General features: G+C 75.2%; 38 protein-coding genes. 30 read left to right on the forward strand and 8 right to left on the reverse strand.

The annotated features are described in order from the left end of the window. Positions 1 to 330: 330 nt before the first annotated feature. The 4 genes from D459_RS0117070 to D459_RS0117085 all read left to right on the forward strand — a co-directional run bounded on the left by D459_RS0117070 (position 331) and on the right by D459_RS0117085 (position 4,772). Positions 331 to 921, forward strand: coding sequence for a TetR/AcrR family transcriptional regulator (locus D459_RS0117070; RefSeq protein ID WP_040710325.1), 591 nt, complete (start codon positions 331 to 333; stop codon positions 919 to 921). Between the two features lie 1,627 nt (positions 922 to 2,548). Then, positions 2,549 to 3,523, forward strand: coding sequence for a mechanosensitive ion channel family protein (locus tag D459_RS37370; protein ID WP_017594226.1), 975 nt, complete (start codon positions 2,549 to 2,551; stop codon positions 3,521 to 3,523). 257 nt (positions 3,524 to 3,780) lie between these two features. Continuing rightward, the gene (locus D459_RS0117080; protein ID WP_017594227.1) at positions 3,781 to 4,215 is read left to right on the forward strand and encodes a hypothetical protein; all 435 of its coding nucleotides are present in this window, start codon (positions 3,781 to 3,783) and stop codon (positions 4,213 to 4,215) included. A 284-nt stretch (positions 4,216 to 4,499) separates the two neighbouring features. After that, the gene (locus D459_RS0117085) at positions 4,500 to 4,772 is read left to right on the forward strand and encodes a hypothetical protein (RefSeq protein ID WP_017594228.1); all 273 of its coding nucleotides are present in this window, start codon (positions 4,500 to 4,502) and stop codon (positions 4,770 to 4,772) included. An 81-nt stretch (positions 4,773 to 4,853) separates the two neighbouring features. Here the strand turns inward: D459_RS0117085 and D459_RS0117090 are convergent, their stop codons facing one another. After that, positions 4,854 to 7,082 (reverse strand): terpene synthase family protein, encoded by a 2,229-nt coding sequence (locus D459_RS0117090; RefSeq protein ID WP_017594229.1) that lies wholly within the window; start codon positions 7,080 to 7,082, stop codon positions 4,854 to 4,856. A gap of 209 nt (positions 7,083 to 7,291) precedes the next feature. Between D459_RS0117090 and D459_RS0117095 the strand changes: the two genes are divergently transcribed. From D459_RS0117095 to mmsB, 11 genes are all read left to right on the forward strand, one after another. After that, a complete protein-coding gene (locus D459_RS0117095; RefSeq protein ID WP_017594230.1) occupies positions 7,292 to 8,317 on the forward strand; it encodes a LacI family DNA-binding transcriptional regulator in 1,026 nt (341 codons plus the stop codon). Between the two features lie 60 nt (positions 8,318 to 8,377). Next, entirely contained in the window at positions 8,378 to 10,042 is a 1,665-nt protein-coding gene (gene araB, locus D459_RS0117100; protein WP_017594231.1) for a ribulokinase, read from the forward strand. A gap of 59 nt (positions 10,043 to 10,101) precedes the next feature. Further along, the gene (locus D459_RS0117105; protein ID WP_026120474.1) at positions 10,102 to 10,797 is read left to right on the forward strand and encodes an L-ribulose-5-phosphate 4-epimerase; all 696 of its coding nucleotides are present in this window, start codon (positions 10,102 to 10,104) and stop codon (positions 10,795 to 10,797) included. Between the two features lie 35 nt (positions 10,798 to 10,832). Further along, positions 10,833 to 12,191, forward strand: a complete 1,359-nt coding sequence (locus D459_RS0117110; protein WP_152523018.1) for an L-fucose/L-arabinose isomerase family protein — start codon at positions 10,833 to 10,835, stop codon at positions 12,189 to 12,191. 85 nt (positions 12,192 to 12,276) lie between these two features. Next, complete coding sequence (locus D459_RS0117115; RefSeq protein ID WP_017594234.1) at positions 12,277 to 13,590, forward strand: extracellular solute-binding protein; 1,314 nt, start codon at positions 12,277 to 12,279, stop codon at positions 13,588 to 13,590. Positions 13,591 to 13,627: 37 nt separating this feature from the next. Next, the gene (locus D459_RS0117120) at positions 13,628 to 14,584 is read left to right on the forward strand and encodes a carbohydrate ABC transporter permease (RefSeq protein WP_017594235.1); all 957 of its coding nucleotides are present in this window, start codon (positions 13,628 to 13,630) and stop codon (positions 14,582 to 14,584) included. Next, entirely contained in the window at positions 14,581 to 15,480 is a 900-nt protein-coding gene (locus tag D459_RS0117125; protein ID WP_017594236.1) for a carbohydrate ABC transporter permease, read from the forward strand. The genes D459_RS0117120 and D459_RS0117125 overlap by 4 nt, the downstream gene beginning before the upstream one ends. 53 nt (positions 15,481 to 15,533) lie before the next feature. Then, entirely contained in the window at positions 15,534 to 17,057 is a 1,524-nt protein-coding gene (arfA, locus tag D459_RS0117130; protein ID WP_017594237.1) for an arabinosylfuranosidase ArfA, read from the forward strand. 50 nt (positions 17,058 to 17,107) lie between these two features. Next, the gene (gene chvE / locus D459_RS0117135) at positions 17,108 to 18,202 is read left to right on the forward strand and encodes a multiple monosaccharide ABC transporter substrate-binding protein (protein ID WP_017594238.1); all 1,095 of its coding nucleotides are present in this window, start codon (positions 17,108 to 17,110) and stop codon (positions 18,200 to 18,202) included. Positions 18,203 to 18,225: 23 nt separating this feature from the next. Continuing rightward, positions 18,226 to 19,758, forward strand: a complete 1,533-nt coding sequence (locus D459_RS0117140) for a sugar ABC transporter ATP-binding protein (RefSeq protein WP_051065462.1) — start codon at positions 18,226 to 18,228, stop codon at positions 19,756 to 19,758. Continuing rightward, positions 19,755 to 21,014: a multiple monosaccharide ABC transporter permease gene (gene mmsB / locus D459_RS0117145; RefSeq protein WP_017594240.1), complete on the forward strand. Its 1,260-nt coding sequence runs from the start codon at positions 19,755 to 19,757 to the stop codon at positions 21,012 to 21,014. The genes D459_RS0117140 and mmsB overlap by 4 nt, the downstream gene beginning before the upstream one ends. 153 nt (positions 21,015 to 21,167) lie before the next feature. Here mmsB and D459_RS0117150 read toward each other — a convergent pair whose 3' ends face one another. Beyond that, positions 21,168 to 23,846: an ATP-binding protein gene (locus tag D459_RS0117150; RefSeq protein ID WP_017594241.1), complete on the reverse strand. Its 2,679-nt coding sequence runs from the start codon at positions 23,844 to 23,846 to the stop codon at positions 21,168 to 21,170. Positions 23,847 to 24,229: 383 nt separating this feature from the next. On the opposite strand from D459_RS0117150, the gene D459_RS0117155 reads away from it, so the two are divergent. After that, a complete protein-coding gene (locus D459_RS0117155) occupies positions 24,230 to 25,084 on the forward strand; it encodes an NmrA family NAD(P)-binding protein (RefSeq protein ID WP_020380224.1) in 855 nt (284 codons plus the stop codon). Positions 25,085 to 25,161: 77 nt separating this feature from the next. Here D459_RS0117155 and D459_RS0117160 read toward each other — a convergent pair whose 3' ends face one another. Beyond that, the gene (locus tag D459_RS0117160) at positions 25,162 to 25,536 is read right to left on the reverse strand and encodes an ATP-binding protein (protein WP_017594243.1); all 375 of its coding nucleotides are present in this window, start codon (positions 25,534 to 25,536) and stop codon (positions 25,162 to 25,164) included. Between the two features lie 292 nt (positions 25,537 to 25,828). Between D459_RS0117160 and D459_RS0117165 the strand changes: the two genes are divergently transcribed. Next, positions 25,829 to 26,638, forward strand: coding sequence for a helix-turn-helix domain-containing protein (locus tag D459_RS0117165; RefSeq protein ID WP_026120475.1), 810 nt, complete (start codon positions 25,829 to 25,831; stop codon positions 26,636 to 26,638). Next, positions 26,635 to 26,829 carry a DUF397 domain-containing protein gene (locus D459_RS0117170; RefSeq protein WP_017594245.1) on the forward strand — a complete coding sequence of 65 codons (195 nt, stop codon included), beginning with the start codon at positions 26,635 to 26,637 and terminating at the stop codon, positions 26,827 to 26,829. Before D459_RS0117165 ends, D459_RS0117170 begins: the two co-directional genes overlap by 4 nt. A 63-nt stretch (positions 26,830 to 26,892) precedes the next feature. Here the strand turns inward: D459_RS0117170 and D459_RS0117175 are convergent, their stop codons facing one another. Further along, the gene (locus D459_RS0117175; RefSeq protein WP_017594246.1) at positions 26,893 to 27,672 is read right to left on the reverse strand and encodes an NAD(P)H-dependent oxidoreductase; all 780 of its coding nucleotides are present in this window, start codon (positions 27,670 to 27,672) and stop codon (positions 26,893 to 26,895) included. Between the two features lie 138 nt (positions 27,673 to 27,810). Here D459_RS0117175 and D459_RS0117180 point away from each other — a divergent pair, with 138 nt between their 5' ends. Further along, the gene (locus D459_RS0117180) at positions 27,811 to 28,674 is read left to right on the forward strand and encodes a helix-turn-helix transcriptional regulator (RefSeq protein ID WP_017594247.1); all 864 of its coding nucleotides are present in this window, start codon (positions 27,811 to 27,813) and stop codon (positions 28,672 to 28,674) included. A 42-nt stretch (positions 28,675 to 28,716) separates the two neighbouring features. On the opposite strand, the gene D459_RS0117185 is transcribed toward D459_RS0117180, so the two are convergent. Both D459_RS0117185 and D459_RS0117190 read right to left on the reverse strand, forming a co-directional pair. Beyond that, positions 28,717 to 29,430, reverse strand: coding sequence for a B3/B4 domain-containing protein (locus D459_RS0117185; protein ID WP_017594248.1), 714 nt, complete (start codon positions 29,428 to 29,430; stop codon positions 28,717 to 28,719). A 173-nt stretch (positions 29,431 to 29,603) separates the two neighbouring features. Further along, positions 29,604 to 30,110 carry a hypothetical protein gene (locus D459_RS0117190; protein WP_152523016.1) on the reverse strand — a complete coding sequence of 169 codons (507 nt, stop codon included), beginning with the start codon at positions 30,108 to 30,110 and terminating at the stop codon, positions 29,604 to 29,606. Between the two features lie 240 nt (positions 30,111 to 30,350). Between D459_RS0117190 and D459_RS0117195 the strand changes: the two genes are divergently transcribed. From D459_RS0117195 to D459_RS0117225, 8 genes are all read left to right on the forward strand, one after another. Further along, positions 30,351 to 31,106: a DUF3159 domain-containing protein gene (locus D459_RS0117195; RefSeq protein WP_081620598.1), complete on the forward strand. Its 756-nt coding sequence runs from the start codon at positions 30,351 to 30,353 to the stop codon at positions 31,104 to 31,106. Positions 31,107 to 31,148: 42 nt separating this feature from the next. Next, positions 31,149 to 31,286 (forward strand): hypothetical protein, encoded by a 138-nt coding sequence (locus D459_RS35895; protein ID WP_017594251.1) that lies wholly within the window; start codon positions 31,149 to 31,151, stop codon positions 31,284 to 31,286. 366 nt (positions 31,287 to 31,652) lie between these two features. Further along, positions 31,653 to 33,455, forward strand: a complete 1,803-nt coding sequence (locus tag D459_RS0117205; protein ID WP_017594252.1) for an ABC transporter ATP-binding protein — start codon at positions 31,653 to 31,655, stop codon at positions 33,453 to 33,455. Further along, positions 33,452 to 35,191, forward strand: coding sequence for an ABC transporter ATP-binding protein (locus tag D459_RS0117210; RefSeq protein ID WP_017594253.1), 1,740 nt, complete (start codon positions 33,452 to 33,454; stop codon positions 35,189 to 35,191). The genes D459_RS0117205 and D459_RS0117210 overlap by 4 nt, the downstream gene beginning before the upstream one ends. 62 nt (positions 35,192 to 35,253) lie before the next feature. After that, a complete protein-coding gene (locus D459_RS31960) occupies positions 35,254 to 35,556 on the forward strand; it encodes a hypothetical protein (RefSeq protein ID WP_017594254.1) in 303 nt (100 codons plus the stop codon). Between the two features lie 185 nt (positions 35,557 to 35,741). Beyond that, positions 35,742 to 36,713, forward strand: a complete 972-nt coding sequence (locus D459_RS31965; protein ID WP_017594255.1) for an ABC transporter substrate-binding protein — start codon at positions 35,742 to 35,744, stop codon at positions 36,711 to 36,713. 210 nt (positions 36,714 to 36,923) lie between these two features. Further along, positions 36,924 to 37,682 (forward strand): SDR family NAD(P)-dependent oxidoreductase, encoded by a 759-nt coding sequence (locus D459_RS0117220; RefSeq protein ID WP_017594256.1) that lies wholly within the window; start codon positions 36,924 to 36,926, stop codon positions 37,680 to 37,682. A gap of 505 nt (positions 37,683 to 38,187) precedes the next feature. Next, positions 38,188 to 39,051, forward strand: coding sequence for a bile acid:sodium symporter family protein (locus D459_RS0117225; RefSeq protein ID WP_017594257.1), 864 nt, complete (start codon positions 38,188 to 38,190; stop codon positions 39,049 to 39,051). Between the two features lie 2,041 nt (positions 39,052 to 41,092). Here the strand turns inward: D459_RS0117225 and D459_RS0117230 are convergent. After that, entirely contained in the window at positions 41,093 to 43,378 is a 2,286-nt protein-coding gene (locus D459_RS0117230; RefSeq protein ID WP_017594258.1) for an arylsulfatase, read from the reverse strand. A 132-nt stretch (positions 43,379 to 43,510) separates the two neighbouring features. Between D459_RS0117230 and D459_RS0117235 the strand changes: the two genes are divergently transcribed. Further along, entirely contained in the window at positions 43,511 to 44,002 is a 492-nt protein-coding gene (locus tag D459_RS0117235; RefSeq protein ID WP_017594259.1) for a TetR family transcriptional regulator, read from the forward strand. A gap of 169 nt (positions 44,003 to 44,171) precedes the next feature. After that, the gene (locus D459_RS35050; protein WP_051065461.1) at positions 44,172 to 45,902 is read left to right on the forward strand and encodes a protein kinase domain-containing protein; all 1,731 of its coding nucleotides are present in this window, start codon (positions 44,172 to 44,174) and stop codon (positions 45,900 to 45,902) included. 127 nt (positions 45,903 to 46,029) lie between these two features. On the opposite strand, the gene D459_RS0117245 is transcribed toward D459_RS35050, so the two are convergent. After that, entirely contained in the window at positions 46,030 to 46,242 is a 213-nt protein-coding gene (locus D459_RS0117245) for an MbtH family protein (RefSeq protein ID WP_020380225.1), read from the reverse strand. 981 nt (positions 46,243 to 47,223) lie between these two features. Here D459_RS0117245 and D459_RS31975 point away from each other — a divergent pair. Further along, the coding region (locus D459_RS31975) for a non-ribosomal peptide synthetase (protein ID WP_017594261.1) at positions 47,224 to 55,218 on the forward strand (7,995 nt) is incomplete at its 3' end.

Genomic DNA, 55,218 nt, shown 5'->3' on the forward strand with positions numbered 1-55,218 from the left:
CGCCCCGGCCCCCCCCCCCCCGGCGGGGGTACCGCCGGCAGGGGCGCCCGGCGGGCGCGCGCTTCGGCGGGAGGGTTCACCGCAGGTGCGCCGACCGGCGCGAACGCGCTCCCGCCGGGCCCTGGGATCGGACCGGGGGAGGGGCGGTCGGCCGCGGCGCACGCGCCCGGCGGTGCACGCCGGCGCCGTGCGGCGGCCGCGGAGCCCGCCGCGACCCCGGGCGGACTCCGGACGCGCGCCCGGGCCCTTCCGGCGCAGCACCCCTACACTGATCTGTATAGTGCGGGCCCAGGCTAGTTACACAGACCTGTGAAAGTCAAGGTGGAGTGGGTGCAGCGCGATACGGCGACCGTGCACGACCTGACCCGCGGTGCGCGGCGGATCCTCGAGGTGGCCTCCGACCTCTTCTACGACCGGGGCATCCACGCGGTGGGCGTGGACACCATCGCCGCCGAGTCCGGGGTGACCAAACGCACCCTCTACAACAACTTCGGCTCCAAGGACGCCCTCGTCGCCACCTACCTGGACAACCGCCACCAGGAGTGGTGGCGGCGCCTGGAGGAGCGCATCGCCGCCGCGGAGCAGCCCCGCGCCCTGGCCTTCTTCGACGTCTACGCCGAGGACGCCCGGACCGTCACCCGCGGCTGCGCCTTCCTCAACGCCGCCGCCGAGCTGCCGGCCGACCACCCGGCGTACGCCATCATCCGCTACCACAAGCGCTCCATCGAGGAGCGGCTCGGCGAGCTCATCGCCGAGGAGCGCCCCTCGGCGGAGGAGGCGCGCCGCCTGGCGCGGCACCTCTTCCTGCTCCTCGAAGGGGCCTTCGCCCACCAGGGCGTGCACGGCAGGGAGCTGCTGCTCGAAGCACGCGGGATCGCCCGGGGCCTGCTCGCCCCGGGGAGCGCTGACCGGAGTCGCTGACCGGGCCACCGGGCGGACCGCCCCGGCCTCTCCCCGATGCTCTCGACGTCGTCGCCGTCTCAAAGCCGACGGTTTCCAGCGCCTGTCGCAACACCGCACACCAGAGGAGAGGAGGGGACCGGCCGGTCGGTTGGGCGCGGCGTCTCGCGGAGTGCAGGTCAAGACGGGCGGCGACGGCACCGGCAGGGGCGGGGTGCAGGTGGTCGCCCGGGCGCGGCGCCCCACGGGGCGGGGGTTCAAGCGGGCGGCGAGGGCGGCGGTGGGGACCGGCCGGTCGGTCGGGCGCGGCGCCTCGCGGAGCGAAGGTCAAGGCGGGCGGCGACGGCGGAGGTAGGGGCAGGGTCGGGCGCCTCAGCCGGGTGCGGGCCCCACGGGGCGGGGGTTCAAGCGGGCGGCGAGGGCGGCGGTGGGAACCGGCCGGTCGGTCCGGTGCGGCGCCTCGCGGAGCGAAGGTCAAGGCGGGCGGCGACGGCGCAGGCAAGGGCGGGGCGGGGGTGGTCGCCCGGGCGCGGGCCCCACGGGGTGAAGGTTCAAGCGGGCAGCGAAGGCGGGAAGGGGCACCGGCCGGTCGGTCGGGTGCGGCAGAGCGGGGTGGGGCGACAGGGGTGGTCCGGGGTGGCGAGGCGCCGTTCCCGCGTCGCCCGGGTGGTGTGGCCGGCTGCCCTTGAAACCGCTGCACCTCTCTGACCTGGGTGAATACGCAGGGTGATGGTGGGGTGGGGTGCCCTGCGCACCGCGAGAGCACCCCGGTGATTCCCGGGCGCGCATCCCGGCCCGGAACAGGCCCCTAGAGGCCCGGATCGCCCCGGTCAGGCCGGTGATCGGGGGTTCGAGCCGCCCGGAAGACCGGAAGGCAGGGGGCCGGAACCCGGGCAGGGGCGGCACGGAGGCGAGATGTCGCATTCATCCCTCCGCAAGGCCCCGTCTTGGCCACTCTGGGTGATTGACGAGGGGGCAATGGGGGCCTCAGGGCTTACTACTCGCTGGTAGATGTAACTGGGGTGCTCTCGCGGTGCGCAGGGCGCCCCCGCTCCCGCCCGTTCCCCGCCGCAAACCGGGCATAGGGGATAAGGCCCCTCCTGGTGGGCGCGGGCCGGGCCGGTGAACGCGGCGCCCGACCCTCTACCGCCCTCGCCGCCTGCTTGGACCTTCGCTCTGCGGGGCGCCGCGCCGGACCGACCGGCCGGTCCCCCTCCCGCCTTCGCCGCCCGCTTTAAGCCCAACCTCGTGAGGCCCGACACGCGGGCGATCGCCTCCGGCCGGCCCTACCGTTGCCGTCGCCGCCGGTCTGAACCTGCACCCTGTGGGGCGCCGCGCCGGACCGACCGGCCGGTCCCCTCTCTGCCTTCGCTGCCCGCCTTAAGCCCGACTTCCTGGGGCGCTGTACCCGACCGACCGGCCGGTCCCCTCCCTGCCCTCGCCGCCCGTCTTGACCTTCGCTCCGTGGGGCGCCGTGCTTGACCGACCGGCTGGTGCCCCTCCTCCGGCCGCCCGGCCGCCCGGGCGGCCGGAGCGCGCGGGCATCGGGGTGCCGGTGCCCGGTGCGGTTCCGCCCGCTTTGACCCGCGCGGAGCACCGCACGTACCGTCTTCCCCGGTCATCCGTCGAGCGGAGTGGAGCCTCACCCGTGTCCTCCGAAGTGCTGAACAGTGGCGCCGCAGTCCAGGCGGCCGCCGTCCCCGACTGGGTCGGGGCCAACGCGGAGCTGCTGGTCGGCGTCCCGCTGCGGATCCTGTTGATCGTCCTCGGCGCGTTCGCCGTGCGGGCCGTGGCCAGGCGCGCGATCTCCCGCGCCGTGGAGCGCATCCTGCAGCCCTCGGAGAAGGAGGGCGGGCCGCGCCGGTCCCCGCGCGGCCCCGCCGTCCTGCAGCGCGACACCTCCCGGGCGGCCGAGCGGCGCCAGCAGCGCGCCCGCACCATCGGCTCGGTGCTCACCAGCTTCGTGACCATCGTCATCGCGGCGACGGCCCTGGCGATGGTCCTCGACCAGATCGGCATCGCCCTCGGCCCGCTGCTGGCCAGCGCCGGCGTGGTCGGCCTGGCGATCGGCTTCGGCGCGCAGAGCCTCGTCGCCGACTACCTGGCCGGCATGCTCATCATGGTCGAGGACCAGTACGGCGTCGGCGACTCGGTCGACCTGGGCGAGGCGGTCGGCACGGTGGAGAACGTGGGCCTGCGGCTGACCCAGGTCCGCGACCTCAACGGCGGCCTGTGGCACATCCGCAACGGCGAGATCCTCCGGGTCCGCAACGACAGCCAGGACTGGGCCCGCGCCGTCCTCGACGTCTCCGTGGCCTACGAGTCCGACCTGGAGAAGGTCTACACCGTCCTGGAGGAGACCGGCCGCGCCCTGCACAAGGACCCGGCGTTCGAGGGGATCCTGCTGGAGGAGCCGGCGATCTGGGGCGTGCAGTCCCTGGACGCCGACGGCGTCGTCGTCCGGATGGCGGTCAGGACCGCCCCGCTGGAGCAGTGGGGCGTCACCCGCGAGCTGCGCCGCCGGGTCAAGGAGTCCCTCGACGCCTCGGGCATCGAGATCCCCTTCCCGCAGCGCACCGTCCGGATGCGCACCGAGGGCGCGGACGGCGCCCCCGTCGCCTGAATCGCTGCCGGGGAAGGGGCGGCCGGCAGCGGACGACGCGCCGCCGGCCGCCCTCCCCGATGATCTTGACGCTGCGGCCCTGTCGGAGCGCTCCGACAGGGCCGCAGCGTCAAGATCATCGCCCGGTCCCGCACCGCCGGGAGGCCCGGCCCCGCAGGGGCCGGGCCGTCCGCGTTTCCGGCATATGCCGATCCCTCCCCGTCGGCCGCTCCTCTAGGGTTCTGGGGACGGTACCGAAACAGACGGAGGGAAGTGCGATGCCCCGTTCGAGTGAAGGATTCCGGTTCCGGCCGCCCGGGTGGACGGCGCTCGCGGTCATCGCGGTGCTGGCCTCCGGCGCGGCCTGCTCCGGTGCGGACGGGGCCGACGAAGAGCCGGGGAGCGCCCCGGAGGCCGGGGACTCGGCCCAGGCCTCCGAACCGCCGCAGGCCGACGAGGAGTCGCTCCAGGCCTTCGCCGAGGACTACGTCGAGGCGCTGAACGGCGAGGACCAGGGCGCCGCCGACGGAATGGCCTGCGGCGGGGAGTCGACGCTCCACTCGATCTTCTCCGGACCCGACCGGACCTGGGAGCTGACGAGCGTCCACTTCGACACCGAAGGGTCGTCGTCCGCGGTGATGACCGGCCCGGGAGGGACGGAATCGGGCTTCACCGCCCGGTTCGAGGACGGCGAGTGGTGCTCCGAGCAGTAGCCGAGCGGTAGCGGTGCGCACCGCCCGGCCCCCGTGCCCCGGGCGCGGAGGCCGGGCCCCGAAGCGGGGCCGCCGCTCGGCGCCCGTCCCGGCCGCGTCCGTATCCGGCCGTGCTTCCGTGCTCTCTTGAGAACGGCCGTCCGCCGACGTAGCTTCGCCGGGGTAGAGCGGCGCTTCTCACCGCCGGGCCCGCGGGGCCGGGACGGGAGCCGGGCGGCCCCGACCCGCCCTCCCGCCGGAGGAGCGCCGCCCGGGATCGGGGAGCGGACGAAGGGACCTGGAACATGCGGATCCGCCGGGCGATCGCCGCCGTGGCCTGCACCGCCTCACTCGCCGGACTCGCGGGCATCGCGGCCGGGGCCCCCGCGCAGGCGGGGGAGAAGGACTGCGTCGCCTACCTGGACAAGACGGGGTACACGATCGGCCAGGGCATCAAGACCGGATGCAGGGAGGCGGTCGGCAAGGACGGGGACGTGGAGGCCTGCTTCGCGATCCTGGTGAAGTCGAGGGTCAAGGAGGCTCACGCCAAGGAGGCCTGCAGGCTGGGGCAGGGCTGACGCCGCGGCCGCGGAGGCCGCCGGAGCGGCACCGGGAAGGGTCACCGGAGCGGGGCGCCGGGGGCGCCCCGGCGCCCGAGCTCAGGCGCCGCCGCCGGGGCGGGCCCGCAGGGACGAGGCGAGCCGCGCGGCCGAGGTGCCCAGGCCGGTGGGGCCGGAGGCCAGGGCGGAGAGCTCGCGGGCGCGGCCGCGGCGCAGCTCGCCCTCCTGGTAGCGCACGCACTTGCGGTGCCACTCCAGGATCCCCGACATCCAGTCCTTGAGCTCGTCGGCCTGGCGGGTCAGTGCCGCGCGCGCGGTGTCGTCGAGGCCGTACTCCTCGAACATCTCCGGCAGGCCGTGCTCGACCAGGTACTCGAACTGCTCCATCCGCGCCGTCATCAGGTCGTTGGCGATGTCGCGCGCCCGGATGCGGTCCACGTCCAGGAAGTTCTCCAGCACCGCGACGATGTTGTGGAACTCCCCCTCGAACTCGACCTCCTTCTGGTAGGAGTGCAGGTCGTTGACGAAGGCCGCGTAGTCCTGCGCCGCGGTCGACAGCTCGTGCATCACCCGGCTCCGGTAGACCTCCTGCGGCACCTCGTCCCAGCGGGCCAGCCGCGCCAGGGAGATGGTCATGTCGGAGCCGAACGTCTGCCGGCGCATCTCGACGTAGTCGACCGGGTCGGGCACCCGGTGCCGGATCTGGTTGTCCAGCTCCCACAGCCAGCTGGCGGTCATCGCCCGCACCGCGTCGCGGAACCGGCGGCGGGCCGGCTCCGGCATCGGCCCCGCGGTGCGGCGCCACAGGTCGTCCAGGCCGCGCTCCAGCGGGTCGGCCGGCTCCGGCGCGGCGCCCAGGTCGAGCGGCATGAACTGCGCCAGCCGCTCGTCGTAGGCCTTGGCCGCCGCCAGGCTGCGGCCGGCGCCGAACACCACCGGGTAGACGTCGTCCCCGTAGGTGCCCCAGGCCAGCCAGTCGGCGGACAGGAACAGCTGCTCGACACCGGCCTCGGCGTGGATCATCGCCGCGCAGTGCGCCAGGTCGATTCCGGCCATCCGCTCCCTGTTCCACACGCTGCCGAACGGCACGCCGGTCATCGCGTCGAACATGCCCATCTCCTCCGCCCAGTCCAGGCAGTGGGCGCGCGCCGCCTCCAGGTGCGGGCTGGTGGGGAAGGCGTAGGGCATGTGGATCTCGGGCAGCGGCAGGTGCCCCACCGGCTCGAACAGGCGGACGGAGTGCTGCCGGGCCCGCCGCCGCGGCGCCGGCGAGGACGCGACGGCGGACAGGGCGGCCGGGCCGGGGAGGCCGCCCGGGGCGGGCGCGCCGCCGCCGTTCATGTACCGGCTGGAGCGGGCGTGCCACTCGTGCCCGCCCGACTGCCAGTCCTGCAGCCCCTTGACGTAGGCGGCCACGGCGGCCTGCCCGTCCGGCGGGACGGCGTGCTCGGCGAGCAGCGGCGCGACCTCGTTCACCGCGGTGTCCTCGAACTGCAGCAGCCGGGAGGTGAGCAGCTCGTTGACGAGGTCGGCCGCCTCCTGGACGGTGCAGCCGAGGAACCGCTCGAAGACCAGCACGGCATTGGAGTTCTCCCCCTCCTCCTCCACCTCGCGCCGGTAGGAGAACAGGTCGTTGCGGAGGTGCACGGCGTCGGAGAAGGCGTCGGTGAGGACCCGCAGCGGCCGGGTGCCGGCGATCGGCTCGGGCACCTCGGCGCCGGCCGCGCACTCCACCAGGCCGGCCGACCACGGCGCGCCCCCGACCCGGCGCCGCATCTGCACGTACTCGATCGGGTTGGCCACGTGGCCGCGCTCGATGTGGTCGAGCTCCCACATCGACTCCGCCATGAGGTTGCGGGTGCTGCGGGTGAAGCGCCGCCGCCACCCCTCCGACATCAGCGGCACGGTGCGCCGCCACAGGTCGTCCAGGCCGGCCTCGGCGGGGGAGCGGGGCTCGTGCGCCTCCTGCCCGCCGTCCGCCATCAGCGCCTCCAGGCGGTCCAGGTGCTCCCGGGCCCCGGCGCGGTCCCGGGTGCGCTTGAACCGCTCCAGGAAGTCGTCGTCGAAGAAGAACACCCACACGTACCAGTCGGTGATCAGGTCCAGCATGGGGCCGTCGCAGTCGGGGTGGGTGTAGGCGCACATCAGCGCGTAGTCCATGCCGGCCAGGGCGGCCTCGTCCCAGACCGTGCCCCCGCCGGGCACCGGGGCGTCGAGCATGCCCATTCGCCGGGCCCACTCCGTGCTGTGCGCGCGCGAGCGTTCCAGGTTCGGGTTGAGCCGTGCGGGGTGCGGGAGGTAGAAGTCGGGCAGCGTGAAGGACGCCATGTGAGTGTGCCTACTCCTCTGAGCCGGACGGATCCGTACGCTCCGCAGTGTAGGAGTCACAACCGGTCGCCTGCGGGGGTTTCCGGGAATCGCGGGCGTCCGGGCCGGTGTCCGCGGAATCCGCCCGGCCCTCCTTGACCGCTCCGAATGTTAGCGCTAACAATGGTCTGCGTCACACCCGTGGCGGGTCCTTCCGGGCAGGAGGCGCGATGGCGGAGCAGCAGGAGCGGATGCCGGTCATGGCCGACGTCGCGCGGCTCGCGGGGGTCTCCCACCAGACGGTCTCCCGGGTGCTCAACGACCACCCCAACGTCCGGGCCGAGACCCGGGAGCGGGTCCTGGCGGCCATCGGCGAGCTCGGCTACCGGCGGAACAGTTCGGCCCGCGCCCTGGTCACCCGGCGCACCGGGGTGATCGGCGTGGTCGCCTTCGCCACCACCCACTACGGCCCGGCGCGCACCCTGACCGGGATCGAGCACGCCGCCCGCGCCGCCGGCTACTTCGTCAGCGTGGTCACCCTGAACGAGGTGACCCGGAGCGAGGTCCGCGAGGCGATGGAGCACCTCGCCCGCCAGGCGGTGGAGGGCTACGTCGTCATCGCGCCGAAGCGGGCGGTGATCGAGGCGATGCCGGAATGGGCCGGCGGCGCCCCGGTGGTGGCCGTCGAGGGCGGCGAGGCGCCGGACCTCCCGGTGGTCTGCGTGGACCAGCGCGGCGGCGCCCACCAGGCCACCCGCCACCTGCTGGACCTGGGGCACCGCACGGTCGCCCATATCGCCGGGCCGCGGGACTGGCTGGAGGCCGAGGAGCGGGTCGCCGGGTGGCGGCGGGCCCTGGAGGAGGCCGGCGCGCCGGCGGCGGAGCCGCGCTACGGGGACTGGCGCCCGCGGTCGGGGTACGAGATCGGCCGGGCGATGGCGGCCGAGGGGGCCCTGCCCTCGGCCGTGTTCGTCGCCAACGACCAGATGGCCCTCGGGGTGCTGCGGGCGCTGGCGGAGCGGGGTCTGCGCGTCCCCGAGGACGTCGGGGTCGTCGGGTTCGACGACGTCCCCGAGGCGGAGTTCTACTCTCCGCCGCTCACCACGGTGGCCCAGGACTTCACCGAGGTGGGGGAGCGGGCCATCCGGGTCCTGGTCGACCTGCTGGGGGGCGGGGGAGCGGCCGGGCCCCCGGCCCGCGAGGTCGTGCACGCGCACATGGTGGTCCGGTCCAGCTGCGGCGCGGTCCGCAGGTGATCCGAATACGTTCGAGGAGCCCTGGTGAGTACGGTTGTTAACGCTAACAATCCCGATCCGGTGGTGGTCGGGGTGGACTTCGGCACCCTCTCCGGGCGCGCGGTGGTGGTGCGCGTCCGCGACGGTGCCGAACTCGGCACGGCGGTGCACGCCTACCCGCACGCCGTGCTGACCGACCGCCTCCCCGCCGCGCCGGACGGCCCCGGCCTGCCGCCCGACACCGCCCTGCAGGTCCCCGAGGACTACCGGGAGGTGCTCCGCCGCGCGGTCCCGGCCGCGCTCGCCGACGCCGGCACCGACCCCCGGCGGGTCATCGGGATCGGCACCGACTTCACCGCGTGCACCGTCATGCCGACCACCGCGGACGGCACCCCGCTGTGCGAGCTGCCCGGCCTGGCCGGCCGGCCGCACGCCTACCCCAAGCTCTGGCGGCACCACGCCGCCCAGCCCGAGGCCGACGAGATCAACGCGCTCGCCGAGGAGCGCGGTGAGCCCTGGCTGAGCCGGTACGGCGGCCGGATCTCCGCGGAGTGGGAGCTGGCCAAGGGCCTGCAGGTGCTCCGCGAGGACCCCGCGGTCTACGCCCGCACCGACCGCTGGATCGAGGCGGCCGACTGGATCGTGTGGCAGCTGTGCGGCCGGGAGACGCGCAACGCCTGCACCGCCGGGTACAAGGGCGTCCACCAGGACGGCCGCTGGCCCTCCCGCGGCTACCTGGCCGCGCTGGACCCGCGCTTCGCCGGCTTCGCCGAGGAGAAGATCGCCCACCCGCTGTCCCGGCTGGGCGGGCGGGCCGGCGGGCTGTCCGCCCGCGCGGCCGCCCGGACCGGCCTGCCGGAGGGGATCGCGGTGGCGGTGGGCAACGTCGACGCGCACGTCACCGCGGCCGCCGCGGACACCGTGCGGCCCGGCGAGATGCTCGCGGTGATGGGCACCAGCACCTGCCATGTGATGAACGCCGACCCGGCCGAGGGGCCCCCGGCCGAGGTGCCGGGCATGTGCGGGGTGGTGCACGGCGGCATCACCCCCGGCCTGTGGGGCTACGAGGCCGGGCAGAGCGGGGTCGGCGACCTCTTCGCCTGGTGCGCCGACCACTTCGGCGGCGCCCTGGAGGAGGAGGCCCGGGCCGCCGGGACCTCCGTGCACGACCTGCTCTCCGCCCGGGCCGCCCGCCGGCCGGTGGGCGCGCACGGCCTGGTCGCCCTGGACTGGCACAGCGGGAACCGGTCGGTCCTGGTCGACCACGACCTGTCCGGCGTCATCGCCGGCCTCACCCTGGCCACCCGGCCCGAGGACGTCTACCGGGCGCTGGTGGAGGCGACCGCCTTCGGCGCCCGCACGATCACGGACGCCTTCGAGGGCGCCGGGGTGCCGGTCCGCGGGTTCACCGTCGCCGGCGGCCTCAAGCGCAACCCCTTCGTCATGCAGGTCTACGCCGACGTGCTCGGCCGCCCGCTGCACATCGCCGACTCCGACCAGGGCCCGGCGCTGGGCTCGGCGATCCACGCGGCGGTCGCGGCCGGCGCCTACCCGGACATCACCGAGGCCGCCGCCGCGATGGGCGGCCGCACCCGCGACGCGGTCCGGCCCGATCCCGGCCGGAGCGCCGCCTACGACCGGCTCTACGCCGTCTACACCGAGCTGCACGACCACTTCGGCCGGGGCGGCAGCGCGGCGCTGCACCGGCTGCGCGCGCTGCGCAACGAGGCCCTGGCCGCCGGGTGAGCCCCCGCGCCCCCGCCCCGCCCCCGATCCAGGAGAAGCCGACCCCGGAGAAGGAGACCATGAGCACCGCACTGCCCCCCGACGCCGCCGAGGCGGCCGCCCGCACCAGGGAGGAGGTGTGCGCCCTCCACGCCGAACTCCCCCGATGGAACCTGGTCACCTGGACCAGCGGCAACATCTCGGCCCGCATCCCCGGTACGGGGCTGTTCGCGATCAAGCCCAGCGGGCTCTCCTACGACGAGCTCACCCCCGAGTCCATGGTGGTCTGCTCCCTGGACGGGGAGCCGGTCGACGGGGACCGCACCCCCTCCAGCGACACCGCGGCGCACGCCTACGTCTACCGGGAGATGCCCGAGGCGGGGGCGGTGGTGCACACGCACAGCCCCTACGCCACCGCCTGGGCGGCCCGGGGCGAGCCGATCCCCTGCGCGATCACCGCCATGGCCGACGAGTTCGGCGCGGAGATCCCGGTCGGTCCGTTCGCCCTGATCGGCGGGGACGACATCGGCCGCGGCATCGTCGCGGTGCTGAGCGGCCACCGCTCCCCGGCGGTGCTGATGCGCTCGCACGGCGTCTTCACCGTCGGGCGGGACGCCAAGGCCGCGGTCAAGGCCGCGGTGATGTGCGAGGACGCGGCGCGCACCGTGCACCTGGCCCGCCAGCTCGGCCCGGTCGAACCGCTCTCCGCCGAGCACGTCGACGCGCTGTACGACCGCTACCAGAACGCCTACGGGCAGAGGAGCAGCGACCAGTGAGCGAACGCCTTCCCCGGATCGGGCTGCTCGGCATCATGCAGCCGCTCTACGACGACATGCTGCCCGGCATCACCGAGCGGCAGTACGCCTACGCCCGCGAGATCGCCGCGGCCCTGTCCGGGGTCGCCGAGGTCTCGGTGGCCCCGCCGGCCCGCGGCCGGGAGGACGCCGAGGCGGCGGTGCGCGGCTTCGAGAACGACGGCCTGGACGGCGTGCTGGTGGTGATGCTGACCTACGGCCCCTCGCTCCGGGTGACCCGGCTGTTCAGCGAGATGCGGCTGCCGGTGTGCCTGGCCAACGTCCAGCCCGACCCGGAGGTCACCCCGGAGTGGGACATGGCGGACATGACCTACAACCAGGGCATCCACGGCGCGCAGGACACCGCCAACGCGATGGTCCGGGCGGGCCTGCCGTTCGAGGTGGTCACCGAGGACTTCCGCGCCGCGGCGTTCGCCGGGCGGGTCGGCCGCTGGGCGCGCGCCGCGCGCGCCGCGGCGGCGCTCAAGCGGCTGAAGGTGGGCGTCTTCGGCTACCCGATGAACGGCATGGGCGACGCCCGCTTCGACGAGAGCGAGCTCATCCGCGCCCTCGGCCCCGAGGTGGTCCACATCGCCCAGGGCGAGCTGGCCCGGACCATGGCGGACCTGCCCGCCGCCGAGGTCGAGGAGCTGCTCGACGGGGAGCGGGAGCGGTTCGAGGTGGACGAGCGGCTCTCCGCCGAGGAGCTGGACGACCACGCCCGATTCCAGCTGGGCATCGAGCGGGTGCTGGAGCGGCACGGCTGCGCGGCCTACTCCACCCACTTCGACGCGCTCGGCGAGGACGGCCGGTTCGCCCGGCTGCCGATGGCCGCCGCGTCCAGCCTGATGGCCCGCGGCTACGGCTTCGCCGGCGAGGGCGACGTGCCCGCCGCGTCCATCGTCTACGCCGGGCACCGGCTGATCGGCGACGGGCACTTCACCGAGATGTACGCGATGGACTTCCCCACCGACTCGATCCTGATGAGCCACATGGGGGAGGGCAACTGGAAGGTCGCCCGGGACGACGAGCCGGTCCGGCTGATCAAGCGGCCGCTGGCCATCGGCGGGCTGGACGACCCCCCGACGCTGCTCTTCCGGATCGCCCCCGGCCCGGCCACCCTGGCCAGCCTGGTCACCCTCGGCGGCGGGCGGTTCCGGCTGGTCGTCGCCGAAGGCGAGGTGCTGGACGGACCGCGGCTGCCGGCCCTGGAGATGCCCTACGGCCGGTTCCGCCCCGACTCCGGGGTCCGCGGCTGCATGGACGGCTGGCTGCGCGCCGGGGGCACGCACCACATCGTGATGAACCTCGGCCGCCGCGCGGAGGACTGGAAGGTCTTCTGCGCCGCGGCCGGCATCGAGTACCGCCCGGTCTGACCGGGCCGGGCCCAGGCGCCGCCCTCCTCGGGGGAAGGGGCGGCGCCCGCAGCGGACAGCAGCGCACGACGGCAGAGGAGAGGCCATGCGCGTCCATTCCCCAGTCCCCTCCCCGCCCGCGGGGCCGGGCCGCCGGGCGTTCCTGGCCGGCGGCCTGGCCGCCGCCGGGCTGGCCCTGGCCGGGTGCGCCCCGGCCGCCACCGCCGAGGCCGGCCGGACCCGGCTCCGCCAGTGGAACCTGTTCACCGGCGGCGACGGCGCCCGCATGGTGGCCATGCACGAGCGCTACGCCGCCGAGCACCCCGAGGTCGACCTGCGCCCCACCACCTACCTGTGGGGCAACCCCTACTACACCAAGTTCGCGATGGGCGCCGCCGGCGGCCGCTCCTTCGACATCGGCACCCTGCACCTGTCCCGGCTGCGCGGCCTGGGCGCGGGCACCCTGATCGACCCGGTCCCCCGGGACCTGCTCGCCGAGCACGGCATCACCGAGCGGACCGTGCAGCCCAACCTGTGGCAGAAGGCGACCGTCGACGGCGAGCTGTACGCGATCCCGTTCGACACCCACCTGGTGGTCACCTACTACGACCGCGAGGTGTGCGCGCAGGCCGGGGTCCTCGACGCCGGCGGGGAGCTGGCCGCCACCCGCGGCGCCGACGAGCTGCTCGACCTGCTCGCCGAGGTCAAGGCGGTCACCGGCCGGTACGGGATCGTGATGGACACCACCGGCGCCTGGCGCCAGTTCTGGTCGCTCTACCGCCAGCTCGGCGGCGAGCTCACCCTCGACGGCGAACTGGGCATCGACGACGACAAGGCGCTGCAGAGCCTGGACTTCCTGCGCCGGGTCAGCGAGGAGGGGCTGGCGCCGCCGGCCTCCGACGCGCCCGGCACCCCGGCCAACTTCCAGAACGGCATCGCCGGGCTGATGCTGGCCGGCAACTGGGAGCTGCCCACCTTCCAGGACGCCGGGATGGACTTCGGCATGCGGCCCTTCCCCGACGTCTTCGGCGCCGAGCTCGGCCAGGGCGACTCGCACGCGTTCGTGCTGCCGCACCGGCGCGACCGCGACGACGAGGCGGTGCGCGCCGCGGTCGGCTACGCCGCCTGGATGCTGAAGAACAGCATCACCTGGGCCGGCGGCGGCCACACCCCCGCCTACCTCCCGGTGGCCGAGAGCGAGGAGTACGCGGCCCTGGAACCGCAGGCCGGGTACCGGGACGCCGCCCGCGACGTCCAGCTCGACCCGGAGGCCTGGTTCAGCGGCTCGGCCGGCCGGCTGACGGCCGAGGCCAACTCGGTCATGGCCGGCGTGCACAACGGCTCGGCCACCCCCGAGCAGGCGCTGCGCGGCTTCAAGGCCGCGGCGCAGAAGCTCATCGACACCCCCGCCCCGATCTGACCCCACCCCACCGCCGCCCCGAACACGGGAGTCCGCCATGACCGCACCCCCCGCGGCGGGCCCGCCGACCGGAACCGACCGCACCGGCAGCGCACCGGGACCGACCCGGCCGCGCACCCGCCGGCGCGTCGACCGGGCCGGCCCCGCCCTCGTCCTCCCCTTCGCCCTGCTCTTCGCCGTCTTCCTGCTCTGGCCGCTGCTGGCCGGGCTGTGGACGAGCTTCACCGACCGGTCGCTGACCCGCACCGAGTCCGACTTCGTCGGGCTCGCCAACTGGGCGGAGCTGGCCGGGGACCCGGCGGTGCGGCAGTCGCTCTGGACCACCCTGCTGTTCACCCTGATCACCACCCCGCCGCTGGTGCTCATCGCGCTGGCGATGGCGGTCCTCACCCAGCGCGCCGCCGGGATCGGCTGGGTCCTGCGCTTCTCCTTCTTCGCGCCGTTCCTGCTGCCGGTGGCGGTGGTCTCGCTGATCTGGGTGTGGATCTACCAGCCCGGCTTCGGCATGGTGAACGGGCTGCTGGCCTCGGTCGGGATCGGCGAGGTGAACTGGCTCGGCGACGAGGGCACGGTGCTGACCGCCATCGGCGCCGCGACGGTGTGGTGGACCGTCGGCTTCAACTACCTGCTCTACCTGGCGGCCCTGCAGGGCATCCCGGCCCAGGTGTACGAGGCCGCGTCGCTGGACGGCGCGGGCGCCTGGCACCGGTTCACCCGGATCACCGTCCCGCTGCTCGACCGCACCACGGCGCTGGTCGTGCTGCTGCAGATGGTCGCCTCGCTCAAGCTGTTCGACCAGGCCTACCTGATGACGGCCGGGTCCGGCGGGCCGGACCACGCGGCCCGGCCGATCATCGGCTACATCTTCGACACCGGGTTCACCGGGCTGCGCATCGGCTACGCCTCGGCCGTCTCCTACCTGTTCTTCGCGGTGATCATCGCGGTGTCCCTGATCCAGTTCCGGCTGTTCACCCGGAAGGAGGGGGCGGCATGACCGCGATCGCGCAGGCGCCGCGGAGCGGCACCGCCCGGCCCGCACCGCCCGCCCCGGGCCCCGGCCGGAGGCGGCGGCCCCGGATCACCCCCCTCGGCGCGGCGGCGACCGTCTCCGGCCTGGTGCTGGCGCTGCTGTGGCTGCTGCCGCTGGCGTGGGCGGTGCTCACCTCGGTCAAACCGGAGGCGGAGACCACCGCGGTCCCGCTGCGCTGGCTGCCGGTCGAACCCACCGTCGAGGCCTACCGCCAGGTCATCGCGCGCGGCGACATCCAGCAGTGGCTGATCAACAGCACGGTGATCTCCTCCCTGGTCACCCTGCTGACGCTGGTCTGCTGCGCGCTGGCGGCCTACGCCTTCTCCCGCACCGCCTTCCCGGGGCGGACGCCGCTGCTCGCCCTGCTCGTCGCGGGCATCCTGGTCCCGCCGCAGGTCCTCATCGTCCCGCTGTTCGACCAGATGACCCTGCTGGGGCTGGTCGACACCCACCTCGGCGTCGCCCTGCCGCAGGTCGTCGCGCCGGTGATGGTGTTCATCCTGAAGCGGTTCTTCGACCAGATCCCGCACGACTACCTGGAGGCGGCGCAGCTGGACGGCGCCGGCCACCTGCGGGTGCTGTTCGGCATCGTGCTGCCGATGTCCGGCCCGATCCTCGCCGCCGTCGGCATCTTCACCTTCGTCCAGTCCTGGAACAACTTCCTGTGGCCCTTCGTGGCCACCACCGACCCGTCGCTGATGACGGTCCCGGTCGGCCTGGGCACCGTGCAGGGCGCCTACGGCATCCAGTACGCCCAGCAGATGGCGGCCGCCGTGCTCGGCGCCGCCCCGCTGATCGCCGTCTTCCTGGCCTTCCAGCGGCAGATCGTGCGCGGCGTCACCGACGCCGGCCTCAAATGACCTCCCCGGCAGGCCCCCTCCCGACCGCCCCGACGCAAGAACGCGAGGAACACGTGCACAAGGCCGCACTCACCATCGACCCCGCCTTCCGCATCGCCCCGGTGAACCGGCGCCTGTTCGGCTCCTTCGTGGAGCACATGGGCCGCTGCGTCTACACCGGCATCTACGAGCCCGGCCACCCCGCCGCCGACGCCGACGGGTTCCGCACCGACGTGGCCGCGCTGGTCCGCGAACTCGGCGTGACCACCGTGCGCTACCCCGGCGGCAACTTCGTCTCCGGCTACCGCTGGGAGGACGGCGTCGGCCCCAAGGAGCGGCGCCCCGTCCGCCGCGACCTGGCCTGGCACAGCACCGAGACCAACCGGTTCGGCCTGGACGAGTTCATGCGCTGGGCGCGCGGCCTGGACATCGAACCGATGATGGCGGTCAACCTCGGCACCCGCGGCGTCCAGGAGGCCCTGGACCTGCACGAGTACGCCAACCACCCGGGCGGCACCGAGCTGAGCGACCGCCGCGCCGCCAACGGGTCCCCCGAACCGCACGCCATCCGGATGTGGTGCCTGGGCAACGAGATGGACGGCCCCTGGCAGACCGGGCACAAGACGGCGCGCGAGTACGGCAGGCTCGCCGCCGAGACCGCTCGCGCCATGCGGATGGCCGAACCCGGGCTGGAACTGGTCGCCTGCGGGTCCTCCGGGCGCTCCATGCCGACCTTCGGCGCCTGGGAGGCCGAGGTGCTGGAGGAGTGCTACGACCAGGTCGACTACGTCTCGCTGCACGCCTACTACGAGGAGCACGACGGCGACCTGGGCTCCTTCCTCGCCTCGGCCACCGACATGGACCGCTTCATCGAGGAGGTCGCCGCCACCGCCGACCACGTCGCGGCGAAGAGGAAGTCCGCCAAGCGGATCATGCTCTCCTTCGACGAGTGGAACGTGTGGTACCTGAGCCGGTTCCAGGCCGGGCAGGCCGCCGAACCGCCGCGGGACTGGCCGGTCGCCCCCCGGATCATCGAGGACCGCTACAGCGCCGCCGACGCGGTGGTCGTCGGCGACCTGCTGATCAGCCTGCTCCGGCACGCCGACCGGGTCACCGCCGCCAGCCAGGCGCAGCTGGTCAACGTCATCGCGCCGATCATGACCGAGCCGGGCGGCCCCGCCTGGCGGCAGACCGTCTTCCACCCGTTCGCCCGCACCGCCGAGGCGGCCCGCGGCGACGTGCTGCGGGTGGAGCCGGTCTGCCCCGGCTACGAGACCGCGCGGCACGGGACGGCGCCGCTGGTCTCCGCGGTGGCCACCCGCGACCCGGAGACCGGGCGGGTCGCGCTGTTCGCGGTGAACCGCTCCACCGAGGAGCCGGTGGAGCTGGAGGCGGACGTGCGCGCGCTGGGCGGCGTGCACGCCGCGCACGCCCTGACCCTGGCCGAGGACGACGTGTACGCGGTGAACACCGCCGAGCACCCGGACCGGGTCGCGCCCAGGGAGAACAAGAGCGTCCGGCTGGAGGGCGGCCGGCTGGCCGCGGTCCTCCCGCCGGTCTCCTGGACCGTCGTGCGGCTCGACGCCGCGCGCGGCTGACCGCGGGCCCGCCCTCCCCGGGCGGGCCGGGACCGAGAGAGGCGAGAAGGATGCGCATACCCCCCAGGGCCGCCGCGTGGTGCGCGGCGGCCGCGATCACGCTGCCGGCCCTCTCCGGCTGCGGCGGTGTCGGCGACGCCGCCCGCCCCTCCGGGGAGAACGGGACGGTCGGCATCTCCATGCCCACCAAGTCCTGGGAGCGCTGGGTGCAGGACGGCGACAACATGGTCGCCCACCTGGAGGAGGCCGGCTACGGGGCCGACCTGCAGTACGCCGAGGACGTGGTGGAGGACCAGGTCGCCCAGATCGAGAACATGATCACCAAGGGCGTCGACGCGCTGGTGATCGCCGCGGTGGACGGCGAGGCGCTGACCGACGTGGTGGAGTCGGCCGGCGAGGCGGGCATCCCGGTCATCGCCTACGACCGGCTGATCCGCGGCACCGGGCACGTCGACTACTACGCCACCTTCGACAACTTCGAGGTGGGCGTCCTGCAGGCCCGCTACATCGAGCAGGAGCTCGGGCTGGAGGACACCGAGGACACCTTCACCATCGAGCTGTTCGGCGGCGCCCCCGACGACAACAACGCCTACTTCTTCTACGACGGCGCGATGTCGGTGCTGGAGCCCTACATCGAGGACGGCGCCCTCGAAGTGGCCAGCGGCCAGACCGAGATGGCGCAGATCGCCACCACCCGCTGGGACGGCGCCGTCGCCCAGGCCCGGATGGACAACCTGCTCAGCACCCACTACACCGACCGCGACCTGGACGCGGTGCTCTCCCCGTTCGACGGGATCAGCATCGGCGTCATCTCCTCCCTCAAGGGCGCCGGGTACGGCGGGGAGGACGCCCCGCTGCCGGTGGTCACCGGGCAGGACGCCGAGACCGCCTCGGTCAAGTCGATCATCGCCGGAGAGCAGACCCAGACCGTCTTCAAGGACACCCGGGAACTGGCCCGGGTCGCCTCGGAGATGACCGACGCCGTCATCCGGGGCGAGGAACCGGAGGTCAACGACACCGAGAGCTACGACAACGGGGTGAAGACCGTCCCGGCCATGCTGCTGGAGCCGGTCTCGGTGGACGCCGGCAACTACGAGGAGGTCCTCATCGGCGGCGGCTACTACGACGAGTCGGACCTGCGGTGAGCGGCGGCCCCCCGGTCCTGCGGATGCGCGGCGTCCGCAAGGAGTTCCCCGGCGCCGTCGCCCTGGACGTCGGCGAAGCCGAGATCCACGCGCTGACCGGGGAGAACGGCGCCGGGAAGTCGACCCTGGTGAAGGTGCTCAGCGGGGTCCACCCGCACGGCTCCTACACCGGGGAGGTGCTGGTCGACGGCGAACCCCGGCGGTTCACCGGGACCGCGGACAGCGAGCGCGCCGGGATCGCCATCATCCACCAGGAGCTCGCCCTGGTCCCGCAGCTCACCGTGGCGGAGAACGTGTTCCTCGGCAACGAGCGGGTCCGCGGCCGCGGACCGCTGGCCCGGGTCGACTGGGGCCGGACCACCGTGGAGGCGCGCCGGCTGCTGGCCCGGGTCGGCCTGGACGCCGACCCCTCCGCCCCGGTGTCCGAGCTCGGGGTGGGCCACCGCCAGCTGGTGGAGATCGCCAAGGCGGTCGCCAAACCGGTCCGGGTGCTCATCCTGGACGAGCCCACCTCCGCGCTGAACGAGGAGGAGAGCGCCAACCTGCTCCGGCTGCTGCTGGAGTTCAAGGAGCGGGGCATCTCCTCCATCCTCATCTCGCACCGGCTGAACGAGGTGGTCCGGGTCGCCGACCGGGTCACCGTGCTGCGCGACGGCCGCAGCGTGGAGACCCTGGACGCGGCCCGCGGCGAGGTGGACGAGGAGCGCATCATCCGCGGCATGGTCGGCCGCGACCTGGAGCACCGCTACCCGCCGCGCACCGGCGAGGTGGGCGAAATCCGGTTCGAGGTGCGCGACTGGACCGTGGACCGCCCGGACCGGCGCCGGGCGGTGGACGGCGCCTCGCTCACCGTCCGCCGCGGCGAGATCGTCGGCCTGGCCGGGCTGATGGGCGCCGGGCGCACCGAGTTCGCGATGAACCTGTTCGGCCGCTGCTACGGCCGGTACGTCCGGGGGACGCTGCACAAGGACGGCCGGGAGGTCCGGCTCCGCGACCCCGGCGAGGCGGTCGCGGCGGGCATCGCCTACGTGCCCGAGGACCGCAAGGAGCTCGGGCTGCTGCTGGACGCCCCGATCCGGGACAACCTCACCCTGGCCGCGCTGGACCGGGTGGGCCGGCGCGGGGTGCTGGACGCCGCCCGGGAGGCCGTCGCCGCCGAGGAGCTGCGCACCCGGATGCGGGTCAAGTGCCGCGACGTGGCCCAGGCGGTCGGCGAGCTCAGCGGCGGCAACCAGCAGAAGGTGGTGCTGGGCCGGTGGGTGTTCGCCCGCCCGGACCTGCTCGTCCTGGACGAGCCCACCCGCGGCGTCGACGTCGGCGCCAAGTACGAGATCTACCAGGCGGTCCGGGAGCTGGCGGCCGAGGGGGCCGGGGTGCTGCTGATCTCCTCGGAGCTGCCCGAGCTGCTCGGGATGTGCGACCGGATCCACACGATGTGCGAGGGGAGGGTCACCGGCTGCCTGCCCGCCTCCCGAGCCGACCAGGAGTCCCTGATGAGACTGATGACCCGTACGGCCGGCGCCCCGCCCGGGACGACCGAGCGGAGGGCCGGATGAACGCCCCGCCGATGGCCGCGGCGCTGCGGACCGCGCTGCGCGGCAACGTCCGGCGCTACGGCATGGTGATCGCGCTCGCGGTCATCGTGGTGCTGTTCCAGATCCTCACCGGCGGGCTGCTGCTGCGCCCGCTCAACGTCACCAACCTGCTGCTGCAGAACTCCTACGTGCTCATCCTGGCGATCGGGATGATGATGGTCATCATCACCGGCCACATCGACCTGTCGGTCGGGTCGGTGGTGGCGTTCACCGGGGCGCTGTCGGCCATCATGCTCGCCGAGTGGGGGCTGCCGCTGTGGGCGGTGCTGCCCCTGGCGCTGCTGCTCGGCGCCGCGATCGGGGCCTGGCAGGGGTTCTGGGTGGCCTACATGGGGCTGCCCGCCTTCATCGTCACCCTCGCCGGGATGCTGGTCTTCCGCGGCCTCACCCTGCTGGTGCTGGGCGGGGAGTCGGTCGGGCCGCTGCCGGAGTCGGCCCGCACCCTGGCCACCGGGTTCCTCCCGGACGTGCAGGTCGGCGGGGTGCACCTGGTGCCGCTGCTGCTGGGCGCGGTGGTCGCGGCGGTCCTGGTCCGGGTGCAGTACGCCGCCCGGGCCGACCGGATCCGGCTCGGGCTGCCCGCGGCCTCCCCGGCGGCGGCCTGGGGCGGCTACACCGCGACGGCCGCCGCGGTGCTGGCGTTCTGCGGCGCGCTGGCGCTCCACCGCGGCCTGCCCGTGGTCGGCCTGCTCCTGCTGGTGCTGATCACCGGGTACGCCTTCGTGATGCGGTCCACCCCGGCCGGGCGCCGGGTCTACGCCACCGGCGGCAACGAGAAGGCCGCGATGCTGTCCGGGGTCAAGACCAGGCGCACCGCGTTCTGGGTGTTCGTCAACATGGGCGCGCTGTCCGCGCTGGCCGGCCTGGTGTTCAGCGCCCGGTTGAACCTCGCCACCCCCGGGGCGGGCACCATGTTCGAGCTGGACGCCATCGCCGCCGCGTTCATCGGCGGCGCCTCGGCCTCCGGCGGGACCGGGACGGTGCTGGGCGCGGTGGTGGGCGCCCTGGTGATGGGCGTGATGAACAACGGGATGTCCATCATCGGCCTGGGCGTCGACTGGCAGCAGGCGATCAAGGGCCTGGTGCTGCTGGCGGCGGTCGCCTTCGACATCCTCAGCAAGCGGCGCGCCCCCGGCGGCGGGCGCCCCGCCGGGGACCGGGCCGGCCGCCCGGAGAAGGTCCCGGCGGCCGGCGCCGCCCCGGGCCCAGGAGGCTGAGGGGCCGCGGGGCGCCCCTCCCTCCTCTCGGGCGCTCCGCTCCTCCCGCGCCGGTCCCGGCGCCGCCCCACCCGCCCCGGTCCCGGCGCCGCCACCTCGACTCCGGCCGGGGCGGCGGCGCCGAGACCGGGGCCTTCAGGGCTCCGGCGGGCCTCACTCCAGGCCGGGCAGGTCCCTGAGCTGCCTGCGCGAGGTGATGCCGAGTTTGCGGAAGATGCTGCGCAGGTGCGCGTCGACCGTGCGCGGGCTGACGAACAGGTGCGCGGCGACCTCCTTCGACGTCGCCCCCGTCGCGACCCGGCGGGCGATGTGCATCTCCTGCATGGTCAGCCGGTCGCGGGCGCGCCCGGAGCGGCCGCGGGCCGTCTCCCCGGTCGCGCGGAGCTCGCGCGCGGCCCGCAGGGCGAACGCCTCCATCCCGATCCCGGACAGCCGCTCGTGCGCGGTGCGCAGCTGCTCGCGCGCGTCGCGGCGGCGGCCCGCGCGGCGCAGCCACTCCCCGTACCGCAGGTGCGCCCGGGCCAGGTCCGGCAGCATCGGGGTGCCCGCCAGGTGCTCGACGGCCGCCCGGTGGTCCTCCTCCGCGCCGCCGACCAGCGCCCGCGCGCCCGCCGCGACGCCGAGCGCGTACCGGGTGCCCGCGGGCTCCGTGCGCTCCAGCAGCGACTCCAGCGCCGACGCCGCGGCGGCGTCCTCGCCGCACCGCACCGCGGCCTCCACCAGCTCGGGCAGGGCGGTGCCCGCGGAGTAGAGGCCGCCGTCCTCCACCGCGCGCCGGGCCGCCTCCAGCGCGGCCGGGTACTCGGCCAGGCCGTTGTGGAGCACGGCCGCCGGCAGGTGGGGGCGGGCGGCCAGCTGGCCGGTGCCCCGCCTCTCCGCCTCGGCGAACAGGTCGAGCGCCTCCCGGCGGCGGCCGCGCGCCGCCGCCAGGTGCACCCTCGGGTACAGCTGCGGCACGTCGCCGAGGGCGTCGGCGACGGCCTCCTCCTCGGCGATCGCGGCCATCGCCCGGCCGAACCCGCCGGTGAGCACCGCCGACAGCGCCGCCTGCGACAGGCCGAGCCGGACGGTGATCGGCGACCCGGTCTCCCGCCCGGCCCGCACCAGCCACTCCAGGACCGCCGCGTGCAGGTCCATGTCCCACAGCTCGCCCGCGAGCATGGTGGCCAGCGCCGGCACCCGGGTCCACCCGGCGCCGCCGCCGGCGGCGAGCGCCCGGCGCAGCGCCGGCACGGCGGCGCGGTGCCCCTCGGCGCGCAGCAGCACCAGCGCGTCCAGGAGGTCCGGCTCCGGGGCCGGCGGCGCCGAGCGGGCCGCGTCGAGCACCCGGTCCAGCACCCCGGCGGCCCTGCCGACCACCAGCCCCGTCTCCAGCGCCGCCACGAAGCAGGCGCGCGACCGCTCCGGGTCGACGGCGGCCAGCCGCCGCGCCGCCCGCAGGATGGGCTCCGGGCCGCCGACCGCCCCGTCCGCGTCCCCGACGAACGCGATCTGCCCGCGCAGCAGGTCGACGGAGGCGCGCCGGGAGGCGTCCAGCGCCTCGGTGTCGATACCGGCCAGCAGGTCCGCGGCGGCGTCCGGCCGGCCGGCCTCCAGGGTGGCCCGCGCGGCCGCGAGCGTGCGCCCGGTCCGCCTCCCGGGGTCGAGCGAGAGCGCCGCCGCGCGCTGCAGGAATGCGGCGGCGGCCGCCACGCCCCCGCGCGCCTGCGCGCGCGAGGCCGAGGACTCCAGCTCCGCCGCGACCCGCTCGTCCGGACCGGCGGTGGCCTGGGCGCGGTGCCAGGCCCGCCGGTCCGGTGCGGCCGCCGGGTCGGTGGCCTCGGCCAGCGCCCGGTGCGCCGCGCGGCGCGGCTCCGGCTCGGCCGCGCGGTAGGCGGCCGAACGCGCCAGCGGGTGGCAGAACCGCACCCGCGTCTCGAAGTGCACCAGCCCGGACGCCTCGGCGGCGGCGCTCGCCGCGGGCACCTCGATGCCCAGCCGCCGGGCCGCCGCCCACAGCAGGCCCGGGTCGCCGGTGGGGTCGGCGCTCGCCAGGACCAGCAGCAGCCGCGCCTGCGCGGGGAGCCCCGCCATCCTGGTCTGGAAGCTCCGCTCGATCCGGCCCGCGACCGGCGACGGCGTCGGCAGTGCGAACCCGCCGGCCTTCGGCAGCTCGATCAGGGCCAGCGGGTTCCCCCGCGCCTCGGCGAGGACGCGGTCGCGCACCCGCTCGTCGAGCGTCGCGGTCCTCTCCTCGGCCAGCAGCTCGCGCGCGTGCGCGTCGTCCAATCCGCCGACCGCCAGCCCGGGCAGCCCGTCCAGCCCGTGGACCGGGTCCCGGTCGCGGGCGGCGAACACCATCGCGATCGGCTCCGCCGAGATGCGCCTGGCCAGGAAGGTCAGCGCCCGCGCCGAAGCGGCGTCCATCCAGTGCGCGTCGTCGACGAGGCAGAGCAGCGGGCGCTCCGCCGCGGCGGACGCCAGCAGCTCCAGCGCGGCGAGGCCGGTGCGGAACGGGTCCGGCGCGCCGTCGGCCAGCCCGAACGCCACCAGGAGCGAGTCGCGGTAGGGCGCGGACAGGCCGTCGACGCGGTCCAGCACCGGCACGCAGAGCTGGTGCAGCGCCGCGAACGCCAGCTCCGCCTCGAACTCCGCCCCGGACGCGCGGATGACCCGGAACCCCTCCGGGGCCGCGTGCTCGATGTGGTCCAGCAGTGCGCTCTTGCCGATGCCCGGCTCACCGCGGAGGACGAGCGCGCCGCCCCGCCCCTGCCCCGCGGAGCCGAGGAGGGCGAGGAGCCGATCGACCTCTTCGCGCCGGCCGACGAGCGGGCGGGGGGACGTCGTGGACATGGCACCGACCCTATGCGCGGCCGACGCGGTGCCGCGTAAGTAGGCGATTCCCACCGAAGCAAGCGGAAGTAGGTGATTCCCACCGACGCGAACGGGGGCGCCCGCGCGGGATCGTCGGGACATGGCGGAACGGCGCCGGCAGCGGTGCCACCGGCGCCGGAACACCGGCACCGGCCCTCCGGTGAAGGAGGCGGCGGCGAGCAGCGGGACCGCACCCGCCGCGGTGCCCGCCCTGGGATACCTCAGGGCGCGCCCGCGGACGGCCCGGCGGCCTCCGCGCCCCCGGCCGTCCCCGGCGGTGCGATGGCCGCCCGCCGCCGGCACCGATGCCCGCCGACCCGAACGACCACCCCGCGCCGTATCGGCGGAAAGGAACGATGACCATGGACACCCCGACCGTGCTCGTGACCGGAGCGACCGGAACCGTCGGATCCGCGCTGGTCCCCGCCCTGCGGGCGCGCGGCATCGCGGTCCGCGCGATGGTCCGCGACCCCGACCGGTCCGTCCCCGGCGCGGAGAGCGCCGTCGCGGACCTGAACGACCCGGAGGCGGTCGCCGACGCGCTGAAGGGCGTCGACGCGGCCTTCCTGAACAGCCCCTCGGCGGCGGACGCCGCCGCCCTGCAGATCCGCTTCGCCGACCTCGCCCGCGACGCCGGCGTGGACCGGCTGGTGCTGCTCTCGCAGTACGCGGCGCGCGCCGACTCGCCGGTGCGGTTCCTGCGCTGGCACGCCGAGGTCGAAGCGCACGTGCGGAGGCTCGGCCTCGACCACACCGTGCTCCGGCCCAACCTCTACATGCAGGCGCTGCTCGGCTTCTCCGGCACCATCGCGCAGGGCTGGTTCACCGCCCCCATCGGCGGCGCCGCGGTCAGCGCCGTCGACACCAGGGACATCGCGGAGGCCGCAGCGGCGGTGCTGGCCGGCGCCGGGCACACCGGCCGCACGTACACGCTGACCGGGCCCCGCGCGGTGACCCACGACCAGATCGCCGCCGCGCTCTCCGCCGCCACCGGCCGGGAGGTCGCGTTCCGCGACGCGCCCGCCGAGCGGTTCACCGCCGCGCTGGCCGGCGTCCTCCCGCAGTGGCAGCTCGACGGCCTGGTCGAGGACTACGCCCACTACGCCAGGGGCGAGGCCGCCGAAGTGCACACCGCGGTCGCCGACCTCACCGGGCGCCCGGCGCGCGACATCGCCGACTTCGCCCGCGACTACGCGGCCGCGTTCACCCCGGCGTGACGGATCGGCCGTCCGCGGCCGTGCGGCCCCACCGACTCCTCCGGTGGGGCCGCACGGCCGCGGACGGTGCGGTCGGTTCACAGGCCTGCTCCGGCGGGGCGGGTGTGCAGCACGAAGTAGACGCCGCGGAGCCGGCCGCCGGACAGGACGCCCCACTCCTGGGCGAGGGCGGCCATCAGGGCGACCCCGCGCCCGTGCTCGGAGTCGGGGAGCGGGGAGAGGGGGCGGGGCGCGGTGGCGGCGCCCCCGGCGTCGTGCACCTCGATCCGCACGGCGCCGGGCGCGGTCGTGAGCACGACGGTGAAGCTCCCGCCGGGTTCGCCGCTGGCGGTGTGGAGGATGGCGTTGGTGACCGCCTCGCTGACCAGCAGCTCAGCGGTGCGGGCCGTTTCGGGTCCGCCGTCGGTGCGCCGACCGACGATCGTGGCCGCCCAGTTCCGCGCTCGGGCCACCGAGGCGCGCTTTCCCGGCAGACTGCACCGGAATACGGAGGAATGCTGTGGAAACTGGTAATGCGGGGTGATTCGGGCTCCAGTGCTCTTCACGGTCCTCACCGGGTTTCCTTTCTGCCGTCACTGGTGGGGAACGGGCCCTGTCCGGTACGGCATTACCGGACAGGGTCTTTCTCGTGTTCGCTCACACTGCCCGAAGTGTGTTCTGACCTGCTATACCTTCAACCAACTTCGACCTTGCCGGTATTCAAGGGGTGGACAGTTGTGCTCGTTCCGTGCTGATGTGTAGAGCATGGTGAGCAAGAACAGTGCGCGATGGGCGCGAATAGGCCGCCAGATGCGCGCCGAGCGGGAGAAAGTGGGGATCCCGCTGAAGGAACTGGCCGAGGTGACCGGTATATCGGCGGCCATGCTGAGCGCGATGGAGCGCGGAAAGCGGGGGATCAAACGGTCGCATGTAGTGAAAATCGATGCGGCCCTCGGTACTAAAAAAATCTTGGAGGGGGCGTGGGACGGCTCGGCCGAAAGCGACCTGCTTCCGCCCTGGTTCCAGCAGGCGGCGCAGCGGGAACGGGCCGCCACCGAGATCCGGCAGTATTCGCTATCGGTCGTCCCCGGTCTGGTGCAGACCGAGGAGTACATGCGGACGCTGCTGCGCGCCGGCCTCCCCAATGCGCCGACGGCGAAGATCGAAGAGCTGGTGCAGGCGCGCAAGACCCGGCAGCGGCTTCTGGAAGCGGAGGTTCCTCCCCGGCTTCTGCTGATCCTCGATGAGATGGTGCTGCGGCGCCCTGTGGGCGGGCGTGCGATCATGGGACGCCAGCTCGACCGCCTCATAGAGGTGGCGGACTGGCCTTATGTATCGGTGCAGGTCGTGCCCTTCGCCACCGAAGTCCACCCCGGACTGTCGAACGGGTTCGTCCTGTACCGGGTGGATGGCGGCTACCTGCTCTGGTTGGAAACGCGACGCTCGGGAACCGGTACCCAAGACGGCGAGGCGGTGGACGACTACCTGCGGCTGTTCGGGGACCTGCAGGGAGCGGCGCTTCCCACGGCGGCATCGCTGAAGCTGATCACAGAGATTCGAGGAGAGTTCGAATGACGGCCCCCGGCCTGAACTGGCGCAAGTCCAGCTACAGCAACGACACCGGTGGCGAGTGCGTGGAGTTCGCCCCGATCCCTGAACGCGGAGCGGCCGTCCGCGATACACGGAATCGCGGGCTCGGCCACCTCTCCTTCCCCTCCGGGGAATGGGCGGCGTTCCTGCGCGAGGTGAAGTCCGACCGGTCCTGATCCCCGCTCTTCCCACGGGCCCCTCGCCGGACGCGGCGAGGGGCCCGTCGTTCCTCCCGGAGGTCAGCCGCGCACGTGCAGCCCGAAGCCGGTGCGGCCCGCGGGCTCCAGCCCCTCCTTCAAAGCCAGCGAGGGGATCTCGTAGTCACCGAAGTTCTGCCGGCGGAAGGCGATCGGCTCGGTCGACTCCAGGGTGAGCAGCCGCTGCCGCCAGGCCTTGGCGATGTCCGGGTACTCCTCGTCGGTGAGCCGGTCCGTGCCGTACAGCACGAACGGCGGCAGCACCTCCAGACCCGGGTAGAAAAGAATGCCGTGCTGGATCGGGAACAGCAGATCGTCGATGGGCCCGTTGATCCCGCGCGCGGCATAGTGCGACTCCGGGCCGCCGACGGTCACCGACAGCAGGGCCCTCCTGCCCGCCAGGGTGCCCTCGCCGAAGCGCTCGCCGTACCTGGTCCCGTCGTGCTCGCCGACGCCGTAGGCGAACCGGTAGCTGAACACCCGCTCCACCCAGCCCTTGAGGATCGCGGGCATCGAGTACCACCACAGCGGGAACTGGAAGACGACCGTGTCGGCCCAGAGCAGCTTCTCCTGCTCGGCGACGACGTCGGGGGTGAGCGACCCGGTTTCGAAGGCCCGCCCCGAGTCCCGGGCGACCTTCAGTCGGCCCGAGGCGGCGGGCCCGAAGTCCGCGGCGTCCACCGCCGCCTTCCAGTCCATCGCGTACAGGTCGCTCACCCGCACCTCGTGCCCGGCGCCCCGCAGCGTGGAGACCGCGAGGTCCTTCAGCGAGCCGTTGAGCGACTCCGGCTCCGGGTGGGCGTAGACGATCAGCGTCTTCATGGGAACTCCTTCGGATCGGATGCGCTCGATCCTGGGAGTTCCGGCGCCCGGTGTTCAGGGGCGCCCCTTCCGGCGGACGGGACTTCCTGGTATCGGCAGGGCCACCTTCTCCGGCGGAGCCGCCGCCATACTGAGGGCATGGACGATCTCGCGGGCTTCCTGCGGACCCGGCGCTCCCGGGTCGACCCGGCCACCGTCGGCATCCCCACCGACAGCCGCCGGCGCGTCGCGGGGCTGCGCCGCGAGGAGGTGGCGCACCTGTCCGGGGTCAGCGTGGACTACTACGTCCGCCTGGAGCAGGGGCGCGCGACCCAGCCGTCCGATCAGGTCCTCGACGCGCTCGCCCGCGTCCTCGGCCTGGACGAGACCGAACGGGGGCATCTCTGCCGGCTCGCGCGGCAGCGCCGCCGCCGCGCGAAGCCGCCGGCCGGGCGGGTCCGGCCGGAGCTGCTGCGCGTCCTCGACCTGGTCGCCGGCGCACCCGCGCTGATCATGGACCACCGCCTGGAGGCGCTCGCCGGGAACCGCCTGGCCGGGCTCCTGTTCGACCGGCCGCTGCCGGGCATGAACACCGCCCGGCACCTCTTCCTCGAAGAGGCCGAGCGCGGCCTCTACGCCAACTGGGAGGAGTGCACCCTCGACGTGGTGGGGCACCTGCGCCTCGCCGCCGGCGAGTACCCCGACGACCCGCGCCTGGCCTCGCTCATCGGCGAGCTGGCGATGCGCAGCGAGCGCTTCCGCCGGCTGTGGGCCCGCGCGGAGGTGCGCGCCCGCTCGCACGGGCGCAAGGCCTTCCGCCATCCGCTGGTGGGCCTGCTGGAACTGCACCAGGAGAACTTCGTGCTTCCGAACGAGCCGGGCATGGAGCTGCTGGTGCTCTCCGCGCCCCCCGGAAGCCCCGCCGAGGACGGGCTGCGCCTCCTCGAAAGCCTCGGCGCGGACGGCGGCCCCCACACCGCAGCGGACACCCGGGCCCGAGAGGCCGACGGGCCCCGCCGCTGACGCCGGGGCACGTGCGCCGGGGAGGCCGCCCCGTGGCCGAGGTCAGAAGCCCGCCATGACCTGCGGCTGCGACGGCGCCAGATACTCGGCCTCGACCTCGTCGGCGTGGGGCGCGAGCAGCTCCTCCAGCCGGAGGACGGCCTCCCGGAGGCGCTCCCCGTCGCGCGCGGCGTCCACGGTCTCCAGGACGAACACGACCTGCTCGGAGTCCTCGGTGACGCGGGTGCGGCGGGCGTCGCGGTGGTTCCAGTGCCGGGTCAGCACCTCGGTTCCGGAGGCGTAGACGACTTCGCCGGGAGCGGGGGACCGCACGGTGCCCGGTTCCCCGAGCGGGGTGAACTCCTCGGTGCCCTCGGCGAAGCGGATCTCGACGGGGCGGGCGATGGCGTCCAGGTCGAAGGCCCTCGCGGGCAGGCCGCTGCGGACGGAGACCGCGCTGCAGGCGTCGACGGCCGGGTTGACCCGGGGCAGGCGGCCCTTCTCCGCGAGGCGGCGGCCGAGCGCCTCCACGCCGGGGCGGACGCGGTTCGGGTCGGTGCCGAAGGAGCGGTAGGCGGCGTGCCACGCCCGGATGCGCGGATCGGTCCCGCCGGCGGGGGCCCACGCGCCTTCGGCGGCCTTCCGCTCCAGGTCCTCCAGCGCGGCCGCGCACCGGGGCCAGGGCTCGCGGACGCGCAGGACATCGGCGGTGACCAGGGCGATGAGGGTGCCGGGGAACGCGGCGGAGACGTCGAGGGAGAGGGAGAAGGAGATCATCGCGCTTTCTGCAGGTCGGCCGAGGCGGCGGGGCCGCTCGGTGCGGTGCGGTCACGGGCGGCCCGGGAGGCGGCCGTGACCGACGCGGGGCGTCGCAACGCCCCCACGGTAGGACGGAGCGGCCGGACGCGCCTCCCGAGGTGCGCCGCCCCGGTCGGCCGGATCCGCCGCCGTCACCGCGAAATCGACGCCTGGAGCAGGGTGCACCTGGAGTGCCATGACGGCAGTCCGTGCTCAACGCCCGCCAGGTCCATGTCCGTATAGTCGGGCGGCGTGTCGCCTATCGCCTCCGCGTCGAGGACATAGAACTCCATCAGCTCGCCGACGACGATGAGCTCTGCGGCAGGGTGGAACACGAGCCTGACGCGGCATGAACCGCCGGCGCGGGTCGGGGTGCTGGACAAGATCGTCATCGCCGTGAGCGGCCCCTTTATCGGAGACGAGCGCCATTCGAACGATTCCAGGCCGCGTACCACGAGCAGTGCGGAATTCCCGTCGTCGAACTGCAGCGAAGTGCGCATTTCGAAGAGGAGCGCCGCGACGGCCGTCAGCGGGCGGGCCAGGGAGTCGAGCAGCTGAACCTCCTGCAGGGCGTCCTCCTCTCGCAAGGGATCCATTTCGAGCGGCCTGGGCGCCGGCGCAGGGCTTCCCGCCCTGACGAGGTCTTCTATCGAGATCATGGGGGCGCAATCCGGTCGCAGGGAGGCGGAGCCGATGCTCGCCGGTGGCGCCAGGGCCCATCGCAAGGGCCTGTCCCACCCGAGGGGCGGTTCCACCGGTATCGGGTGCAACATCGTAAACCGGCCTCCTCTCCGGGGCGCCAGTGACGCCGCGTCATGCGTTCCCCGAGGAAACGTCACGGTGCGGAGGTGACGCGGCCGCCCTGCCGGGCAGGGGCGCCCGCTGCTGGAATTCAGGGCATGACCACCACTCGACGCGACCGCACCGACCCGCCGAGCAGCACCGGACCGCACACCCGCTGGGAGGATGCAGCGACCGTGACCGACGACGACCGTGCCGGCGCCGCGGACGCCGCAGGCCCCGGGGACGGGCGGCCCGTCGACGTCAAGCAGGCCGTGCTCGACGGGATGGGCGGCCCCTCGGGGATGGTGTACTCCGCCCTGCCGGTGGCGGGGTTCGCGGCGGCGGTGCCGTTCGTCCCGCTGCCGGCGGCGATCGGGGCCGCCATCGCCGCGGCCGGGGCGCTGGCGGTGTTCCGGATGTGGCGCGGCGAGGCCTTCATGACGGCGATGGGCGGCGTGTTCGGCGTCGCGGCAGCCGGAGGCGTATCGGCCTGGACCGGGTCGGCCAACGACTTCTTCCTGATCGGGATCTGGGCGTCCCTGGCCGGCGCGGTGCTCACCCTGGGGTCGCTGCTGGTGCGCCGGCCGCTGACCGGGGGCATCTGGAACGCGGTGCACGGCGGCGGGCACGACTGGCGCGCCGACCGGCCCAGCCTGCTCGCCCACGACCTGGCCACCCTCACGGTGGCGGCGGTCTTCGCCGGCCGGTTCGCCGTGAGCCAGTGGCTCTACCTCGCCGACTCCACCACCGGCCTGGCCATCGCCGACACCGTGACCGGCTTCCCGCTGACGGCCCTGGCCGCGGTGGTCGTGGTCTGGGCCTTCCGCCGCACCACCAAGCGCCTGGCGAAGAGCGCGGCCCCCGCCGCCTGAACCGCCCGCCGCGACGCCTTCGCCCACGACCGGCCGGCCGCCGTGCTCACCGGTGCGACCCGGGTCGACCCCGCCCCGCGGCTCGGCGACCCGGCGATGGCGCGCGTCCTCGACTCCGGGGAGATCCTGTGGTGGTCGCAGCGCGACTGCCGGGGCGCGCCGCGCCGCCGCGCAAAGTAGCGGCGGCCGGGCGCCGGCCGGGCGGGCCCGGGCCGGAGGCACCGCGGCCCGGAGCGGCGGCGCTTCCGTCACGCGGTGAACCTGTTCCGTAACGGCGGTCTGGTGCCGGTGCCCGGCGGGGCGCCGCCCGCGCGGTGCCCACAGGGGCAGGCCGCAGAGGGCCGTCCCCCGGCCGATCGGGGCGCCGCCGGGGCCCGCCCGTCCGCACGTTTGACATCACGTCGCCTTGAGGATCAAGGATTGCGGTGAGGTTAGGCAAACCTGACCTCCGATGGCGGGCCGCGGCGGTGCCGCCGAGCGGTGCGGGCCGGCCCGCGCGGACCCGATGCGGCGGCGCGGCGGCCCCAGGAGGAGACGGGACGGGACATGAGCACGACGGCGGACACACGCACGGACCCCGGAGGGGACCCGCCCGCAGACACCGGGGAGGCGGCCGGGCTCGCGGGCGCCGGGGCGCTGGCCCGGCTGTTCGCGCCGATCCGGGCGCACCTCGCGGCCTGCGCGGTCCTCTCGGCCCTGAGCGCGGCGGCGGGGCTCGTGCCCTACATCGCCGTCGCGGAGATCGCGCGGGCCGTGCTCGCCGCCCCCGGGGAGGCGCACACGGCCGTCTGGACCTGGGTCGCCGTCGGCGCCGCCGGCGCGGGCCTGCGGCTGCTGCTGCTCGTCCAGTCCTCCCGGGTGGGCCACTACGCGGACGCGAAGATCCTGCACGAACTGCGGGTGCGGATCGTCCGCCACCTCGGCGCGCTGCCGCTGGGCTGGTTCCGGGCATCGGGATCGGGCCGGGTCAAGCGGGCGATGACGGGCGACCTGGAGGAGATGCACGAGGTCATCGCGCACGCCCTGGGCCAGCTGACCGGGGCGGTCACGGTCATCGCCGTCGGCGCGGCCTACCTGCTCCTGGTCGACGTCCCGATGGCGCTGACCGCCCTGGGCGTACTGGCCCTGACCGGGGTCTTCTACCACGTCTCGATGCGGTCCATGACGGCGCACATGGAGCGCCTGGCCGCCGCCGAGACCAGGATCAGCGCCGCGAGCGTCGAGTACGCGGACGGGATCCAGGTGGTCAAGGCGTTCGGGACCGGAGGGCGCCTCCTGCGCCGCTTCGACGACGCCGTGGACGAGCACACCCGGGCGTTCGCCGCCTGGGTCGCCGAGGTGCGCTACAGCTCGGCGGCGTCGCGGCTGCTCGGCTCGGAGATGGCGGTGCTCGCCGCCGTGACGGCCGCCGGGACGGCCTTCGTCGCCCAGGGCGCGCTGGCCGCCGCGGACCTGGTCGCCTTCCTGGTCGTCGCGGTCGGCCTGCCGAACTCGATCCTCCCGGCGGTGACGGCCTCCCAAGGGGTGCGCAAGGGCCGGATGGGCGCCGTCGGCATCGAGCGGCTGCTCTCCCACCCCCGCCTGCCCGAGCCCGAGCACCCGTGCTCGCCGGCCGGCCACGGCGTGGAGTTCGACCGGGTCTCCTTCTCCTACGACGGGGCCGTCAACGCCGTCGAGGACGTCAGCCTCGTCTGCCCGCCCGGGACGGTGACCGCGATCGTGGGGCCCTCGGGGGCCGGCAAGACGACGCTCGCCGCCCTGCTCCCGCGCTTCCACGACGTCACGGGCGGGGCGATCCGGGTCGGTGGCGCCGACGTGCGGTCGATTCCCTCGGAGGCGCTGCTGGCCTCGATGTCGCTGGTCTTCCAGGACGTCGCGCTGCTGCGGGACAGCGTGGCGGAGAACATCCGCATCGGCCGCCCGGACGCCTCCGACGAGGAGGTCCGCCGGGCGGCGGTCGCCGCACACGTCCACGACGTGGTCGAGCGCCTGCCCGACGGGTACGCGACGGTGCTCGACGCGAACGGGGGCGGCCTGTCCGGCGGGGAGCGCCAGCGGCTGACGATCGCGCGGGCGATCCTGTCCGGGGCGCCGATCGTGGTCCTGGACGAGGCGACGGCCTCGCTCGACCCCGACAGCGAGGCGGCGGTCCAGGACGCGCTGGCCGCCCTGGCGGCCGGCAAGACGGTGATCGTGATCGCCCACCGCCTGCACACGATCGCCGGCGCCGACCAGATCCTCGTGCTGGAGGACGGGCGGCCGGTCGAGCGGGGCCGCCACGAGGACCTGCTCGCGAACGGGGGAGTGTACGCCCGGATGTGGGCCGCCCAGGAAGGGGTCCTCTCATGATCCGCCGGCTGTACCGGCTGTGGCCGGAACCGCGGCTGCTGGCCCGCCTGTGGCTGCTCACCGCGGCGCAGGCCGTCCTCCAGGGCCTCCTCCTCGGCCTGCTCGCCCCCGTCCTGGGCGCCCTCGCGCGCCCTGAGCCCGACATCGCCGCGGCCGCGCCGTGGCTCGCCGCCGGAGCCGCCGGCGCCGCCGCGTACGCGGTGCTGAGCATCATCGCCGTACCGGTGGGCTTCAAGGCGTCGGGCGTCCTCGCGGCGCAGCTGCGGCGGCGGCTGATCCGCCACGCGAGCACTCTGCCGCTGGGCTGGTTCACCGCCGAGCGCAAGGCGAGGCTCTCGCGGGGGGTGACCGCGGACGCGGGCGACACCGCGCGGCTGGCGGTGACCGTCGCCGCGCCCGCGATCACCTCGACGCTGCTGCCGATGACGGTCGTGGCCGTGGTGTTCGCGGTCGACTGGCGGATGGCGCTGCTGCTGTGCGCGATCGGCGCGGCCGCCTCCTGGGCGCTGCGGCGCGCCGCGCGGATCAGCGAGACCGCCGAGATCGAGCTGGAGCGGGCCTCGGCCGGGGTCGCGGGGCGGGCGATCGAACTCGGCCAGGCCCAGCCGGTCCTGCGCGCGGCTGGCCTCGCCGGCGGCACGCCCCGGATGCACGCCGCGCTCGCGGACCACCGCGAGACCTACCGGGAGGGGATGCGCCGCGCGCGGCGCCCGTTCTTCGCCTACACCGGCGTGATCGCGGTCGGCTCCGCCGCGGTGCTCGCGCTGGCCGCGGAGCTCGCGCTCAGCGGGGCCGTCCGGCCCGCCGAGGCGATCGCGCTGCTCGTGCTGGCCGCCCGCTTCCTGGAGCCGCTCGGCAACCTGATCGACCTCATCGGGGCGGTGCGCGCGATGGGGAACAAGATCGCGCGGATCGAGGAGCTGCTGGCGGCCCCCGCGCTGCCGTCGCCGGCCGAACCGGTGCGCGGGACGGGCGGGGCCGAGGTCGAGTTCTCGGAGGTCGGCTTCACCTACCCGGGAGGCGACGCCCCCGCGCTGAGCGGCGTCTCGCTGCGCTTCCGGCCCGGCACGACCACCGCGCTGGTGGGGCCTTCGGGCTCCGGGAAGACGACGGTGACCCGGCTCATCGCCCGGTTCTTCGACGCCGACACGGGCCGGGTGAGCATCGGCGGGACCGACGTCCGCGACATCGACCCGGCCGCCCTGCTGGACGAGGTCGCCATCGTCTTCCAGGACGTCTACCTGTTCGACGACAGCATCGAGAACAACCTGCGGACGGCGCGGCCGGAGGCGACCCGGGACGAGCTCGAGGAGGCGGCCCGCGCGGCGCGGCTGGACGAGGTGATCGGGCGCCTGCCCGACGGCTGGCGCACGGGCGTCGGCGAGGGCGGGGCCCGGCTGTCGGGCGGCGAGCGCCAGCGGGTGGCGATCGCCAGGGCGGTGCTCAAGCGGGCGCGCATCGTGCTCGTCGACGAGGCGGCCTCCGCGCTCGACCCGGAGAACGAGGCCGCGGTCTCCGCGGCCATCGCCGACCTCGGCGCCGACCCCGGGCGGACGGTGATCGTGATCGCCCACCGCCCGGCGACCCTGGCAGCGGCCGACCTGGTGGTCTCGCTCGACGGCGGCCGGGTGGCCGAGACCGGCACGCCCGCGGAACTGCTCCGCACCGGAGGAGCGTTCGCCCGCCTCAACCGCCGGTACGAGCGGGCTCGGCAGTGGCGCATCGCCGGAACGTGAAGCCGCCGTGGGAGCCCGCGCCCGGGGCCGCCGGAACGACCGACCCAGTGAGGAGAGAACCAATGGCGTACCTGCGCCCGTTCATCGTGTGGCCGCTCCTGCCCGGCGCCACGCTGGTACTGACCGCCGCCGAACCGGACGAGTACCGGATCGGGCGCGCGCTGACCGAGCCGGCCTCGGGAACGGCCGTCGTGGCGTTCCCCGCCCGGCCGGAGGCGGGCCGGGGCGGCGGGGCGATCGGCGGGGCGATCGGGGTCTTCCGCGACGGGCTCCTCGCCGAATCGGGGACCGAGGCGGAGCTCATCGCGTCCGGCGGGATCTACGCCCGCCTCCGCCGGAACTGGGAGACGGGCGCCTCCGCCTGACCCGGCGGCCGGCCGCCCCGGGACCCCCTTCCCCGGGGCGGCCGGCCCCGGTCCCGGTCCTCCGCCCCCGCCCGGGCCCCTGTCCCGGCCCCCGCCCGGGACCCTGCCCGCTTCCTCCGCCTCCCGCGGAGCACCGGGCCCGCCGCCCCTCCTCCGCGCCCCTCCGCCCGACCCGAAAGGCGCCCATGAAACCGCTCCCGCTTCCGCTCGCCGCCACCGCCTCGACGGCCGTCCTGCTCGCCGCCTGCGGCTCCCCGACGGCCTCCGCGCCGGAGCCGCCGCCCGGGGACACGGTGACGGTGCAGGCCGCGAACGGTGAGGTCGAAGTGGCCGTCACCGACGAGGGGATCTGGGCGCTGGACGTCTACACGGCGCTGAACCTCGCGGCCGTCGGCGCCGCACCGGACCACGCCGCCCGCATCCACGACGGCCAGGGAGCACGCGAGGAGATCGCCGCTGCCGCGGGGGCGGAGATCGTGGGCGGGCACGACCCCGAAGCGGTGGCCGACGCGGCGCCGTCCCTGATCGTCGGGCTCGACCACCCCGAGCACCGCTCCCTTCTCGGCCTGCTCGAGGCCATCGCCCCCGTCGTGCTCATCGACGAAGGCACCGAAGTCGACGAGCTGATGGAGGTGATCGGCGCGGTGACCGGGCGCTCGGCCGAGGCCGCCGAGGTCGCCGACCGCTTCGGTGCGGAGGCCTCCGCACTGGCGGCCCGGATCGAAGAGGCGGGCCGCACCGGGCGGACCGTCTCGGTCCTGCAGGAGTACCCGCCGGTCTTCTACGCCTACGACGGCGGCACCCAGTTCGCCGCCCTGCTGGAGCGGGTCGGACTGGAACGCCCCGAGGCGCAGTCCGCCAGGTCCGAATGGGGCTTCACCGAGGTCTCCGAGGAGAGGCTGGAGGACCACCGGGCCGACGTCGTGATAGCGCTCGTCGACGACGTCTACGGCGAAGGGCGGTCCGTGCTCGACAACCCCATGCTGGACACGTCCGGGGCGGTCACCGCGGAAGCCGAGTTCTCCGGCTGGTACAACGGCGACGTCCTCAGCGCATGGTGGGTCCTCCACGACCTGCAGGCCGTCCTGATCGACGGGGAGGCGACCGCCGGCCTCGCCGATACGCCGGCCCTGTGGGCGGAGACCGGGGGCCGGTGACCCCGCCGCCCGCCGGCCGGCGGGCGGCCCCGCCTCCCGCAGCCCGCCCGCCGCGCCGTCGACGCGGGCGGTGGCGCACCGCCCGCCGCTGGAGCCGCTCGGAGAGCAGGGCGCGGGCCGGGCGGGCGCCGGACCGGGAACCCGCCACCCGGCTCCGCTTCCCCCCGGTCGCGCCGCGGCTCGGTTAGGGTCCCCGCAGGAGGGGGAGCCATGATCGACTACCAGCTGAACGGGAAGGTCGCCGTCGTCACCGGAGGGGCCTCGGGGATCGGGCTGGCGTGCGCGCACGCGCTCGCCCGCTCCGGCGCCGACGTCTCGGTGTGGGACATCGACGGCGACGCGGCGGCCGAGGCGGCCTCCGCACTGGAGGCGCACGGCCACCGCACGCACAGCGCCGTGGTGGACGTGACCGACGACAGCGCCGTCGACATCGCGATGGACGCCGTCGCCGCCGAACTCGGCGGGGTGCACATCGCGGTCGGCAACGCGGGCATCGGCGGCGAGCAGGCCCTTTCGGGCGACTACTCCGAGAAGGGCTGGAGGGCCGTCATCGAGGTGAACCTCAACGGCGTCTTCCACACCCAGCGCGCGGCCATCCGCGCCATGCGCGCCGGGGGAGGGGGATCGATCGTCAACATGGCCTCGATCCTCGGCCAGGTGGGCTTCGCGAACTCCGCCGCCTACGTCGCCGCCAAGCACGGCGTGGTCGGTATGACCAAGTCCGCCGCCTGGGAGCACGCGGCCGACGGGATCCGGGTCAACGCGGTCGGCCCGGGCTTCATCCGCACCCCGCTGGTGGAGAAGTCGCTCGACGCGGACGCCCTGGCCTTCCTGGAGTCGCAGCACGCCTTCCAGCGCCTCGGCAGGCCCGAGGAGGTGGCCGAGATCGTCGCCTGGCTCGCCAGCGACGCCGCGTCCTTCGTCACCGGCGCCTACTACCCCGTCGACGGCGGCTACCTGGCCCGCTGACCGGCCCGGCGGGGGGAGCGCACCCCGCCCTGAGCCGCGGTGCCCCGGCCCCGGGAAGCTCACCTGGGGCCGGGGCCGGGGCCCGCCCCGCCTCGGTACACCGCTTCCCGCCCGAGCAGGCCGGGCCGGTCGCGGCCGACCGGACCGGCCCCGGCGCCGTCTTCGACCTCGGCCTTCCCCCCCCCGGCGCGGAGCCGCCGAGGGCCACCGGGCGGTGGGCGGGCGCCGCGCCGCCGAGGCGCCGCCCGCCCCTTGAACCGCCCGCCGGTCTCCTCCGGCCGGTTGCGCCCGCGGGCCGCTTCGGGGCGCCTCCGATCGGGTGCCCCTCTGTCCGGACGCCCCTCTATCCGGGCGGGGGAGGGCGGTCTAGCATGGCGCTCCAGCTCCGAGGTGCGAGCCCGCGGCGGCCGGAAGGGTCCGGTGGCCGGGGCGGAGTCCGACTCGGCCCGTGCCGGCCCGGGAACGGACGGCGGCGGCGCGGGCCCACCGGAGTAGGGAGCCGCGGGTGGAGCAGGATTCCCTGGCCGTCGGGATCGGGATGCCGATCGCACTGTTCGTGATCATGACCGGGATCGGGCTGACCCTGACGCCCGGGGACTTCCGCCGGGAGCTGCGTTCGCCGCGCGCGCTCGCCGCGGGCTCGGTCGGCCAGCTGGCGGCCGTGCCGCTCCTGGGGCTGCTGCTCGTGCTCCTCTTCCGGCCGCCCCCGGAGATCGCGGTCGGGCTGGTGATCGTGGCCGCCCTGCCCGGCGGCACCATGTCCAACCTCTGCGCCTTCCTCGGGCGCGGCAACGTCGCGCTGTCGGTCGTGCTGACCGTGGCCGCCAGCCTGGCCGCCGTCGCGACGCTCCCGCTGTGGACCCTGCTCGCGCTGGAGCAGGACGTCGGGGCGGTGGTGCCGCCGCCCGGGGAGACCGTGGGGCGGATGCTGGCCACGGTGGTCGCCCCGGTGCTGCTGGGGATGGCGGTCCGGTACCGGCTGCCCGCGCTGGCGGCCCGCATCGAGCGGCCGTTCTCGGTGGCCGCCGGGGCGGGGCTGGGGCTGATGGTGCTCGGCGTGGCGCTGGCCCTGCGCGAGGACATCCCGGACTACCTCCACCAGGCCGGCCTCGTCGTCGTCCTGCTCAACCTCGGCGGCGCCGCACTGGGCTGGCTGCTCGGCGCGGCGATCGGCGCCCCGCGCCGGGACCGGCTCACCCTCGCGCTGGAGCTGGGCATGAAGAACGCGGCCCTCGGCATGCTCATCGGCGGCACGCTGCTGGGCGACTTCGGCTACGCGGTCCCCTCGGCGGTCTACGGCGCGGTGATGTTCGGCCCGGCCCTGGTGCTCGCCGCCTACGGGCGCAGGACGCTGCCGCCCGCGCGGTGAACACGATGATCTTGACGCTGCGGCCCTGTCAGAGCGGGTGGTCTCCAGTGCCTGTTGCAATACCGCACACCAGAGGAGAGGAGGGGGCGTGCCGGCCGGTCGGTCGGGTGCGGCGTCTCGCGGAGCGAAGGTTCAGACCGGCGGCGACGGCGGAGGTAGGGGCGGGGCGCAGACGGTCACCCGGGCGCGGCGTCTCGCGGAGCGGGGGTTCAAGCAGGGGGCGAAGGCGGGAGGGGGCCGGCCGGTCGGTCGGGCGCGGCGCCCCGCGGAGCGAAGGTTCAGACCGGCGGCGACGGCGGAGGTAGGGGCGGGGCGCAGACGGTCACCCGGGCGCGGCGTCTCGCGGAGCGGGGGTTCAAGCAGGCGGCGAAGGCGGGAGGGGGCCGGCCGGTCGGTCGGGCGCGGCGCCCCGCGGAGCGAAGGTTCAGACCGGCGGCGACGGCGGAGGTAGGGGCGGGGCGCAGACGGGCACCCGGGCGCGGCGTCTCGCGGAGCGGGGGGTCAAGCAGGCGGCGAAGGCGGGAGGGGGCCGGCCGGTCGGTCGGGCGCGGCGCCCCGCGGCGCGAAGGTTCAGACCGGCGGCGACGGCGGAGGGAGGGGCGGGGCGCAGACGGTCACCCGGGCGCGGCGGCTCGCGGAGCGGGGGGTCAAGCAGGCGGCGAAGGCGGGAGGGGGCCGGCCGGTCGGTCGGGCGCGGCGCCCCGCGGAGCGAAGGTTCAGACCGGCGGCGACGGCGGAGGTGGGGGCGGGGCGGAGGCGATCGCCCGGGCGCGGCGCTCCACGGGGCGGGGGCTCAGGCGGGCGGCGAGGGCGGCGGTGGGGACCGGCCGGTCGGTCCGGCGCGGCGCCCCGCAGAGCGGGGTTCAAGCGGGGCCGGGGCGGCGGGGGGGCCGCGCCCGCGCCGCCTGGGGGACGTGGTCGGCCGCCCTGAAACCGCTACCCCCTCCCCGACCTGGGCAAATACGCAGGGTGATGGTGGGGCGGGGTGCCCTGCGCACCGCGAGAGCACCCCGGTGGCGTCGCGGTGCGCATCCCGGCCCGGATCGGCCCCCGGCAGGCTCGAACGGCCCCGATCGGGCCGGTGATCGGGGGTTTGGGCCGCCCACAAGGCCGGGAGACAGGGGGCCGGAACCCGGGCAGGGGCGGCGCGGGGGCGAGATGTCGCTTTCGTCCCTCCGTCGGGCCCTGCTTTGGCCACTCTGGGTGACCGGGGAGGGGGTGGTGGGGGCTTGGGGGCTTACTATTCGCTGGTAGATGTAATCGGGGTGCTGTCGAGGTGCGCAGGGCGCCCCCGCCCCCGGCCGACCCCTGCCGCAAACCGGGTATAGGGGGATAAGGCCACCCTGGTGGGTACGGGCGGGTCCGCCCGCACCGCCGGGGCGCCCCTTCCCGAGCCTCTCCCCGATGATCTTGGCGTTGCGGCCCTATCAACGCGGCTTGATAGCCGTCAAGATCATCGCCCAGGGGGCGGGTTCCCCGGCAGCGATCCGGCCCCGACCCCCACCGGCACCGTTGCCGCCCGCTTGGGCCTTCGCTCCGTGGGGCGCCGTGCCCGACCGGCCGGCCGGTGCCCCTCCCTCCGTCGCTGCCTGCTTGAACTCCGGCCCCGTGAGGCGCCGCGCCCGGGTGAGATGCCCGGCCTCGGCCCCACCGTTGCCGTCGCTGCCTGCTTGAACCCCCGCTCCGTGGGGCGCCGTGCCCGACCGGCCGGCCGGTGCCCCTCCCTCCGTCGCTGCCTGCTTGAACTCCGGCCCCGTGAGGCGCCGCGCCCGGGTGAGATGCCCGGCCTCGGCCCCACCGTTGCCGTCGCTGCCTGCTTGAACCCCCGCTCCGCGGGGCGCCGCGCCCGACCGACCAGCCGGTTCCCCTCCCTGCCCTCGCCGCCCGCTTGAACCCCGCCCCGCGAGGCGCCGCGCCTGACCGGCCGGCCGGTCCCCCCTCCCGTCCTCGCCGCTCTCCGGGTCCTCGTTGCAGCGGCCGCTTGGCGACGAGGCGCTCTGATGGGGCCGCAGCGTCAAGATCATCGAAGGGCCGGAGGTTCTCAGTCGCCGTGCATGGCGATGCGCGCCTCCTCCGCCGGGTCGCGGGGGCGGCTCGGGCCCGTGTCGATGACCACCTCGTGGACGGTCCCGGTCCAGGGGTGCGGCGGGCGGTAGGAGCCGTCCACCGGCAGTCCCCGGTCGTAGCCGATGCACAGGCCGGTGCCGCCGTGCTGGAAGACCAGGGGGAAGGCGCCGCCCAGCGGCACCGAGGCCACCGTCCGGCCGTCCTGCAGCAGGCGGAACTCCCCGGCCCGGGCGTCGTAGGCGAAGCCCGCGCTGCGCCGCCCCGGCTCCAGCGGCTCCGGGGCGGCCACCCGGTCGACGTCGCCCGCCCGGGAGCAGGCCAGGGTGAGCCGCCCGCCGGCGCAGTGCAGCACGAAGCCCCCGGTACGGTCGCCCAGTGCGCACAGCACGCCGTCCGCGCCCCGGGCCGGCACCTCCACGTCGGCGGTGAGGGTGAACCCGCCGAACAGCGGGGGGAGCGCCTCGTCGTGCACGGGCCCGCCCCCGGGGAGGTAGCGGCCCCGCTGCGGGATGCCGTACGCGGGCTGCACCATCGCGGCGAGGCGGTCCTGCAGGGCGTCGTTGAGCGGCAGCACGCCGTTCCGCTCCGCCTCGGCGAACCAGCGCTCCTCCAGCTCGGCGACGACCTCCGGGTGCTCGTCGGCGAGGTCCCGGGCCTCGGCGAAGTCGTCGTCCAGGCGGAACAGCGACCAGCGGTCGGTGGCGAAGTCGCGGCTGCCGAGCAGGAGCCGCTCCTCGTCCGCGACGCCTCGGGAGACGTGGTCGGTGGTGGCCTTCCAGCCGCCGTGCAGGATCGACCGCGAGCCGAGCAGCTCGAAGTACTGCGTCCGCGGCTCCTCGGGCGCCCCGGGGTCCCGGAAGACCGGGAGCAGGCTGCGGCCGTCGACCGGCTGCTGCTCCACCCCGTCCACCCGGTCGGGGGCGGGGACGCCGCACGCCTGCAGGACCGTCGGCATCAGGTCGACCGCGTGGCACACCTGGCCGCTGATCCGCCCGGGGCCGGCGATGCCGCGCGGCCAGTGCGCGATCAGCGGGGCCCGGGTGCCGCCGAGCCAGGTGTAGCGCTTCCACAGGCGCAGCGGGGTGTTGCCGGCCCACGCCCACCCCCAGGCGTAGTGCGGGTAGGTGTCCGGGCCGCCCCAGCGGTCCAGGTGCGCCAGGTTGTCGGCGGCGGTGTCGGCCATCCGGGACGAGAACCGGTGCTCGTTGGAGGTGCCCTGCACGCCCCCTTCGGCGCTGGCGCCGTTGTCGGAGAGCAGCAGGACCAGGGTGTTCTCCAGGCGGCCCGCCTCCTCCAGGAAGTCGAGGAGCCGCCCGATCTGGGCGTCGGTGTGGGTGAGGAAGCCGGCGTAGACCTCCTGCATGCGGGCGAGGACGCGGCGCTCGCCGGCGGGGAGGGCGTCCCACTCGGGCACCCAGGGCGGGCGCGGCGGGAGCTCGGTGCCCCGGGGGACGATCCCGGCGGCGGTCTGGCGTGCGAAGACCTCCTCCCGCCAGCGCTCCCAGCCGTGGTCGAAGCGGCCGCGGTAGGGCTCCGTCCACTCGGGGGCCACGTGGTGCGGGGCGTGCATCGCGCCGAAGGCGAGGTGGAGGAGGTACGGCTTGTCCGGGGCGGCGTTGCGCTGGTCGGTGATCATCCGCCGGGCGGTCTCGACCAGGTCCTCGCTGAGGTGGTAGCCCTCGCCGGGGCCGCGCGGCGGCTCGGTGTAGTGGTTGTCGCGGACCGGCCACGGCGCCCAGTGGTTGGCGTCGCCCTGGAGGAAGCCGTAGAACCGCTCGAAGCCGAACCCGAGCGGCCAGCGGTCGAAGGGGCCGGCCGCGGACCGCTCCCAGCGCGGGGTCAGGTGCCACTTCCCGACGGCCAGGGTCGAGTACCCGGCGTCGCGCAGGACGCGGGGCAGCGGCGCCGCCGAGGGCGGGACGCGCGCGTTGTACCCCGGGTGGGCGACGGGCAGGTCGACCAGGAACCCCATGCCCACCGCGTGGTGGTTGCGGCCGGTGAGCAGGGAGGCGCGGGTGGGCGAGCACATGCCGGTGACGTGGAACCGGTTGTACGCCAGGCCGCCCGCGGCGAGCCGGTCGATGTTCGGGGTGGCGATGTCCGAGCCGTACACCGAGGTCTGGGCGAACCCCAGGTCGTCGAGGACGATGACGACCACGTCGGGGGCGCCGTCCCGGGGGCGGGGGAGGGGCGGGTACTCCAGGCCGGACCGGTCGGGACCGCTGAGGGAGGACCGTTTCCGGGGCGGGGGGTGGGCCATGGTGTCCGTCTCCTCTCGCCGGCCGCACGCGTGCCTGCCTCCGAGCGCGGAGCCTGCTCTGGCGGCCGATTGAAACACACGTTTCAATCGGTGCGACACCCCCTGAAGGAGTCCTGAGCGGAGAGGGGAGCGGTGTCCGCGGAGACGGCGATCCTGCTCGCGGCCGAGCGGCCGTTCGCGCTGCAGGGCATCGGGGCCGCGTCGCTGCGCCGGATCGGCAAGGCCGCGGGCCGGCGCGACACCACTGCGGTGCAGTACCACTTCACCGGAGAGGACGCGCTGATCAGAGCCGTCTTCCGGTACCGCCTCGAAGCCGTCGGAGGGCCCCGCCGACGCCCCCGACCGGCCCCGCGCATTGAACAGGGGGCGGTGAACAAGGGGCGGTCCGCGTACCGAGAGAAAGAGGAGGAGCCGTGGCGCATGAATCCGGGAGGCGCCGTTGATCCGTCCCGGCCTGGGGTCCCTCGGCTGGGGGCCGCCGGGGCGGTGCTGAGCGTCGCCGTGGTGGCGGTCTCCCCGCCATGGTGGCCGCGGTCCGCGCCGCGCGACTGCCTGGCGCCGTTCACGCCGGCGGGCACGGCGGCCGGTACGCCGTGGCGGGTGGCCATGGCCGTCCGCCGCTGATCCCCGTCCCCGGTGCGGACCCGGCCTCAGCGGGTTTCGCCCTGGCCGCGCTCGCGGCCGCCCGGCTGCGCGGCCCCGCTGTGGCCGGATGCGGCCAGGAGCGCCCGCCGCGGCGGGGTTCTGGCACCATCGGTCCGTCCCCGGCCGGTCTCCGGAGGGAAGTGGCGCCATGGCCGATCCGCTGCGCGACGGCGACCCCGCCCGTGTCGGCCCCTACCGGCTGCACGCCCGGCTGGGCGGGGGCGGGATGGGCGAAGTGTTCCTGGGCGCCTCGCCCGGCGGGCGCACGGTCGCGGTCAAGACCGTCCGCCCCGAACTGGCCGGCGACGCCGACTTCCGACGCCGCTTCGCCGCCGAGGTGGAGGCCGCCCGCCGGGTCGGCGGGTTCTACACCGCCCAAGTGGTCGACGCCGACCCCGGGGCCGACCCGCCCTGGCTGGCCACCGCCTACATCCCCGGCCCCTCGCTGCACCAGGCGGTGTCGGGGCGCGGGCCGCTGCCGCCGGGGCCGGCGGCGGTGCTGGGCGCCGGGCTGGCCGAGGGGCTGGCGGCGGTGCACGCCCAGCGCCTGGTCCACCGCGACCTCAAGCCCGGCAACGTCATCCTGGCCTCCGACGGGCCCCGCCTGATCGACTTCGGCATCGCCCGAGCGACGGACTCCCTCACCTACACCTCGCCCCAGCCGGTGATCGGCACCGCGCCGTTCATGTCGCCCGAACAGGCCGAAGGCGGCGAGGTCGCCCCGGCCTCCGATGTGTTCTCCCTGGGATGCGTGCTGGCCTTCGCCGCGACCGGCCGCAGCCCCTTCGGCGGCGGCTCCGCCCCGTCCGTGCTCTACCGGATCGTGCACGCCGATCCCGACCTGGCCGGCCTGCCCGCCCCGCTGGCGGAGGCGGTGGCGGCCTGCCTGGCCAAGGAGCCTGCCGACCGGCCCGCGCCGCAGGCGCTGGTGGAGGAGCTGGCTGCGCTCGCCCCGCCCGGGCGGGGCCGCACCGGCCGGGGCTGGCTGCCCGAAGACCTCACCGAGGTCATCGACCTGCACGAGACCCGCCTCCTGGAGCTTCCCGAGACGAAGGCGGACCCCGGGCGGAAGAAAGAGAAGAAGGACGCGGTGGACCGGGAGCCGCGGGCGAAGTCCGGGAAGGGGGCGCGGGAGCAGCGGCCCCGGTCCGGGGAGCGGGAGAAGGCGGTCCGGGCCGCGGCCTGGGGGGAAACGGCCAAGAAGCACCGGGGGCGGCTCGGCCGGACCTTCACCTACGTCCTCCCGCCGGGAGGCCGGCCGGGCCACGGCAGGGTCTGGGGCGACGGCGTCTACAGCGAGAACTCTTCGGTCGGCCTCGCCGCCGTGCACGCCGGGCTGATCACCCTCGCCGGCGGCGGGCGGGTGACCATCGAGATCCGCTCCGGCCTGAAGACCTATGCGGTCGCGGACCGCAACGGCATCACGGGGTCGAGGGGAGGCTCCTCCGCGGGGAGCTTCGTCTTCCCCGGACACGGGTCCCCCGGCGGCAGAGGCCCGGGAAGGCCGGAGAAGGAGAAGGAGTCCGGCGGCCAGGGGATGTGGACGGCTCTGGGAGCGGCCGCCGTCGCCCTCTTCCTGTACGCGAACGTCCACCCCGCGGCCGCGGTGGTCGGGCCGGTCCTCAACGGCGGCACCGACAGCATCGAGGCGGGGGACTGCGTCGGCGACATCGGCACCGAGACCCCGGAGAACGTGGAACTCCCCTGCATCGCGGCGAACGCCCGGCACACCGTGCTCGGCCGGGTGAGCGCCCTGGGCTCCTACACCGAGGGCGGGGGCTTCCGCCACGGCTGCGCCGATGTGCCCGGCTGGACCGAGGGCCGGGACGGCGTCCTCGTGGTCGGCGAGCAGATGGTGTGCGTGGAGGACAACGACTGAACCGGTCCCGCAGGCGGGCCGGGGCCTCCATGGTGCCGCGCCGGCACCGGACACGGGAAGGGGCGCCCGCGCCGGAGCCGCTTCGGCACCGGCCCCGGCCCGGGGCCCCTCCGAATCCCGGCGCCGCTCAGTCCTCGGCCATGGCCTCCACCAGGGAGCGGGGGCGCAGGTCGGTCCAGTGCTCGTCGATGTAGCGGAGGCAGGACTCGCGGGTCTCCTCGCCGTGGACGGTGGTCCAGCCCTGGGGGACGTCGGCGAAGGCCGGCCAGAGGGAGTGCTGGCCCTCGTCGTTCACCAGAACGAGAAAACGGCCCTCGGGGTCCTCGAACGGATTGGCCATGGGAATTCCCTGTCCTTTCGGCGGTACTCGAATCGCCGCCACCGGATCCGGGCGCGCCGAATTCACGGCGGGCGCATCCGGAACGGTGCGCGGCATGACGAGAGCGTACGGCGGCGCCATTGCGAAGGCGCGGCGGGGTACGGAATTTCGGTCGGTGAATGATCGGCGCCGAGGCGGTCAGGGGCGCCGGGAGAACGTGCGAAGCGGCGTGGCGTGGGCCTTTCGGCCCGGTCTCACCAGGGGGGATTTCCGGGTTCGCGGCGAGCGCTCGGGAAGGGTGACAGGCCGACGGACATGATGACGCCACCTCCTGCTTCGAGCCGGCGGGAACGGGTGCGGGAGGGCCGTTCTGCGGACGCCGGGCGGTGATCAGCATGCCACACCGCTACCGGGAGTCAACATGTTTTCGCGCCGCCGCGGGGTCCGGCCACTCCCCTTCGGAACTGCGGTGATGCGGAAGAGTTCCTGGTCGTCGGCTTCGGTCGGAAAAATCGCCGGAGCCGCTCTGACCTGGGAATATGGAGATCTTCGGGGATGGGTCTCAGTGTGAGAGAAGATCGGGTTTTCTCACTTTTCAGGCGTCTTGGTCAGACCACTTTTCCCGGCGCCCGGCTCGACCTGCTGAAACAGCGGATGATCCGGTCGCGCTTGCCTTGGCGGTGATCGTTGCCTATCTTGTTCCGGCAGTGCAGTTGATCATCACGAAACCGGGGGAATGTGGAGCATGGGTTCGACGTAATGCGAGTGCCGCCTCGAACGCCCTTCGGCGCCTCCCCGCGGCCACCGCGAATCGCTGCCTCCACCGAGTGATTCAATAATCAACTTTTCATTCTCTTCACTGTTTTATCGCCCGCTCGTCCAGGACGGACACCGAATGCGCCCGGCCTCGCGCGAGCCTGCGCTCCTGCCTTTCGCATGCCCGGAACCCGCGTGCGCCCTCCCGAATTTCGACGGCCCCACCTGCAGAGGAGTGGCTTCGCTGTGTCGGCTTCTTCGGTCAATGACCTGACCATCGACGGGACCCCGCTCACCGGAATGACGCTGCCGGAGCTGCTCCGGGCGCGGGCGCGCCGCACTCCGGACGCGGTGGCGCTGTCGGGTCCGGGGGTGGAGTGGACCTATGCGGGGTTGGAGGAGCGGGCCGACCGGGTCGCGCACTGGCTGATCGGGCGCGGCACGGGCATCGAGGACCTGGTGGGGGTGGTGCTGCCGCGCTCCGCCGATCTGGTGGCGGTGGTGCTGGGCATCGCCAAGGCGGGTGCGGCGTGGGTTCCGGTCGATCCGGATCATCCGGCCGAGCGGGTCTCCTCGATCATGGCCGGGGCGCGCCCGAGGCTGGTGCTGACCGACCGGGCGACCGGCGCTCGGCTGGCCGGCGCCTTCGGGGGTGTTCCGGTGGTCGCGGTGGACGACCCCGCGACGGCCCGGGCCTGGGAGGCCGCCCCGGCCACCGCGCCGGAGACGGCCGTCGGCCCGGCGCACCGGGCCTACCTGATCCACACCTCGGGGTCGACCGGCGCGCCCAAGGGCGTGCAGGTCACCCACGCCGGCCTGGGGGCGCTGGCGGCCACCCTGGCGGAGCGGTGCACCCGCCCCCGGGACACCCGGGTGCTGCAGCTCGCCTCGGCCGGCTTCGACGCCTCCGTGCTGGAGCTGCTGCTGGCCCTGGGCACCGGCGGGCGGCTGGTGGTCCCGGCCGAGCACCGCCCCTCCGGCGCCGAACTGGAGCGGGTGATCACCGAGCAGCGGGTCACCCACGCGCTCATCCCGCCGTCGGTGCTGGCCACCCTCCCCGGCGGCGCGGAGACCCGGCTGACCGGCCTGGAGACGCTGATCGTCGGCGGCGAGGCCGCCCCCGCCGACCTGATCGACCGGTGGTCCCCCGGCCGCCGGATGATCAACGCCTACGGCCCCACCGAGACCACCGTCGCCGCCACCGTCAGCGGCCCCCTCGGCGACCGCCCCGAAGGCGCCCCGCCGCTCCCGATGGGCCGGCCGGTGGCGGGCACCGGCGTGCACGTCCTGGACGAGCGGCTGCGCCCGGTGCCCGAGGGCGCGGTGGGCGAGCTCTACGTGTCCGGGCCCGGCCTGGCCCGCGGCTACCTGGGCCGGCCGGACCTGACCGCCGAGCGGTTCACCGCCGACCCGTTCGGCCCGCCCGGATCGCGGATGTACCGCACCGGCGACCTGGCCCGCCGGACCGGAACCGGCGAGCTGGAGTTCGCCGGCCGCGCCGACGACCAGGTCAAGGTGCGCGGCGTCCGGATCGAACCGGGCGAGGTCGAGGCCGCGCTGCGCGCGTGCGCCGGCGTCGAGCAGGCCGTCGTCGTCCCGCACGGCGACGGCGCGGACCGGCGGCTGGTCGGCTACGTCGTCACCGGCGGCACCGCCCCGCCCTCCCGGCTCCGCGAGGAGCTCCGCGGCCGGCTGCCGGAGTACATGGTCCCGTCGGTGCTGACCGCCGTGGACGCGGTGCCGCTCACCCCGCACGGCAAGGTCGACCACGCCGCCCTGCCCGCCCCCGACTTCGAGGCGCTGGCCACCGGCGGGGCACCGCGCACCGAGCGCGAGGAGGCGCTGTGCGCCCTGTTCGCCGAGGTGCTCGGCCTCACCCGGGTCGGCGTCGACGACGGCTTCTTCGACCTGGGCGGCCACTCCCTGCTCGCCACCCGGCTGGCCGGGCGGATCCGGGCCGAACTGGGCATCGAGGTGCCGGTGCGGGTGCTGTTCGACCACCCCACCGCCGCGGCCCTCGCCGCCGAACTGGGCCGCGCCGACCGGGAGGCGGCGCGCACCGCGGTCGAGCCGCGCCCCCGCCCGGAGGCGGTGCCGCTCTCCTTCGCCCAGCGCCGGCTGTGGTTCCTGCACCGGCTCGAAGGCGCCTCCGCCGCCTACAACGTCCCGCTGGCGCTGCGGCTGAAGGGGCGCGTGGACGCGGAGGCGCTGCGCGCCGCGCTGGACGACGTCGTCGGCCGGCACGAGTCGCTGCGCACCGTCTTCCCCGAGCGCGACGGCGAGCCCTACCAGCGGGTGCTGCCGGCCGGTGAGGCGCGGATCGCCTGGCGGACCCGGGACGCCGCCGAGGCGGAACTCGGCCGCCTGCTGGAGGAGGCCGCGCGGCACCCCTTCGACCTGGCCGCGGAGATCCCGGTCCGGGCCGAGCTGCTGCGCGTGCACGCCGAGGAGTCGGTGCTGCTGGTGCTGATGCACCACATCGCCGCGGACGGCTGGTCCATGGGGCCGCTCGCCCGCGACCTGGCCGCCGCCTACCGGGCGCGCGTCGAGGGCGCCGCCCCCGACCGGGCCCCGCTGCCGGTCCAGTACGCCGACTACACGCTCTGGCAGCGCGAACTCCTCGGCGACAGGACCGACCCGGAGAGCCTGCTCCACACCCAGCTCGACTACTGGCGGGCCAGACTCGACGGGCTGCCGGACCGCCTGGAGCTACCCGCCGACCGGCCGCGCCCGGCGGCCGCCTCCGGCGCCGGCGACCTGGTCGAGGCCGGCATCGACGCCGAACTGCACCGGGCCGTCGCAGACTTCGCCCAGGCCAGGGGGGCGACGGTGTTCATGGTGCTGCAGGCGGCCATGGCCGCGCTGCTCACCCGGCTCGGCGCCGGCACCGACATCCCGCTCGGCGCGCCCGTCGCGGGCCGCACCGACCAGGCCCTGGACGACCTGGTCGGGTTCTTCGTCAACACCCTGGTGCTGCGCACCGACACCTCCGGGAACCCCGCCTTCGCCGACCTGGTCGCCCAGGTCCGGGAGACGAGCCTGGAGGCCTACGCCCACCAGGACGTGCCCTTCGAATACCTGGTGGAGGACCTCAACCCGCGCCGCTCCGCCGCCCACCACCCGCTGTTCCAAGTGGTCCTCGCGCTGAACGCACCGGCGCCGGAGGTCCGGCTGCCCGGCGCGACCGGGCTGCCCGCCGCGGTCGCCACCGGCGCCGCCCGCTTCGACCTGCTGTTCCTGATGACCGAGGAGCACGGCCCGGACGGCGCCCCCGCGGGCCTGCACGGCCAGGTCGAATACGCCACCGACCTGTTCGACGGCGGCACCGTGCGCACCCTGTTCGACCGCTGGATCCGGCTGCTCCGCACCGCCGTGGCCGACCCCGCCCGCCGCATCGGCGACCTGGACCTGCTCGACGGCGCCGAGCGCGCCCGGCTCACCACCGGACCGGCCACGCCCGCCGGGGCCGCCCCGACGGCCGGCGCGACCCTGCCCGAGCTGTTCGAGGAGCGGGTGCGCAGCGCGCCCGGCGCGGTCGCGCTCACCGCGGACGGCACCGAACTGACCTACGCCGAGCTGAACGCGCGCGCCAACCGGCTCGCGCACTGGCTGATCCGGCGCGGCGTGGGCGCCGAACACCTCGTCGGCCTGGCCCTGCCGCGCTCCGCCGACCTGGTGGCGGCGGTCCTCGCCGTCGGCAAGGCCGGCGCCGGCTACCTGCCCATCGACCCCGACCATCCGGCCGAGCGGGTGGCGCACATCGCCGCCGACGCCGCCCCCTCCCTGGTGCTGACCTCGGCGGACGCCCCGCCGGAGCTGCTCGCCGCGCTGCGCGCGGCCGGCGTCGAGGCGGTTCCGCTGGACGCCCCCGAGACGGCGGCCGCGTGCGGCGCGTGCCCCGCCACCGACCCCGGCCCGGCCGAACGCGGAGCGCTCCGCCCGGACCAGCGCGCCTACGTCATCTACACCTCAGGCTCCACCGGCACCCCCAAGGGCGTGGAGGTCGCCCACCGCAGCGTGGTCAGGCTGCTCGCCGCCACCCGGGGCGACTTCGGGTTCGGCCCCGCCGACGTGTGGACGATGTTCCACTCCGCCGCGTTCGACTTCTCCGTCTGGGAGCTGTGGGGCGCGCTCGCCTGGGGCGGCCGGCTCGTCGTCGTGCCCTTCGACGTCTCCCGCTCCCCGGACCGGTTCCTGGAGCTGCTCGCGGACGAGGGCGTGACCGTCCTCAACCAGACGCCCTCCGCGTTCTACCAGTTGCTCGACGCCGAGCGGGCGGCGCCGGAGACCGGGCGGCGGCTGGCGCTGCGCACCGTCGTCTTCGGCGGGGAGGCGCTGGACCCGGCCCGGCTGGCCGACTGGTACGCGCGCCACCCCGGCGGCGGCTGCGCGCTGGTGAACATGTACGGCATCACCGAGATCACCGTGCACGCAACGCACCACGCGCTGACCGCGGAGTCCGCCGCCCGGGCCGGCTCGCTCAGCCCGATCGGGCGGGCCCTGTCCGACCTGGCCGGCTACGTGCTGGACGAGCGGTTGCGTCCGGTGCCGCCGGGTGTGGTGGGCGAGCTCTACATCGCGGGTCCGGGTGTGGCCCGGGGCTACCTGGGCCGGCCCGGCCTGACCGCGGAGCGGTTCACCGCGGACCCGTTCGGTCCGCCGGGGTCGCGGATGTACCGCAGCGGCGATCTGGCCCGGTGGAACGCCGATGGGGAACTGGAGTTCGCCGGCCGCGCCGACGACCAGGTCAAGGTCCGCGGCTTCCGGATCGAACCCGGCGAGATCGAAGCGGCGCTGCTCGAACACCCCGGCGTCGCGCAGGCCGTGGTGGTGCTGCGCGAGGACGAACCGGGCGACCGGCGCCTGGTCGGCTACATCGTCGCGGAGGGCACCGGGTCCGCCGACGGCGACCCGGCCCGGATCCGCGACGGGCTGCGCGCGGCCCTGCCCGACTACATGGTGCCCTCGGCGCTCGTCGCGGTCCCGGAGATCCCGCTGACCGGCAACGGCAAGCTGGACCGGCGCGCACTGCCCGCCCCCGACTACGCCGCCCCGGTCTCGGGCCGGGCGCCGCGCACCCCGCGCGAAGAGGCGCTCTGCGGGCTCTTCGCCGAAGTGCTGGGGCTGTCCCGGGTCGGTGTCGACGACGGCTTCTTCGACCTGGGCGGCCACTCCCTGCTCGCCACCCGGCTGGTCGGCCGGATCCGCGCCGAACTGGGGATCGAAGTGCCGGTGCGGCTGCTCTTCGACCACCCCACGGTGGCCGGGCTGGCCGCGCGCATCGGCGGGGACGCGCAGACCCGGCCGGCACCGGGCCCGCGCCCCCGACCGGAGGCGGTGCCGCTCTCCTTCGCCCAGCGCCGGCTGTGGTTCGTCAACAAGCTGGAAGGACCCTCGGCCTCCTACAACATGCCGCTGGCGCTGCGGCTGAAGGGGCGCGTGGACGAGACCGCGCTCCGCGCCGCGCTGGACGACGTCGTCGGCCGGCACGAGTCGCTGCGCACCGTCTTCCCCGAACGCGACGGCGAACCGCACCAGCGGGTGATCCCCGCCGGCGAGGCCCGCGCCGGATGGGACGCGGCCGAGGCGGCCGAGGAGGAGCTGGACGCCGCGGTCGCGCGGGCCGCGCGGCACGAGTTCGACCTGGCGGCCGACGTCCCCGTGCGCGGCCTGCTGCTCCGGCTCGCCCCGGACGAATCGGTGCTGCTGGTCCTGGTCCACCACATCGCCGGCGACGGCTGGTCGCTGGCCCCGCTCGCCCGCGACCTGGTGGCCGCCTACGGCGCGCGCCTGCGCGGCGCGGCACCGGAGTGGGCGCCGCTGCCGCTGCAGTACGCCGACTACACGCTCTGGCAGCGCGAACTGCTCGGCGCCGAATCCGACCCGGACGCCCCGCTGAACCGGCAGACGGCGTACTGGCGGCGGCGGCTGGACGGGCTGCCCGAGCAGATCGCGCTGCCCGCCGACCGGCCCCGCCCGCCGGTCGCCTCCTACCGGGGCGACCTGCTCGGCTTCGAGGTCGACGCCGAACTGCACCGGGCCGTCGCCGGGCTCGCCCGCGACTCCGGCGCCACCGTGTTCATGGTGCTGCAGGCGGCCATGGCCGCGCTGCTCACCCGGATGGGCGCCGGCACCGACATCCCCCTGGGCACGGCCCTGGCCGGCCGCACCGACCAAGCGCTGGACGACCTCGTCGGACTGTTCGTCAACACCCTGGTGCTGCGCACCGACACCTCCGGGAACCCCTCCTTCGCCGACCTGGTCGCCCAGGTCCGGGAGACGAGCCTGGAGGCCTACGCCCACCAGGACGTCCCCTTCGAGCACCTGGTGGAGGAGCTCAACCCGCGCCGCTCCGCCGCCCACCACCCGCTGTTCCAGGTGGCGTTCGCACTGCAGAACGCGCCGGCCGCGGACTTCGAGCTGCCCGGCACCCGGGTCCGCACGTCCACCCCCGGAACCGGGACCTCCCGGTTCGACCTGCTCATCTCGCTGACCGAGCGGCAGGACGCGCACGCCGGGGAGAGCGACCCCGAGGGCATCGAAGGGCTGGTGGAGTTCGCCACCGACCTGTTCGACCGGGCCACCGTGCGCGCCCTGTTCGACCGCTGGGTGCGGCTGCTCCGCGCCGCCGTGGCCGACCCCGCCCGACCCATCGGCGACATCGACCTGCTCAGCGGCGAGGAGCGGGCCCGGCTGTCGGCCGGCGCGGACACCGCGCCCGCCGTGGAACCGCGCACCCTCCCCGAACTGTTCGAGGCACAGGTGCGCCGCACTCCGGACGCGGTGGCGCTGTCGGGTCCGGGGGTGGAGTGGACTTATGCGGGGTTGGAGGAGCGGGCCGACCGGGTCGCGCACTGGCTGATCGGGCGCGGCACGGGCGTGGAGGACCTGGTGGGGGTGGTGCTGCCGCGCTCCGCCGATCTGGTGGCGGTGGTGCTGGGCATCGCCAAGGCGGGGGCGGCGTGGGTTCCGGTCGATCCGGATCATCCGGCCGAGCGGGTCTCCTCGATCATGGCCGGGGCGCGCCCGAGGCTGGGGCTGACCGACCGGGCGACCGGCGCTCGGCTGGCCGGCGCCTTCGGGGATGTTCCTGTGGTCGCGGTGGACGACCCCGCGACGGCCCGGGCCTGGGAGGCCGCCCCGGCCACCGCGCCCACGGCGGCCGACCGCGGCGGCGCACTGCTGCCCGGCCACCGCGCCTGGGTCATCTACACCTCGGGATCGACCGGCGCGCCCAAGGGCGTCGAGGTCGCGCACACCGGCGTGCACGCGCTCGCCGAGACGATCCGGCGCCGCTTCGGCGGCTCCGCCGAATCGCGGGTGCTCCAGCTCGCCTCGCCCAGCTTCGACGTCTCCATCCTGGAGCTGCTCTGGGCCTTCGGCACCGGCGGGCGGCTGGTGGTCCCGGCCGAGCACCGCCTGGCCGGCGCCGAACTGGAGCGGGTGATCGCCGAGGAGCGGATCACCCACACCCTGGTCCCGCCGTCGGTGCTGGCCGCGCTCCCCGACGGCGCCGAGCACAGGACCACCGGCGTGGAGACGCTGGTGGTGGGCGGCGAGGCGGCCTCGGTGGACCTGGTCGACCGGTGGCGCGCCGGCCGGCGGATGATCAACGCCTACGGCCCCACCGAGATCACCGTCATGGCGACCGCGAGCGACCCGCTGACCGGCGGCGCCGCCCCCATCGGCCGCCCGGTGGAGGACGGCCGCTGCCGCCTGCTCGACGAGCGGTTGCGTCCGGTGCCGCCGGGTGTGGTGGGCGAGCTCTACATCGCGGGTCCCGGTGTGGCCCGGGGCTACCTCGGCCGGCCGGACCTGACCGCAGAGCGGTTCACCGCCGACCCGTTCGGTCCGCCGGGGGCGCGGATGTACCGCAGCGGCGACCTGGCCCGGTGGAACGCCGACGGCGAGCTGGAGTTCGCCGGCCGCGCCGACGACCAGGTCAAGGTCCGCGGCTTCCGGATCGAACCGGCCGAGGTCGAGGCCGCCCTGGTCGGCCACCCGGACGTGGGCCGCGCGGTCGTCGTCCCGCACGGCGACGGCGCGGAGCGGCGGCTGGTCGCCTACGTCGTCCCCGGGGGCGGCGCGGGATCCGACGCGGCCGGGGACGCCCAGGTCGACGAGTGGCGCGGCATCTACGACTCGGTCTACGCCGAGAGCGCGGCGGGCGCCGCCGCCTTCGGCGAGGACTTCGAGGGCTGGGACTCCAGCTATGCCGGTGGTCCGATCGATCGGGACGAG

It is taken from the genome of Nocardiopsis potens DSM 45234, assembly GCF_000341105.1.
Classification (GTDB): Bacteria; Actinomycetota; Actinomycetes; order Streptosporangiales; family Streptosporangiaceae; genus Nocardiopsis_A; species Nocardiopsis_A potens.

Bases quoted from the DNA above. Each gene is read 5' to 3' on its own strand.
- D459_RS0117105 (WP_026120474.1), top strand. From the start codon at position 10,102: ATGAGCACCGCACTGCCCCCCGACGCCGCCGAGGCGGCCGCCCGCACC.
- D459_RS0117140 (WP_051065462.1), top strand. From the start codon at position 18,226: ATGCGCGGCGTCCGCAAGGAGTTCCCCGGCGCCGTCGCCCTGGACGTC.
- D459_RS0117190 (WP_152523016.1), bottom strand. From the start codon at position 30,110: ATGATCTCGATAGAAGACCTCGTCAGGGCGGGAAGCCCTGCGCCGGCG.
- D459_RS0117230 (WP_017594258.1), bottom strand. From the start codon at position 43,378: ATGGCCCACCCCCCGCCCCGGAAACGGTCCTCCCTCAGCGGTCCCGAC.
- D459_RS0117085 (WP_017594228.1), top strand. From the start codon at position 4,500: ATGCGGATCCGCCGGGCGATCGCCGCCGTGGCCTGCACCGCCTCACTC.
- D459_RS0117110 (WP_152523018.1), top strand. From the start codon at position 10,833: ATGCAGCCGCTCTACGACGACATGCTGCCCGGCATCACCGAGCGGCAG.
- D459_RS0117205 (WP_017594252.1), top strand. From the start codon at position 31,653: ATGAGCACGACGGCGGACACACGCACGGACCCCGGAGGGGACCCGCCC.
- D459_RS0117125 (WP_017594236.1), top strand. From the start codon at position 14,581: ATGACCGCGATCGCGCAGGCGCCGCGGAGCGGCACCGCCCGGCCCGCA.
- D459_RS0117245 (WP_020380225.1), bottom strand. From the start codon at position 46,242: ATGGCCAATCCGTTCGAGGACCCCGAGGGCCGTTTTCTCGTTCTGGTG.
- D459_RS0117180 (WP_017594247.1), top strand. From the start codon at position 27,811: ATGGACGATCTCGCGGGCTTCCTGCGGACCCGGCGCTCCCGGGTCGAC.
- D459_RS0117150 (WP_017594241.1), bottom strand. From the start codon at position 23,846: ATGTCCACGACGTCCCCCCGCCCGCTCGTCGGCCGGCGCGAAGAGGTC.
- D459_RS0117095 (WP_017594230.1), top strand. From the start codon at position 7,292: ATGGCGGAGCAGCAGGAGCGGATGCCGGTCATGGCCGACGTCGCGCGG.
- D459_RS0117080 (WP_017594227.1), top strand. From the start codon at position 3,781: ATGCCCCGTTCGAGTGAAGGATTCCGGTTCCGGCCGCCCGGGTGGACG.
- D459_RS0117115 (WP_017594234.1), top strand. From the start codon at position 12,277: ATGCGCGTCCATTCCCCAGTCCCCTCCCCGCCCGCGGGGCCGGGCCGC.
- D459_RS31965 (WP_017594255.1), top strand. From the start codon at position 35,742: ATGAAACCGCTCCCGCTTCCGCTCGCCGCCACCGCCTCGACGGCCGTC.
- D459_RS35050 (WP_051065461.1), top strand. From the start codon at position 44,172: ATGGCCGATCCGCTGCGCGACGGCGACCCCGCCCGTGTCGGCCCCTAC.
- D459_RS0117155 (WP_020380224.1), top strand. From the start codon at position 24,230: ATGGACACCCCGACCGTGCTCGTGACCGGAGCGACCGGAACCGTCGGA.
- D459_RS0117175 (WP_017594246.1), bottom strand. From the start codon at position 27,672: ATGAAGACGCTGATCGTCTACGCCCACCCGGAGCCGGAGTCGCTCAAC.
- D459_RS0117170 (WP_017594245.1), top strand. From the start codon at position 26,635: ATGACGGCCCCCGGCCTGAACTGGCGCAAGTCCAGCTACAGCAACGAC.
- D459_RS0117195 (WP_081620598.1), top strand. From the start codon at position 30,351: ATGACCACCACTCGACGCGACCGCACCGACCCGCCGAGCAGCACCGGA.
- D459_RS0117210 (WP_017594253.1), top strand. From the start codon at position 33,452: ATGATCCGCCGGCTGTACCGGCTGTGGCCGGAACCGCGGCTGCTGGCC.
- D459_RS0117185 (WP_017594248.1), bottom strand. From the start codon at position 29,430: ATGATCTCCTTCTCCCTCTCCCTCGACGTCTCCGCCGCGTTCCCCGGC.
- D459_RS0117090 (WP_017594229.1), bottom strand. From the start codon at position 7,082: ATGGCGTCCTTCACGCTGCCCGACTTCTACCTCCCGCACCCCGCACGG.
- D459_RS0117120 (WP_017594235.1), top strand. From the start codon at position 13,628: ATGACCGCACCCCCCGCGGCGGGCCCGCCGACCGGAACCGACCGCACC.
- D459_RS31960 (WP_017594254.1), top strand. From the start codon at position 35,254: ATGGCGTACCTGCGCCCGTTCATCGTGTGGCCGCTCCTGCCCGGCGCC.
- D459_RS0117165 (WP_026120475.1), top strand. From the start codon at position 25,829: ATGGTGAGCAAGAACAGTGCGCGATGGGCGCGAATAGGCCGCCAGATG.
- chvE (WP_017594238.1), top strand. From the start codon at position 17,108: ATGCGCATACCCCCCAGGGCCGCCGCGTGGTGCGCGGCGGCCGCGATC.
- mmsB (WP_017594240.1), top strand. From the start codon at position 19,755: ATGAACGCCCCGCCGATGGCCGCGGCGCTGCGGACCGCGCTGCGCGGC.
- D459_RS0117220 (WP_017594256.1), top strand. From the start codon at position 36,924: ATGATCGACTACCAGCTGAACGGGAAGGTCGCCGTCGTCACCGGAGGG.